The sequence below is a fragment of the Roseovarius nanhaiticus genome (genome assembly GCF_900156535.1).
GTDB lineage: Bacteria > Pseudomonadota > Alphaproteobacteria > Rhodobacterales > Rhodobacteraceae > Roseovarius > Roseovarius nanhaiticus.
Genome location: NZ_FTNV01000002.1, coordinates 115,343 through 170,846 on the forward strand (window position 1 = coordinate 115,343; position 55,504 = coordinate 170,846).

The 55,504-nt window shown below is 64.3% G+C and carries 56 protein-coding genes (2 of these 56 cut by a window edge); 18 read left to right on the forward strand and 38 right to left on the reverse strand.

What is annotated here, in order from left to right; genetic code table 11:
- Both BW975_RS10720 and BW975_RS10725 read left to right on the forward strand, forming a co-directional pair.
- On the forward strand, window positions 1-776 hold the 3' portion of the coding sequence (locus BW975_RS10720; RefSeq protein ID WP_076533834.1) for a GNAT family N-acetyltransferase. It extends 181 nt beyond the left edge of the window; only the last 776 of its 957 coding nucleotides appear in the window; the start codon falls outside the window, past its left edge; it ends in the stop codon at window positions 774-776.
- A gap of 498 nt (window positions 777-1,274) precedes the next feature.
- On the forward strand, window positions 1,275-6,566 hold the full coding sequence (locus BW975_RS10725; protein ID WP_076533836.1) for a hypothetical protein: 5,292 nt from the start codon (window positions 1,275-1,277) through the stop codon (window positions 6,564-6,566).
- A 10-nt stretch (window positions 6,567-6,576) separates the two neighbouring features.
- Here the strand turns inward: BW975_RS10725 and BW975_RS10730 are convergent, their stop codons facing one another.
- From BW975_RS10730 to BW975_RS10745, 4 genes are read right to left on the reverse strand one after another with little or no spacing between them, the layout of a single operon-like run.
- On the reverse strand, window positions 6,577-7,482 hold the full coding sequence (locus BW975_RS10730; RefSeq protein WP_076533838.1) for an alpha/beta fold hydrolase: 906 nt from the start codon (window positions 7,480-7,482) through the stop codon (window positions 6,577-6,579).
- Between the two features lie 11 nt (window positions 7,483-7,493).
- Window positions 7,494-8,516, reverse strand: a complete 1,023-nt coding sequence (locus BW975_RS10735; protein WP_076533840.1) for a TRAP transporter substrate-binding protein — start codon at window positions 8,514-8,516, stop codon at window positions 7,494-7,496.
- A gap of 26 nt (window positions 8,517-8,542) precedes the next feature.
- Window positions 8,543-9,862, reverse strand: a complete 1,320-nt coding sequence (locus BW975_RS10740; RefSeq protein ID WP_244512613.1) for a TRAP transporter large permease — start codon at window positions 9,860-9,862, stop codon at window positions 8,543-8,545.
- Window positions 9,859-10,404, reverse strand: coding sequence for a TRAP transporter small permease subunit (locus tag BW975_RS10745; RefSeq protein WP_076533842.1), 546 nt, complete (start codon window positions 10,402-10,404; stop codon window positions 9,859-9,861). The genes BW975_RS10740 and BW975_RS10745 overlap by 4 nt, the downstream gene beginning before the upstream one ends.
- A gap of 109 nt (window positions 10,405-10,513) precedes the next feature.
- Between BW975_RS10745 and BW975_RS10750 the strand changes: the two genes are divergently transcribed.
- The 6 genes from BW975_RS10750 (at window position 10,514) to BW975_RS10775 (ending at window position 15,919) form a co-directional block, all read left to right on the forward strand.
- Window positions 10,514-10,873, forward strand: a complete 360-nt coding sequence (locus tag BW975_RS10750) for a hypothetical protein (RefSeq protein ID WP_076533843.1) — start codon at window positions 10,514-10,516, stop codon at window positions 10,871-10,873.
- Between the two features lie 10 nt (window positions 10,874-10,883).
- Complete coding sequence (locus tag BW975_RS10755) at window positions 10,884-11,762, forward strand: isocitrate lyase/PEP mutase family protein (RefSeq protein WP_076533845.1); 879 nt, start codon at window positions 10,884-10,886, stop codon at window positions 11,760-11,762.
- Between the two features lie 107 nt (window positions 11,763-11,869).
- Complete coding sequence (locus BW975_RS10760; RefSeq protein WP_272482025.1) at window positions 11,870-12,799, forward strand: NAD(P)-dependent oxidoreductase; 930 nt, start codon at window positions 11,870-11,872, stop codon at window positions 12,797-12,799.
- Window positions 12,792-14,297, forward strand: a complete 1,506-nt coding sequence (locus tag BW975_RS10765) for an aldehyde dehydrogenase family protein (RefSeq protein WP_076533850.1) — start codon at window positions 12,792-12,794, stop codon at window positions 14,295-14,297. Before BW975_RS10760 ends, BW975_RS10765 begins: the two co-directional genes overlap by 8 nt.
- 12 nt (window positions 14,298-14,309) lie before the next feature.
- Window positions 14,310-15,041 carry a serine acetyltransferase gene (locus BW975_RS10770; RefSeq protein ID WP_076533852.1) on the forward strand — a complete coding sequence of 244 codons (732 nt, stop codon included), beginning with the start codon at window positions 14,310-14,312 and terminating at the stop codon, window positions 15,039-15,041.
- A complete protein-coding gene (locus BW975_RS10775; protein ID WP_076533854.1) occupies window positions 15,038-15,919 on the forward strand; it encodes a VOC family protein in 882 nt (293 codons plus the stop codon). Before BW975_RS10770 ends, BW975_RS10775 begins: the two co-directional genes overlap by 4 nt.
- A gap of 6 nt (window positions 15,920-15,925) precedes the next feature.
- On the opposite strand, the gene BW975_RS10780 is transcribed toward BW975_RS10775, so the two are convergent.
- Genes BW975_RS10780 through BW975_RS10790 form a run of 3 tightly spaced genes read right to left on the reverse strand, consistent with a single transcriptional unit; the run spans window position 15,926 to window position 18,461 of the window.
- Window positions 15,926-16,315: a DUF4149 domain-containing protein gene (locus tag BW975_RS10780; RefSeq protein ID WP_076533856.1), complete on the reverse strand. Its 390-nt coding sequence runs from the start codon at window positions 16,313-16,315 to the stop codon at window positions 15,926-15,928.
- A complete protein-coding gene (locus tag BW975_RS10785; RefSeq protein ID WP_076533858.1) occupies window positions 16,312-17,247 on the reverse strand; it encodes an NAD(P)/FAD-dependent oxidoreductase in 936 nt (311 codons plus the stop codon). The genes BW975_RS10780 and BW975_RS10785 overlap by 4 nt, the downstream gene beginning before the upstream one ends.
- Window positions 17,244-18,461, reverse strand: a complete 1,218-nt coding sequence (locus tag BW975_RS10790; RefSeq protein WP_076533860.1) for an FAD-binding domain-containing protein — start codon at window positions 18,459-18,461, stop codon at window positions 17,244-17,246. The genes BW975_RS10785 and BW975_RS10790 overlap by 4 nt, the downstream gene beginning before the upstream one ends.
- A 119-nt stretch (window positions 18,462-18,580) precedes the next feature.
- On the opposite strand from BW975_RS10790, the gene BW975_RS10795 reads away from it, so the two are divergent.
- The 3 genes from BW975_RS10795 to BW975_RS10805 all read left to right on the forward strand — a co-directional run bounded on the left by BW975_RS10795 (window position 18,581) and on the right by BW975_RS10805 (window position 21,913).
- On the forward strand, window positions 18,581-21,085 hold the full coding sequence (locus BW975_RS10795; RefSeq protein WP_076533863.1) for a cation:proton antiporter: 2,505 nt from the start codon (window positions 18,581-18,583) through the stop codon (window positions 21,083-21,085).
- A 356-nt stretch (window positions 21,086-21,441) separates the two neighbouring features.
- Entirely contained in the window at window positions 21,442-21,666 is a 225-nt protein-coding gene (locus BW975_RS10800; RefSeq protein ID WP_083687082.1) for a DUF1127 domain-containing protein, read from the forward strand.
- On the forward strand, window positions 21,656-21,913 hold the full coding sequence (locus tag BW975_RS10805; protein ID WP_076533865.1) for a hypothetical protein: 258 nt from the start codon (window positions 21,656-21,658) through the stop codon (window positions 21,911-21,913). Before BW975_RS10800 ends, BW975_RS10805 begins: the two co-directional genes overlap by 11 nt.
- Window positions 21,914-21,949: 36 nt before the next feature.
- Here the strand turns inward: BW975_RS10805 and argE are convergent, their stop codons facing one another.
- From argE to BW975_RS10855, 10 genes are all read right to left on the reverse strand, one after another.
- Window positions 21,950-23,116 (reverse strand): acetylornithine deacetylase, encoded by a 1,167-nt coding sequence (argE, locus tag BW975_RS10810; protein ID WP_076533868.1) that lies wholly within the window; start codon window positions 23,114-23,116, stop codon window positions 21,950-21,952.
- Window positions 23,117-23,791 carry a DUF1028 domain-containing protein gene (locus BW975_RS10815; RefSeq protein ID WP_076533871.1) on the reverse strand — a complete coding sequence of 225 codons (675 nt, stop codon included), beginning with the start codon at window positions 23,789-23,791 and terminating at the stop codon, window positions 23,117-23,119.
- A gap of 4 nt (window positions 23,792-23,795) precedes the next feature.
- Window positions 23,796-24,212, reverse strand: coding sequence for a RidA family protein (locus BW975_RS10820; RefSeq protein WP_076533873.1), 417 nt, complete (start codon window positions 24,210-24,212; stop codon window positions 23,796-23,798).
- A 47-nt stretch (window positions 24,213-24,259) separates the two neighbouring features.
- On the reverse strand, window positions 24,260-25,534 hold the full coding sequence (locus BW975_RS10825; RefSeq protein ID WP_076533876.1) for a flavin-containing monooxygenase: 1,275 nt from the start codon (window positions 25,532-25,534) through the stop codon (window positions 24,260-24,262).
- A gap of 99 nt (window positions 25,535-25,633) precedes the next feature.
- Window positions 25,634-26,431 (reverse strand): phosphodiesterase, encoded by a 798-nt coding sequence (locus tag BW975_RS10830; protein WP_076533878.1) that lies wholly within the window; start codon window positions 26,429-26,431, stop codon window positions 25,634-25,636.
- Complete coding sequence (locus BW975_RS10835; RefSeq protein ID WP_076533881.1) at window positions 26,428-27,237, reverse strand: carbohydrate ABC transporter permease; 810 nt, start codon at window positions 27,235-27,237, stop codon at window positions 26,428-26,430. Before BW975_RS10835 ends, BW975_RS10830 begins: the two co-directional genes overlap by 4 nt.
- Window positions 27,234-28,127: a carbohydrate ABC transporter permease gene (locus tag BW975_RS10840; RefSeq protein ID WP_076533884.1), complete on the reverse strand. Its 894-nt coding sequence runs from the start codon at window positions 28,125-28,127 to the stop codon at window positions 27,234-27,236. Before BW975_RS10840 ends, BW975_RS10835 begins: the two co-directional genes overlap by 4 nt.
- A gap of 58 nt (window positions 28,128-28,185) precedes the next feature.
- The gene (locus BW975_RS10845; protein ID WP_076533886.1) at window positions 28,186-29,457 is read right to left on the reverse strand and encodes an ABC transporter substrate-binding protein; all 1,272 of its coding nucleotides are present in this window, start codon (window positions 29,455-29,457) and stop codon (window positions 28,186-28,188) included.
- 54 nt (window positions 29,458-29,511) lie between these two features.
- The gene (locus BW975_RS10850) at window positions 29,512-30,525 is read right to left on the reverse strand and encodes an ABC transporter ATP-binding protein (protein WP_076533889.1); all 1,014 of its coding nucleotides are present in this window, start codon (window positions 30,523-30,525) and stop codon (window positions 29,512-29,514) included.
- Entirely contained in the window at window positions 30,522-31,301 is a 780-nt protein-coding gene (locus BW975_RS10855; RefSeq protein ID WP_076534734.1) for a DeoR/GlpR family DNA-binding transcription regulator, read from the reverse strand. Before BW975_RS10855 ends, BW975_RS10850 begins: the two co-directional genes overlap by 4 nt.
- Window positions 31,302-31,534: 233 nt before the next feature.
- Here BW975_RS10855 and BW975_RS10860 point away from each other — a divergent pair, with 233 nt between their 5' ends.
- Window positions 31,535-32,431, forward strand: a complete 897-nt coding sequence (locus tag BW975_RS10860) for an HAD-IIA family hydrolase (protein ID WP_076533892.1) — start codon at window positions 31,535-31,537, stop codon at window positions 32,429-32,431.
- A gap of 115 nt (window positions 32,432-32,546) precedes the next feature.
- On the opposite strand, the gene BW975_RS10865 is transcribed toward BW975_RS10860, so the two are convergent.
- The 5 genes from BW975_RS10865 to BW975_RS10885 all read right to left on the reverse strand — a co-directional run bounded on the left by BW975_RS10865 (window position 32,547) and on the right by BW975_RS10885 (window position 37,934).
- Window positions 32,547-33,221, reverse strand: coding sequence for a type 1 glutamine amidotransferase domain-containing protein (locus tag BW975_RS10865; RefSeq protein ID WP_076533895.1), 675 nt, complete (start codon window positions 33,219-33,221; stop codon window positions 32,547-32,549).
- A gap of 442 nt (window positions 33,222-33,663) precedes the next feature.
- Complete coding sequence (locus BW975_RS10870) at window positions 33,664-34,275, reverse strand: ABC-type transport auxiliary lipoprotein family protein (RefSeq protein WP_076533898.1); 612 nt, start codon at window positions 34,273-34,275, stop codon at window positions 33,664-33,666.
- Between the two features lie 4 nt (window positions 34,276-34,279).
- Window positions 34,280-35,995: an MlaD family protein gene (locus BW975_RS10875; protein ID WP_076533901.1), complete on the reverse strand. Its 1,716-nt coding sequence runs from the start codon at window positions 35,993-35,995 to the stop codon at window positions 34,280-34,282.
- Window positions 35,995-36,786 (reverse strand): ABC transporter ATP-binding protein, encoded by a 792-nt coding sequence (locus BW975_RS10880; RefSeq protein WP_076533904.1) that lies wholly within the window; start codon window positions 36,784-36,786, stop codon window positions 35,995-35,997. Before BW975_RS10880 ends, BW975_RS10875 begins: the two co-directional genes overlap by 1 nt.
- A complete protein-coding gene (locus BW975_RS10885) occupies window positions 36,783-37,934 on the reverse strand; it encodes an MlaE family ABC transporter permease (protein ID WP_083687083.1) in 1,152 nt (383 codons plus the stop codon). The genes BW975_RS10880 and BW975_RS10885 overlap by 4 nt, the downstream gene beginning before the upstream one ends.
- A 274-nt stretch (window positions 37,935-38,208) precedes the next feature.
- Here BW975_RS10885 and BW975_RS10890 point away from each other — a divergent pair, with 274 nt between their 5' ends.
- Window positions 38,209-38,523, forward strand: a complete 315-nt coding sequence (locus BW975_RS10890; protein WP_076533906.1) for a TraR/DksA family transcriptional regulator — start codon at window positions 38,209-38,211, stop codon at window positions 38,521-38,523.
- A 53-nt stretch (window positions 38,524-38,576) separates the two neighbouring features.
- Here BW975_RS10890 and BW975_RS10895 read toward each other — a convergent pair whose 3' ends face one another.
- From BW975_RS10895 to BW975_RS10935, 9 genes are read right to left on the reverse strand one after another with little or no spacing between them, the layout of a single operon-like run.
- Window positions 38,577-39,245, reverse strand: coding sequence for an NnrU family protein (locus tag BW975_RS10895; protein ID WP_076533909.1), 669 nt, complete (start codon window positions 39,243-39,245; stop codon window positions 38,577-38,579).
- Complete coding sequence (locus BW975_RS10900) at window positions 39,242-40,435, reverse strand: NnrS family protein (protein ID WP_244512611.1); 1,194 nt, start codon at window positions 40,433-40,435, stop codon at window positions 39,242-39,244. Before BW975_RS10900 ends, BW975_RS10895 begins: the two co-directional genes overlap by 4 nt.
- Window positions 40,435-40,689: a DUF6522 family protein gene (locus BW975_RS10905; RefSeq protein WP_076533911.1), complete on the reverse strand. Its 255-nt coding sequence runs from the start codon at window positions 40,687-40,689 to the stop codon at window positions 40,435-40,437. Before BW975_RS10905 ends, BW975_RS10900 begins: the two co-directional genes overlap by 1 nt.
- Window positions 40,686-40,955 (reverse strand): NnrT protein, encoded by a 270-nt coding sequence (locus BW975_RS10910; protein ID WP_076533913.1) that lies wholly within the window; start codon window positions 40,953-40,955, stop codon window positions 40,686-40,688. Before BW975_RS10910 ends, BW975_RS10905 begins: the two co-directional genes overlap by 4 nt.
- Window positions 40,952-41,128, reverse strand: coding sequence for a protein NnrT (locus BW975_RS10915; protein WP_076533916.1), 177 nt, complete (start codon window positions 41,126-41,128; stop codon window positions 40,952-40,954). The genes BW975_RS10910 and BW975_RS10915 overlap by 4 nt, the downstream gene beginning before the upstream one ends.
- Window position 41,129: 1 nt before the next feature.
- Entirely contained in the window at window positions 41,130-43,013 is a 1,884-nt protein-coding gene (locus BW975_RS10920; protein ID WP_076533918.1) for a nitric oxide reductase activation protein NorD, read from the reverse strand.
- A 5-nt stretch (window positions 43,014-43,018) separates the two neighbouring features.
- Window positions 43,019-43,813 carry a CbbQ/NirQ/NorQ/GpvN family protein gene (locus BW975_RS10925; RefSeq protein WP_076533920.1) on the reverse strand — a complete coding sequence of 265 codons (795 nt, stop codon included), beginning with the start codon at window positions 43,811-43,813 and terminating at the stop codon, window positions 43,019-43,021.
- A gap of 3 nt (window positions 43,814-43,816) precedes the next feature.
- Window positions 43,817-45,166, reverse strand: coding sequence for a cbb3-type cytochrome c oxidase subunit I (locus BW975_RS10930; protein ID WP_076533923.1), 1,350 nt, complete (start codon window positions 45,164-45,166; stop codon window positions 43,817-43,819).
- A 21-nt stretch (window positions 45,167-45,187) separates the two neighbouring features.
- Window positions 45,188-45,640, reverse strand: a complete 453-nt coding sequence (locus BW975_RS10935; RefSeq protein ID WP_076533926.1) for a c-type cytochrome — start codon at window positions 45,638-45,640, stop codon at window positions 45,188-45,190.
- Between the two features lie 121 nt (window positions 45,641-45,761).
- Here BW975_RS10935 and BW975_RS10940 point away from each other — a divergent pair, with 121 nt between their 5' ends.
- Window positions 45,762-45,971: a DUF1858 domain-containing protein gene (locus BW975_RS10940; RefSeq protein WP_076533928.1), complete on the forward strand. Its 210-nt coding sequence runs from the start codon at window positions 45,762-45,764 to the stop codon at window positions 45,969-45,971.
- A gap of 10 nt (window positions 45,972-45,981) precedes the next feature.
- Here BW975_RS10940 and BW975_RS10945 read toward each other — a convergent pair whose 3' ends face one another.
- Window positions 45,982-46,698, reverse strand: coding sequence for a Crp/Fnr family transcriptional regulator (locus tag BW975_RS10945; RefSeq protein ID WP_076533931.1), 717 nt, complete (start codon window positions 46,696-46,698; stop codon window positions 45,982-45,984).
- A gap of 166 nt (window positions 46,699-46,864) precedes the next feature.
- On the opposite strand from BW975_RS10945, the gene BW975_RS10950 reads away from it, so the two are divergent.
- The 3 genes from BW975_RS10950 (at window position 46,865) to BW975_RS10960 (ending at window position 49,344) form a co-directional block, all read left to right on the forward strand.
- Window positions 46,865-47,296: a pseudoazurin gene (locus tag BW975_RS10950; RefSeq protein ID WP_076533933.1), complete on the forward strand. Its 432-nt coding sequence runs from the start codon at window positions 46,865-46,867 to the stop codon at window positions 47,294-47,296.
- 61 nt (window positions 47,297-47,357) lie between these two features.
- Entirely contained in the window at window positions 47,358-48,575 is a 1,218-nt protein-coding gene (nirK, locus tag BW975_RS10955; RefSeq protein ID WP_076533936.1) for a copper-containing nitrite reductase, read from the forward strand.
- A 25-nt stretch (window positions 48,576-48,600) separates the two neighbouring features.
- Window positions 48,601-49,344: a formylglycine-generating enzyme family protein gene (locus tag BW975_RS10960; RefSeq protein WP_076533939.1), complete on the forward strand. Its 744-nt coding sequence runs from the start codon at window positions 48,601-48,603 to the stop codon at window positions 49,342-49,344.
- On the opposite strand, the gene BW975_RS18165 is transcribed toward BW975_RS10960, so the two are convergent.
- Window positions 49,325-49,639: a hypothetical protein gene (locus tag BW975_RS18165; RefSeq protein ID WP_076533942.1), complete on the reverse strand. Its 315-nt coding sequence runs from the start codon at window positions 49,637-49,639 to the stop codon at window positions 49,325-49,327. The genes BW975_RS10960 and BW975_RS18165 overlap by 20 nt on opposite strands.
- Between BW975_RS18165 and BW975_RS10970 the strand changes: the two genes are divergently transcribed.
- Window positions 49,638-50,396 carry a Stf0 family sulfotransferase gene (locus BW975_RS10970; protein ID WP_076533945.1) on the forward strand — a complete coding sequence of 253 codons (759 nt, stop codon included), beginning with the start codon at window positions 49,638-49,640 and terminating at the stop codon, window positions 50,394-50,396. The genes BW975_RS18165 and BW975_RS10970 overlap by 2 nt on opposite strands.
- Window positions 50,397-50,584: 188 nt before the next feature.
- On the opposite strand, the gene BW975_RS10975 is transcribed toward BW975_RS10970, so the two are convergent.
- The 5 genes from BW975_RS10975 to BW975_RS10995 form a co-directional block, all read right to left on the reverse strand.
- On the reverse strand, window positions 50,585-51,040 hold the full coding sequence (locus tag BW975_RS10975) for a universal stress protein (RefSeq protein WP_076533948.1): 456 nt from the start codon (window positions 51,038-51,040) through the stop codon (window positions 50,585-50,587).
- A gap of 56 nt (window positions 51,041-51,096) precedes the next feature.
- Complete coding sequence (locus BW975_RS10980; protein WP_076533951.1) at window positions 51,097-53,109, reverse strand: M3 family metallopeptidase; 2,013 nt, start codon at window positions 53,107-53,109, stop codon at window positions 51,097-51,099.
- Complete coding sequence (locus BW975_RS10985; protein WP_076533954.1) at window positions 53,106-54,158, reverse strand: HesA/MoeB/ThiF family protein; 1,053 nt, start codon at window positions 54,156-54,158, stop codon at window positions 53,106-53,108. The genes BW975_RS10980 and BW975_RS10985 overlap by 4 nt, the downstream gene beginning before the upstream one ends.
- Window positions 54,158-54,616, reverse strand: a complete 459-nt coding sequence (gene dut, locus BW975_RS10990; protein ID WP_076533956.1) for a dUTP diphosphatase — start codon at window positions 54,614-54,616, stop codon at window positions 54,158-54,160. The genes BW975_RS10985 and dut overlap by 1 nt, the downstream gene beginning before the upstream one ends.
- A 92-nt stretch (window positions 54,617-54,708) precedes the next feature.
- Window positions 54,709-55,504: the 3' portion of a MaoC family dehydratase gene (locus BW975_RS10995; protein WP_076533958.1), read on the reverse strand. 233 nt of this gene lie beyond the right edge of the window; the window shows 796 of its 1,029 coding nt (coding positions 234-1,029); the start codon falls outside the window, past its right edge; it ends in the stop codon at window positions 54,709-54,711.

A 55,504-nucleotide genomic window follows, 5' to 3' on the forward strand; every position in this document is an offset into this window, starting at 1 on the left:
TGCCCGCAAACCGCGACGGATGCGTCCTTAAATCCCATGGCGGACTGACCTACGGAGGCCTGATTACCGGCCCGTCCATGTCGGCGGCCCTGATGGTGGACATCATCGCAGCGCTGCGCGAGGCGCTGATTGCCGAAGGTTTTGAGCGTCTGATTTACAAGGCGATCCCGCATATCTTCCATCGCTACCCCGCTGAACAGGACGTCTATGCGCTGATCCAGCAGGGCGCCCAGCTGTCGCAAGTTGACCTGTCATCGGCGGTGTCCCTCGGCCACGCGCCCAAAATGTCCAAGTCCAAACGCCAGGGCGCGACCCGTGCGCGCAAGGCCGGGCTGGAGCCGCGCGAGAGCGATGATTTCGCCGGGTTCTGGGAAATGCTGACCGCCCGGCTGAGCGACGCGCATGATGCCGCGCCCACGCACACTCTCGATGAAATCACGCTGCTCCGCGCGCGCTTTCCGGACCGTATCCGGCTTTACGTAGCCGACGGCGCGGCGGGGGCCGAGGGCGGTGTGGTGGTCTTCGACTGCGGCGGCGCGGTGCATGTACAATACATGGCGACGACGGATGCGGGGCGGCAGAACGGCGCGCTCGACCTGATTGTCGCGCATCTGCTGGCCGAGGTTTACGCAGACCGCGTCTGGCTCAATTTCGGCATTTCGACAACAGATGCCGGGCGCATCCTCAATACCGGCCTTGCCCGGCAAAAGGAAATGTTCGGCGCCCGCAGCGTTCTTTTCACCCAGTACAACTGGGATCTGCGCCAGACCAGCTAGGTCTTGCGGTGATCGCGCCCTTGCCGCAGATGATCCGCTCCTTGCAGCTATGCGCTGCCGCATCCTTCCGCGCGCCGGAGGGCGAATCTATTTCCCCGGTTCCAAACCAGTTAAGCGCGCGCGAGCGCACCAATGTGGCAAAGCTTTCGTTGGCGATATACGCACCGCGATCTCGCAAATGCGCCTGCGCCGCTCAGCAACGGCTTTTTGAATGCGCCGTGCGGGCTCTGGCTCGGGTGCGCCTCGAATCGGCGCGCCCCATGGCCGGCCTCTCGCACGATGATCTTGCGGAGACGTTGCGCGTGGCCGCGCGGGCAATCCGCATAGGTTCTTTGCAATCCTAGGGTTTATGTAAAATTGCGACACACGCAGTTTTGTGGTAGCGTTATCACGAGATTGTTCTTCCGCATCCTCGGACTTTAGCGCGTCCCCAGATGCGACCCGCCAAGGTCAGGCCTTGCAACTGCCGGGCATCTGTCGCTGCACTGGGAGTTGCCGATGCATTCGTTGAACTTCGCCACGAAAGAAGAGCTGGCGCGCGCCGGCCTCGCGCCGCCCGATATCGACATTTTCAACGAACTGCGCACCCGGCACGGCGAGTTGACCTCGGCCATGTTCGAAACTCCGCCAGACGGGATGAGCGAGCGCGGCGCGCTGATCCTGCTCGAGATGTTCAGCGGTGGCGACGCTGTGGACGCCCGGATGACCCGCCTCGCCCTGACGCTATCACCGGCGCCTCCCATTCCCAGCCGCGAGACGGCCACGCTCACCCTGTCCTACAATAGCGATATCGACCGCGAATTTCGCACACTTGCCTTCGACATCACGCTGCGGGGCCCCAGCGATCTGAACGTCTACGACATCAGCCACGACCATATAATCGAGGCCGAGGTCCAGACAGAAGACGGCAACACCCTCATGTCGCGAACCGCGATGCGTGATCCGGCCAATCTGGACAGCGACGGGCTGATGGCAAGCTGGACGCTCAGCCCCGGACTGCGCCCCGGCGAGCGTTGGGATCAGGATGGCGCCGAGATCTATGCACGCCTCCAGATCGAGACGCGCGAGAGGCGCGTGGCAGAGCCCGTCGATGCCGGCCCGCCTACCCGGATCCACCGCTCCGGGCGCTATCAGGTTCTGGGGCAGCCACAGTTCCGCTTTGACGGCTATACGCTTGCCATCGGGTTTCCCGGCGATGCACTTTTTGACGACCTCGGGTCGATCTTCACCGCGCCGAACCAGTCCAGCTTTGCACTGCTGAACCCTGTCGATCCCAAGCTTGATGCCATCCGCCAGCGCCTCTCGTTCGAGCCAGCCAGCCTCGATTTCGAAGGCATGTTCGAGCTGGGCCCGCTCATGCGCGAAGGTGTGACGGCGCCCGGCTGGGTCTGGATGCTGTCGGGCCCCGACATCATGATCGGTTACGAGCCTGACGCCGATTTTTACGCGCCGCGCCCGGACTTGGTCATCACCCTGCCCGCCCGCGGCGCCGTCTCGGATGGCGGCGGCACGCCCTTCAACGTGACCGAGAAAAGCCTGCTGGACCGGCCCGAGCTATTTGCCGGTGATCCCGGCGTCAATTGCCGCCCGTTCGATCAGCCGGGCCGCATCCTGGGCGAGCGGCGGTTCTCGACCGCGCTGCGCGTGACGCAGCCCTATGTCGCAGAGTCCAAACAGACGACCATATTCCCCACCGATGTGACCGAGCGGCCGGTGGATTATCCCCGCTCCGCCGCCGATGACGCACGCGAGATCGACTATGACAGCGACCCGCGCGCACTCTATCAGGCCAAGACCGTCACCTACGGTCACATCATCGAAACGGCAGTGCGCTATCGGTCCAATGGCTACAGCCTTGGCGACATCGCCTATTCGCTGACACTGGCGCCGCGGCAAAAGCGGCAGATCGTCAAGATGGACTACATGCGCCGCGAGTCCGCCATGCGGATCGAAGACACGGTCTCCGATGACCAGGTCGCGGACGAAACCGAGCGCACGCGCAGCTACGACAACGCGGTCGAGGCATCGCTGGACGAATGGGCGCGCGGCCGCTCGCGGGCGTCCACCACATCGGCGGCGGCTGGCATGGGCTTTGCCATGCCAGGCTTCGTCGCGGGTGGCGGCGTGGCCTCTTCGACATCCAGCAGCTCTTCGTCGCAGGAGGGCGGGCGCCGCACGGCGGCCAGCGAGACACAGGACCTGCGCGATTCCATTCGCCGCTGGGGCGAATCCGTCCGCTCGATGCAAAGTACCGTCATCACCGAGAACGAGCAGAGCGAGAGCATTCAAGGCGTCTCGGAGGTCATCCAGAACATCAATTACACGCGCTCGCTGTCGGTCATCTACTACGAAATCCTGCGCCACCTGCGCATCGACACCGAGATCGCGGGAGTCAGCGAATGCCTCTACGTCCCGCTTCCGGTGCGTGACTTCACCGACACACGCATCCGGCGTTACCGCGATGTACTGCGCCGCTACGCGCGCGGCTATTGGGAGAAGCTGGCCTTTCGCCATCTCGACCATTTGCCCGATGATCTGGACAACAGCGACCTGCCCGAGGGGCGGCGCGCTGATCAGCCCCTGTCATCTCTGTCGGGATCGCTCTGGGTACGGATCGGCCTTGGCATGCCTGGCGAGGGCGAGGTCGCCGACGCCATCGCCGCCGCCACTGACAAGACCCTTACCGAAGAGACCATCGGGTCGATCTATCAAAAGGCGTTCAGCGTTTTTGCACCCTATCTGGGCAGACCCGTCTCGACCCTCATCACCAAGAAATTCGCCGCATCGCCGGCCGAGCGCAATCGTTACTTCCAATCCGAAATCGCGCCCAACATGGCGCGCCGCTATATTGACGAACTGGTGCTGCTGGATGCCGATGACAAACCGCTGAGCGCCGATTTCACCATGGCCTCATCCTACCGCTTCGGCAGTGTGTTGCGTGTCGATTTTACCGTCGACCTGGGCGAGGAAGACCTGAGCCGCGCGGATCTCGAGAAGCTGACCGTGCGCCTGAATGACAAATTCATTCCCGAAAGCGAGGGCGCCACGCCCGAACGCACGCTGCCCAAAAATTCATTTTTCACCGTCACGCGCGCGTCACTGCGCTATGCCAATGACCTCTACGAGGCGTCCGCCAGCTCCGACAAGGGCGAGCGCGACCTGGTCTCGGGCGATGGCGGCGAGGCGGATCCCTCGGGCGCGCTCCTGACCTTCCGGCTCAGCTGGGCGGATCGGCGCAATATCCGCGACTTGGTTGCGGAAGCATACAAGAGCTTTACGGCGCGCCTCGCCGCGCGTCCGTTTTTCTATCACAAGGCGATCTGGTGGAACATGGACCGGGACGAGCTCTTTACCCTGCTCGACGGCTACGCCATTTCGCGCGACGATCCGCGCAGCCTGGCCTCGGTGATCCAGCATCGGCCGCTGGGCATCGTGGGCAATTCGCTGGTGTTTCGCACGACCAGCGACACACCTCTGGATCCGATGTTCGATAGTTTCGACACGCTCAAGAACCATTATGTTGCGGGGCTGCGCCCGACCGATCCGATGCGCATCAGCCTGCCGACCGATGGGCTTTATGCGCGCGCGCATCTGGATGGCTGCGTCGCCGCCGAGGAACATAACGGCAGTTTTGAATGGGTCTTCGACAATGTCGAACCCGAGCTGGCGGGCCTGCCCGACAGCATCTTTGACCAGCGCCGCGCCGAGCCTGCGAACCTCACCCCCAGCGCCTTCCCCACGCCCATCATAAACCTTCAGAACGCGCCGCAGGCGCCGGGCGTGTCGGGCCTCGACGGCGTGTTGGGCGCGGTCCAGAATGCGGGCGCCTTCCGCGACATGGCGGGCCTTGCCGGCACGCAGGAAAACGTGCGTGCGGGTCTTGCCGCTTCGACGGGTCTGGCCACCGCCTTTGGCGGCATGGCCCTGCAAGGCGCGTTGGCGCAGATGGAATCGGACGCCAAGGCAGGCACCAACCTGAAGGCGATGATGGACGCGCTGAAGCAGGGTGTCGAAAAAGGTGTACTGACGGCCGATGGAGCAGCGGGCGCAGGCCAAGCCATGGCCGACCGCCTGGCCGCCGGGCAGGACGAAGCGCAAAAACAGCACGAGCGCGACACCGAAAAAGCGGCGCTTGGCGGCAAAGGCGGCGGCGAGGTCACGACCACCGGCAAGGACGGCACGCGCTCCGTCAAGAAGAACCCCGAGCCCGCAGAGGAACCCGGCAAGGCGCCCGCCAAACCGTCCAAGCCTGTCGGCCATGTCAAATGGTTGCCGCGCGGCGACGGGCGGCAGGATCTGCTGCTTTACAATTTCAAGGTCGGCGATCTGACGCCTGCGTTGCACCCCGACCATATCGCCGCCCTGCGCGCCATCTCGGTTCAGATCAAGGGCGTCGAAGACATCGAGGCGATCGAGGGCCGCGCCAGCGCCACCAAATCGAAAACGGATGACCCCGAGGAAAAGAACGAGGATCTGTCCATCGCCCGCATGGAATTGGTCTGGATCGAATTGATGCGCTACGCGCTGGCGCCTCAGAGCAATATCGACAAGCAGAAATATCTGTCGGACGACGATCCCATCCGCGCGCGCTACACCGCCGAGCTTTCAGGTATCGACGATGGTGTCGGCGATGAGGACCCCGTGGAGCGCAGCGTGTTTGTCAAACTCGCCCGCAAGGTGGACCCGAAACCCAAACCAAAGCCCGTGCCCGAAATTCCCGACGGCTTCGACATCCCCGAGATCACCTGTGTCGGGCACACGCTGAATATCGGCGACGACATCACCATCGTTGTGCAGAACAACACGTTCATTCAGAACAACACCAAGATTGTCGGTGGCGATGACCTCTCGGGCCTTACCGTGCAAAGTGCCGATGGCAATACCGGCAACATCGTCATCGGCAGCCCCGGCGCCGAGGTCGAGATGACAGCGACACTGCCCACCGACACGCCCGGCAAAACGCCCGAGGTATCGGTCGACGCCGCCCCGACCCGCTTGTGGCATATCGACATCTCGCAGCCCCGCGTCAGCGGCGCCTCGCCCGACGAGCTTTTGGACCAGCTGGAGGCGCTTCTGCGCGCGGCGGCCAATGTGGCGGACACGACGCCCAGCGCCGAGATGTCCATCGGCATTCCCGGTGTCGGCGAGGTGAAACTGAGTGAAATCAACGGCCCAAAGACCATCCTGACGTTCTTCTCCGAAGTGGCGACGGCGGTGATCGGCCAAGGCAGCATGGTGCGCAAGACCCTACGCGGCCTCATGACCGGCACCGTGGAAGTGGATGTGCGCATCCATGCGCGCCCCGCCTCGGCGCCGGACCGAACGGACAAATGGATTGGCCGCACCTTCACCCTGTCTGGCCCAGGCACCTATTACGCGCGCGAGGTCGAGAACCCGACCGCGACCATCGAGGGCGTGCGCAAGTTCAAGTATGAGACCGCGTCGGCACATCGCCTCAGCGATTGGGAGTTCCTGCCCGCGCTCAGTACCGCGCAACTGAAATTCAAGAACGGCTCGCTGCCACAGGATATCCTCGATCTGGCGTCATTCCTGAGCGAGCTTTTGAGCCTCGTACGCCGTAGCGACATGCCAAGCGGGCTTGATGTGGTGGAGAGCGAGATCGAGGCGTTCATATCAAAGATCGACTTCGTCTCGCGCTTCATCGGGCACACGGAAGATTTCGTGTTCAAGCCAAGCGGCGAGATCGAGGAGCGCGCGAACGACATCACCGTCGGCCGCTCGGTCACCATGTTCGACCTGCCGAGCGGCAGTTTCCGGGCCAAGACATAACGTACGCCATCTACACGCGTAACGCCGCCAGCGCCGCGTCCAGAACGCCGTCCGAATGGCGGTCCATCATCAGCATGTGCGAGCCGCCGGGCGCGACCGCATGCGCCGTGTCGATCAACTGCGCACCCGGAACGGCGCTCGCCATTTCGGACCAGCGCACTGCACGGGCGCGCCACTCATCCGAGCAGTCCAGATGATCGCCTTGCACGATCACCGGCCTGCATGTGGCGAGGGTTGCAGGGTCTGCCGGAAAGGCCGACGGCTCGACCGCGACCAGTCCCTCGACCAGATCCGGGCGCAAGGCGGCGGCGTCGAAGACCGTCTCGGACCCTTGGGAATGGCAGATCACCAGCGCGGGCCCGGTCCGCTCCAGCACCGCCAGCAGTGCCGCCAGATGCACCGGCGCGGTACCCAACCAGCGCGGCACAAAGCGGCGCCCGAACGCCTCCAGCGCCTCCACCGGAAATTGCTGTGGGGCATAGGCGGCGCGCGCGCCAAACCCGTCTTCGGGTCCAAAGCGAAAGAGATTCCACGCCTCTTGCAGGCTGCGCAGGATCGGCGCACCCGGCATATGGGCGGGCGCAAACCCGGCGCGGCCGCGCTCGGGCAGATCGACCACATGCACCGCCCGCCCCGCGTCCAGAAGGCGATGCAGCCAGCCAGGCCGGCCGTCGGGCGTCGTCTCCCAGCAACTGCCCGCCATGCCGCCGCCATGCACCAGAACCACGGGCGCGCCGCGTGCCGCCATGGGCACGAAATACTGCACATAGGCGGCATTGATCGCGAAATCGCCGCGCGGGTCGTAGCGGTAGCTGGCATCGCGCGTGAAAGCGATGTCGCGCGGTGCGCCCTCGCTCACCCGCGCGACGCTGCCACCCGCCCAGTAGCTGCCGAAATCGCCGAGAGAATAGACCATGCCCGGCTCTTTCACTCCAGCCGGTTCAGATCCTGATACTCGTCATAGGCCGCGCTAAAGCTGCGATAGCTGTCCATCACGCGTGCGAACATCGAATCGGCCTCGGATTGCTCGGCATAGACCTCTTCGGTGGCGCTGCGCAGCGCGCTCAGCACCTCTTCGGGGAAGCGTCGCACCTCGACGCCATTCTCGCGGAACGCATCGAGGTATACCCGCTGTCCCACCACGGCGGTGCCGATGGTCCAGAGGTTCAGATCCATGCAGGCTGTCTCGATTGCCTTGCGGTGCTGGTCCGGCAGCCCGTCCCACATATCCTTGTTCATGTAGAACTCGATTAAGCCCGAAGGCTGGTGCCATCCGGGGAAATAGTAATTCTTGGCCACCTTGTCGAAGCCCAGCAGCCGGTCGACCATGGGGAAGCTCAGCTCGGTCGCGTCGAGCCGCCCGGTTTCCAGCGCGGTGGAAATCTCGCCCGCTGGCAGGCTCATGGCATTTGCGCCCAACTTGGACAGGATGGCACCCCCCAGTCCGCCGATGCGAATGTTGAGGCCTTGCAGATCCTCGGGCGCGTTGATCTCTTTCGTGTACCAGCCGCCCGCCTCCGAGATGATGACGCCGCAGGGCATGGGCACCACGTTGAAGGGCGCGTAGATCTCGCGCCACAGCTCCAGCCCGCCGCCGTGATGCACCCATGAGACGTATTTGATTGCATCGGGGCCAAAGGGCATGGAGCCGAATAGCGCGGCGGCGGGCGCACGGCCCGCGGCATATGCGGCAAAGCTCATTCCTGCCGGGATCGCGCCCGCGCCCACATTGTCGAAGATCTCGAAGGCGGGCGACAGCTCGCCATCGCCCAGATGGATGAAATTCACCTCGCCATTCGTGAGAGTCGAGACCGTCTGGGCAAAGCGGTCAATGCCGGGGCCGAGGACCGGCAACCCTTTGGCGAAGGCCGATTGCAGGTTGTAATCGGCAGCGTTGGCGCCGGTGATGCCGAGCGCCGCGAGGGCCGCCCCAAGGATCAGGGTCTTCATGGTCTTTCTCCCCATTATTGGCCCCGTCAGATGAGGCCCGTGATCAGCCAGGGGAATGCCATGAGCAGCCCCAACGCGAATAGTTGCAACGCGATGAACGGAATGACACCACGATAAATCTCGCGCGTCTGCAGTTGATCGCCAGCGGCGCCGCGCAGATAGAACAGCGCGAAGCCGAAGGGCGGCGTCAGGAACGAGGTCTGCAGATTCACCGCCACCAGAATGCCGAACCATATAAGCAGCGGCTGGCCGGTCAGGCCGTTGCCGAACTCCAGCCCCGCGATGACGGGCGCGAAAATCGGGATCAGGATCAAAGTGATCTCCAGCCAATCGAGCACGAAGCCCAGAACGAAGATCGCGCCCATGACCACCAGCAATACGGTCCACGGGTTGTCCCCGAAGAGGCTCAGCGCGCTCCGGATCATCGCGTCGCCGCCGACGCCTTTGAACACGGCGGAAAAGCAGGTAGCGCCCACGATGACCATCAGCACCACGCAGGTCGCCATCACGGTATCGCGTGCGGCGGCCATGATGACGCCCGTATCGAAGCGGCGATAGAGTGCGGTGACCAGGATGGCGCCCAGCGCGCCCAGCCCGCTCGCCTCGGTCGGCGTCGCCAGCCCGCCGATGATCGAGCCAAGAACGCAGATCACGAGGATCAGCAGCGGCGCCACATCCATCAATGTGCGCCCGACGCCCGCGATCAGCCCCAAGGCCGGCCCCTTGGGCGCACGCGGCAGGCCGCGCGCGCGCCAGATGATGTAGATGCCGTATAGCGCAACCAGCAAAAGGCCCGGCCCGATAGCCCCGGCGAACATATCGGGCACCGGCGTCTGAAGCTGGTCCCCGAGGATGATCAGCATCACCGAGGGCGGGATGAGGATGGCCAGCGTCCCGCTGGCCGCGATCAGCCCCGCGCCGGTCGCCTTGTCATACCCCACCTCGGCCATGCGCGGCAGGGCAAGCAGCGCGAGCAGGACCACGCTGGCCCCAACCACGCCCGAGGACGCGGCCAAGAGAACGCCGATCACCAGAACAGCCACGCCCATGCCCGCCGCTGTCCCGCCCAGCGCCCGCTGCGCGCCTTTCAGAGCCCGCTCGGCGACGCCGGATTTCTCCAGGATCAGCCCCATGAAGATGAACATCGGGATCGCGACGAGGAGCCAGTTGGTCAGCACATTGGCATAGATCCGGCTGACGATCAGGTTGAAGAACGCTGTCGGCAAGGGCGAGATCAAAATGAAGATCGCCGAGGCGCCCGCCAGCACGAAGGCCACGCGATAGCCCGCAAGGATACCGCCCAGCGTCAACAGCGCCATCGCCAGAGGCAGGGCGATTTCGCTCACCCGCGCACCAGCGCAACGGCAAGGCGCAGGCTCTCGATCAGCGCCGCGGCGGCGAGCAGGCCGAGGCCCAGAGGCAGCATCGCCTTGATCAGCCACAGATCATTCAGCCCCCCGCTGGCCGAGCCTTCGCCCGCGCGCCACGCGCGCTGCCAGAACGAGACCGAACCGGGGATCGCCATGATAAGGAACGGTGCCGCAAAGACCAGATTGCCGATCAGATCGACGGTGTATCGCAGCTTTGGCCGATAGCCGTCATACAGAAAATCGACCCGCACATGGCGGTCGCGCAGCCACACGAGACCCGCGGGCAAGAGTGCAATGATCGCCAGCAGATGCCATTGCAGATCGAGAAGCGAATTCAGGGTAATCCCCCTGCCTAGCCATGCCACGGGCGCGTCGAACATCACCAGAGGATTGAGGTCGAAAAAGCTGGCCACGACCTGCACCGCGATGGCCAGCATGAGCACGATCAGCAGCACGGCAAAGCCGTTCAGCACCGCACGCTCCAGCCGCGCGATCCCTGCCAGCGATAAGGCTGTCATGGCCGTCCTCCCTCAATCTGCTCCTTCGCCTTTTTCCAAAGGCGCTATGGAAAAGCCTAGCAATACTTCGCTCCGTATAGAACGTTTATTCTATGGTAGGGATGGCCACATGAAACTGATCGACATTCCGGATGATACGCCCCTGCCCGTTGCTCATCGGCTGGCCCGTCTCACGATCTTCTGGTCTGAGCCGCGCCTGCGCCGGGCCGAATGGGCCATGCTGGTCTGCCTCGCCAGCCATGATGGCCTGCACGCATGTCACATCTGTGTGATGGACCAGCCATCGAACGCGGCCGGCCGGGACAGGTTCTTGCTCATTGGCGGGGGACTGTTTGCCTGCCACCCAGATCCTGACGATGCGCGCGACAGCCTATCGGCGCTGTCCGAGCCTGCCAGGCTGATCAGGCTCCTAGACACGATGGCGCGCGACCTGCCCCGCCCGGGCCGCCAGCCCTCCCTACTCATATGAGGTCCCCCGAATGAGCGATCCCTACCCCAATCCCGCCGCGACGCGGCTGCGCGCCCTGCTCGCGCAGCCCGGCCTCGTGATGATGCCCTGTTGCTATGACGCGCTCTCGGCGCGGCTTATCCAGCAGGCGGGGTTCGATCTGACATTCCTGTCGGGCTTTTCGGCCTCAGCCAGCCGCATCGGAGCGCCGGATCTGGGCCTCATGAGCTATGGCGAGGTGCGCGATCAGGCGCGCAATGTACTAGAAGCCATCGACATTCCGATGATGGTCGACGGCGATACTGGCTATGGCAACGCGATGAACGTGATGCGCACGGTCCAAGGGTTCGCCCGCGCGGGCTGTGCCGGTGTCATGATCGAGGATCAGGTCGCGCCCAAGCGGTGCGGCCACACCCAAGGCAAGGCCGTGGTGGACCGCGAGGAGGCGTATGACCGCATCCGCGCCGCCGTCGAGGCGCGCGGGCGCAGCGATATCGTGATCAAGGCGCGCACCGACGCGCGCCGCACCCATGGCCTGAGCGAGGCAATCGCCCGCGCCCAGATGTTCGCCGAGCTGGGGGCCGAGATGATCTTTGTCGAAGAGCCGCTGAGCGAAGACGAGATGCGCACCATCTGTGCCGAGGTACCCGGCGCGCAGGTCGCCAACATGCTGGAGGGCGGCCAGACCCCGATCCTGCCACCCGCGCGGCTGGAGGCATTGGGATTTCGGGTGGCTGCCTACCCGCTGGCCGCGATGGCGGCGGCCATGCAGGCGATGACGACAACGCTGGCGGCGCTCAAGGCGGGACAGGATCACACCGGCGGCCTGATGGAGTTTGGCGAGTTGCGCCAGCGACTGGGCTTTGACATCTATTACGAGACCGAGGCGCGCTATGCCCGCAAGGAGTGACGGCCAAAGCCACTCGCCCTGCCGCCGGGCGGGCGCTAGGCTGGCGCAAACGCAATGGCAGGATCGACAGCTCTGATGTTCAAGATTGCGACAGCCCCTTTCGCCTCGTGCCACGTCGCCAGCACAGAAGGCGCGACACGCAGCAAAAGAGTGCAGACGACATGAGCACAAAGGAACGACAGATGATCGGCATAATTGGATGCGGCGCGATGGGCGGCGCGATGATCGCCCGGCTGGTCGAGCGCGGGCACACCCCCAGATGCCATGACACCATGCCGGAGGCGCGCGCGCGCGGTGCGGCGAGCGGCGCCGAGCCTTGCGATACACTTGCCCAGCTGGGCAGTGCCTGCGACCGGATCATCCTGTCGCTGCCCCGTGCCGATATCGTGCGGGCAGTGATGGCCGAGCTGACGCCACATCTGCGCCCCGGCGCAATCGTTCTCGACACGTCGACCTCCGAGCCCGAAACGACCAAGGCGCTGGCCGCCGCCGCAAAGGATTACACCTTTCTCGACGGCCCCGTCAGTGGCGGGCCGTCTGGCGCCCGTGCGGGCACCATGACAATGGTTCTGGGCGGGCCCGAAGATGCCATCGCCGAGTTGCGCCCCATCCTGGACGATCTGACGGCCAAGACGGTTCATGTCGGCCCCGCAGGCGCAGGCCATGCGGCCAAGATCGCCAACAACCTGCTATGCGCCGCCAATCTGGTGCTGGTCAGCGAAATGGCGCGCCTGGCCGAGGCGGGGGGCATCCCGCTCGACAGCCTTCTGGAAGGCGTCAATGCCGGCTCGGGCCGCAGCGGCGTGAGCGAGGTGAACTTTCCCAAGTGGGTGATGAGCGGCGCATTCGACTCGGGCTTTACCATGGGCCTCATGCGCAAGGATGTGGGCCTCGCCGTCAAGCTGGCGGGTGAGGCCGGGCTGAACCTGCCCGCCACTTGCGCCATCGCCGAAATCTGGGAAGCCAGCCGCGAGACCCTGGAGGACAGTGCCGACTTTAACGAGATCTACAAATACCGGAGCCAAGACCATGTCTGACCGCCGCGAAATCCTGAACAGCCTGATGCAAGAGCTGGACCTTGGCGGTGGTGTTTGCAGCCTTGTAAACGGCGCGTTGCGGCAGGGCGCTGGCGCCGCCATCACGCTCGAAGATCCCTATGCGCGAAGCGAACTCACCAGCTACCCTGATTGCGGCGTAGACCTGGCCGGTGAGGCCTGCGAGGCCGCCGACGCCGCGCAAAAAACATGGGCACAGCTCTCCGCCGCAGCGCGCGGCGACGTCATGCAAGAGATCGCCCGCGCGGTCACGTCCCAAGCCGCGCCCCTCGCCCAGCTCGAGGCTCTGGTGGCAGGCAAGCCGATCCGCGACGCCCGGGTCGAGGTGGCCAAGGTCGCCGAGATGTTCCGTTACTACGCAGGCTGGGCCGACAAGATCCACGGCGAGGTGATCCCCGTGCCCAGCGGCCACCTGAACTACACCCTGCGCGAGCCATTGGGCGTGGTGTTCCAGATCACGCCGTGGAATGCGCCCATCTTTACCGCCGGGTGGCAGATCGCGCCCGCCATCTGCGCCGGGAACGGCGTGGTCATAAAACCCAGTGAGCTGACGCCTCTGACCACCGTGGCGCTGGTGCGCATCGCCGAAGGGGCGGGCCTGCCCCGCGGCCTCGTCAATGTGCTCTGCGGGCTTGGCCCCACCACCGGACAGGCCGCGATCCAGCATCCCGCCGTGCGCAAGGTGATCTTTGTCGGCTCGCCCGAAACCGGGCGGCGCGTCGCCATGACCGCCGCCGAGGCGCTGAAACCCGCGGTGCTGGAACTGGGCGGCAAGTCGGCCAATATCGTCTTTGCCGACGCCAATCTGGAGCATGCCTGCCTTGGCGCACAGGCGGCTATCTTCTCCGGGGCGGGCCAAAGCTGTGTCGCAGGGTCGCGGCTGCTTGTTCAGCGGTCGGTGCATGCGGAGCTCACCCAGATGATCTCGGAGGGGATGAACAGCATTACCCTCGGCGATCCATTGGACGACGCCACTGAGATTGGCCCGATCAGCAATGGCCGCCAATATGCGCATATCCAGAGCATGATCGCCAATGCCGCAACGGGCGGCGCCGCCGTTCAGACACGCACCGATCTGCCGAAGGAGGGGTATTTCGTGCCGCCTACCCTGCTGACAGGTCTGGGAAACAGCGCCGAGGCGGCGCAGACCGAGATCTTTGGCCCGGTCGTGACCGCCATACCCTTCGACGATGAGGAAGACGCCATCGCAATCGCCAACGATACCGAATTCGGCCTTGCCGGCGCTGTCTGGACGCGCGATCTGGGCCGCGCGCACCGCGTCTCGGCTGCGGTGCGCGCAGGCACGTTCTGGATCAACAGCTACAAGGCGATCCATGTATCATCGCCCTTTGGCGGCTCGCTGAGTTCGGGCTGGGGCCGGTCCAGCGGCACGGATGCGCTGATGGAATACACCAGCCCCAAGGCGATCTGGCTCGACAGTGGCGAAGTGCCCAAGATCGCCTTTGGCTATGTCTCCTGAGGAGCCGCGCTTATGAGCCTCATGGAGGAAACCGAGGCGCTCTTGGCCGCCTCGCCCGAAGCGGCGGCGCTGATTGGCATCTCTCCGCGCCGCTTTGACGGGTTTGCCGATCTGGCGGGCGCCGTGCTGCAGGCGGCGGCGGATCTCCCTGCGGATCTTGTCCGGCGCCTCTATGCCGCGCACCCCGAACTCGCCGCGCTGAGCCAGCACGACATTGACGAGACCGCCCGCCGCGATTTCGCACAGGGCGGGCGCGCCACCGCGCTACTCTTCGGGCGCGGCGTGCAGGCCATCATGGCGCACCGCATCGCGCATCAGCTATGGCAGAGCGACGACCGGACGCTGGCGATGGCGATCAAAGCCGGCGCGGGCCGGGCCTTTTCGACCGACATCCATCCGGCGGCGCGCGTGGGACCGGGACTGTGGCTCGATCACGGGCTGGGCTTTGTGGTGGGCGAGACGGCGGTGACCGGCGCCGATGTGTCGATCTGGCACAGCGTCACGCTGGGCAGCACGCTGGCCGATAGCGGCGCGCGGCGCCATCCCACGCTCGGCGACGGCGCCGTGATCGGCGCAGGCGCGATCCTGCTGGGCGGGATTACGATCGGAGCGCGGGCCAACGTGGCGGCGGGCGCCATTGTTACGCAGGATGTCGCGCCCTGCACGCTGGTCGCAGGCGCCAAGGCGCGCGAAATCGGCCCGGCGCGGATCAGCTTTGCGGCCCCCGAAAGGAATGACGTATGAACGTGCCCTTCGGTCTCGATCATCCGCTGATCGCGGTGCATGACATGGACGCTCTGCGCCAGCGGCTGATCTCGCTCGGCTTTGCCATGACGCCGGTGGGCCGTCATCCGTGGGGCACCAGCACCAGCCTAGCGATGTTCGATGGCTGCCTGCTGGAGATCATGGGGATCTATGACGACACCCTGCTCGATGCGCATCCGGCGGGTGCGTTTCGCTTTGGCCGTCATGTCCACACCCATCTGCAAGACCGCGAGGGGATCGCCCTGACCGCCCTGCACAGCACGGATGCCGCGCGCGACGCCGCCCGTGCGGAGGCCGCGGGATGGCAGGTGGCGGGCCATCTGGAGTTCGGCCGCGACGTGACCCTGCCGGATGGGCGCGCAGGCCGCACGCGGACCAGCCTTGCGCTCATGCCCGATGACGCCTGCGCGCGCCTGTCGTTTTTCCTGTGTCAGCAGCACCGACCGGATCTGATTTACGTGCCGGATTGGATGGCCCATCCCAACTCCGTTTCCGGCTATGAGGGCGCATCGGTTCTGGCCCGGCCCGAGGATATCGCACCAGTGGCCGCACGCCTTGCGGGTGTATATGGCGCGAGACGTGACTGCGCTGGTGGACTGGAAATGGAGACCGGAAATGGCGTGTTGCGGGTCTTGGCGCGCGAGGCCATTGAGGCGCGCTACGGCGCCCTGCCAGCGGCCATGAACGATACCGCTCCCGCTATCGTCGGGCTGGATCTGGTCTATGGCGACGAAGCGCGGCTGCGGGGCTGCCTTGACGCCAGCGGGCTGGACTACGTTCGGGAGGGTCGCAGGTATCGACTGCGGGATGCCGCGCTGACGGGCAATACTGCGCTGGCCTTTGTGCCGCGCAGCTGACGCAAGCTAGACGAAGCGCGCCAGAACGATCCCGGCCAGAATGATATGGCCCAGCGAGATCGCCACCGACAGCCCGTGCAGCAGCTTGAAGCGCGTCTTGGCGCCGCTATCTGTGGCCGCGTTGATGGCGGGCATCAGGATCTGCCGCGTCGGCCATGTGCTGAGCGCGATGACACCCAAGATCGCTGCCGAGAGCGCGTCGGATGGCCAGACCAAAGCGGCGGAAACTGCCGCACTGCCCATGACGAACAGATAGAAATGCGGAAAGGCACGGCGTAGCGCAGTCCCCGCCACGTCCGGCGGCAAGGCGGTAAAGAGGAATACCGCAAAACCGAAGGAGTAAAGCATCATACCGCCGAACAGCAGCGATGTGGCCAGAAGCGCCGCGATGATCATGTAAGCCGCTCCAACAGGTCTTCGGCAATGGCACTGCCGCTCTGCCACGCGGCCTCGACCCGTGCACCGATACACCAGTCACCGCCCAGATAAAGTGTCCCGTCCGGCGTTTTTGCAAAAGGCGCCTCCAGCGCTTGTGTGACCCGCGCATAACGCCAGCGATGCGCGGCGGCGTGGCTGACGCGGTCCGGCGCCGCGCCCAACGCATCGAGCAGCAGCGGCACCATCAGCTCCACCATCCGCTCGGGGGTTTCCTCAAGACATTGCGTGCTGAACTCGGGGCTCGCCTGCGCGGTCCACGCGGTCGCCTCGGCCTCGGGGCGGCCCGGCTTGCTGCTGTCGGCGATGATTGAGGCAAGCGCGCCGTCCGGATCACGGCGGCTGGCAAATGGCGCCGGGCCGGTGATCGCGGCCATCAAGGTCAGGCAGGGCGCGAGCCGCACATGCCCGATCTGCCGCACCAAATCGTGATCCGCGCCGATCAGCCCGGCGACCTGCGGCGCGGGCACGGTCAGCACTACATGCGCGGCCTCCATGCCGCCGCCGTCCCATGTCAGCCGCCAGCCCCCATCGACTTGCGCCACTTGCGAGACCTGCACGCCTTGGCGCACGTCCAGATCCGCCGCCAGCGCCTTCGGGATGGCCGACATGCCGGGCGCGCCGACGATGTGGCGCCGCTCCGCGCCGTCCTGCCAATCGGCGGCGGCTCCGCTGTCGATCAGCCCGTCCATCAGCGCCTCGAATTCCGCCGACTTGGCGCTGACATATTGCGCACCGTGATCGAAATGCAGCCCCGCAGCCCGGCGCGTGGCCACGCGCCCGCCGATGCCGCGCCCCTTGTCCACCAGCACGGGCGCATGCCCCGCCTCGGCCAGACGGCGTGCACAGGCAATGCCCGCCATCCCGGCGCCGATGATCGCGACCCGGCTCATGCCGCCACCAGATCGCCAAGAAGCGCGGGGATCTTCTTCTTGACCTTAAAGAAGCCGGCGGTCGCGTGCGGCCAGAACGCGCTGTCCCAGTCGCGGCGCAGCTCGCAAAGCACGATGCCCTGCCGGTCCAGATAGGTCTCGGCCTCGGTCAGCCAATCGCGCATCGGGCCGCGCGGCACAAAAGGCGTCACGATCTGCTCGGCCCCCGCCGCATGCGCCCATTTGGCCAGCGTATCGGGATGATCCGCGCGCAGAAGGTCCGGCACGCGCCCCAGCCGTGCCGCCGTATCCGCTAGCGCGCCTGCCTCGAAGTCGTGCACATGCGGCGCCACCTCCAGCGGCGAGCGCAGATGACTACCCGCCAAAGTGCCAAGCGCGCAGGCGCCAGAGATGTCCAGATCAAAGCGCTCGGGACTGCAATCCTCATCCGTGATCAGGATCGCGGTCGCGGCACCATCACGCGGCGCACGCGGCGCGCGCACGGGCCGCACCTGGGGCAGGCCCTCCGGCTCACTTGCCTCCAGCCCTTCGGTGACTTCCTCGAGGTCGGAAGCGCGCGGCGCAAAGCGCCCGCCGGTGAAGGTGGCGATGTTCTTGGGATCGGCCGCATAGGGCCGGCCGCGTGTGTGCAGCCCGGCCACCCAGCGCCAGCCCAGCGTGTTGGACGCCGCGTCACCGTCCAGCAGATGGCGGTAGAAGAAATCGGCGCCCATCCGCCACGGCAGCCCCAGTGTGAAAATCCAGATCGAGGCGAACCACATGCGCGCGTGATTGTGCAGATAGCCCGTGCTGACCAGCTCTTCGGCCCAGGCATCGAAGCAATCCAGCCCCGTCTGCCCATCCATGGCGCGGGCCACGTCGCGGGACAAGCGCCGGTCACGGTCCAGCGCGGCCAGATCGGCATCCAGCCCCGACGCGTAGCTGTCCCAGACCTCCGGGCGCCGCTCCAGCCATCCCTTGAAGTAGCTGCGCCAGACGACCTCCTGCACGAATTTCTCCGCATTTTCCGGCCCATGCGCATCCAACGCCGCCGTCACGACCTCTTCCTCGGTCACGAGGCGGCGGCGCAGATAGGGCGACAGGGTCGAGACGGCCTTGTGATTTCCGGGGCCGCGATCGTAGTTGCGCCCGTTTGCATAGCGCCGCCCCATTGCGGGTACAAAGGCGTCCATGCGTTCGAGACCGGCGGCGCGGGTTGGGGGAAACTGGCTCATCTCGTCGGCTCTCCTCAAAGGTCGCACGACAAGATGGCCCGCGAGGCGGCGAGATCAATGGAGCGGCGGCGCCCGATTTTACAGGTTTCAAGCGGCGTGCGGGCTGCTATGCGGAAGGCATGGATATCGTTCTGATCACGGCGGTCATCGCCTCGCTCTTTCTGGTCATCGGCGCAGCCGAGCCCTTGGCCGCGCGGCTGCGCCTGCCCTACACCGTGATCCTTGCGGTGCTGGGCATCCTGATCGGGTCGGGCGCGATCTTCTTCCTGCGCACCGATTTGACCGATGCGCTTAATCCCATCGCCGAGGCGATCCTGGGCTTGCCGATCCGCTCGAACGTCTTTCTGTACGTCTTTCTGCCGACGCTGCTGTTTCAGGCAACACTCGGCATGAATCTGCGCCGGATGCTGGACGACTGGGTGCCCATCCTGACGCTGGCCGTCGTCGCGGTGGTGGTCGCCACATTCAGCGTGGGCTTTGCGCTGTCTTGGGTCAGCGCGCTGCCGCTGGCCGCCTGCCTTCTCATCGGTGCGATCGTCTCGACAACCGACCCGTCGGCGGTGGTGTCGATCTTCCGCTCGATCTCGGCGCCCCGGCGCCTCGCGCGGATCATCGAGGGCGAGAGCCTGCTGAACGACGCGGCGGCCATCGCGCTCTTTGGTCTTTTCATGAGCTTCGTCATGCTGGGCGTGCCCGACCCCAAGCTCAGCGATGCGCTGGCCCGGTTTCCCATGCTCATCGCCGGGGGCGCTGCCACTGGCTGGCTGACCGCACGGGTGGCGATCTGGGTCATGGCCCTTTTCCGGGCGCATGAGTTGGCGATCATCTCGATCTCGGTCGCGCTGCCCTATCTGGCCTATATCGGCGCCGAGCAAACCATCGGCGCCTCGGGCGTCATCGCGGTTGTCGCGGCGGGCCTGACGCTGAACCTTGCGGGGCCGGGCCGCCTGCCGCCGCAAGCGTGGAAGAACCTGCGCGAGGTCTGGGACCTTCTGGCGCATTGGGCCGGCGCGCTGATCTTCATTCTCGCCGCCCTGCTCATTCCCCGCCTGCTCGAGGAGATTCGCTGGAGCGATTTCGCCCTGATCGGTGTCGTCATCCTGGCCGCTATCGCGGCGCGGGCCGTCATCCTTTTCGGGCTTTTGCCACTGCTGACCCTGCTGCGCATATCGCCCGCCGTCGAGCGGCCTTATCGCAGCGCGATCCTCTGGGGCGGACTGCGCGGCGCTGTCACCCTGGCACTGGCCCTCGCCGTCACCGAGAGTTTTCGGGTGCCGGTCGAGGTGCGGCGCGTTGTCGGCATCCTCGCCACAGGTTTTACGCTCTTTACGCTGATCGTTCAGGGCACCACGCTACGCAGCGTCATCAAATGGCTGGGCCTTGATCACCTGTCGCCCATCGACGAGGCGATGTCACGGCAGGTCGTCGCGGTTGCCCTGCAAACCGTGCGCGAGGATGTCGCCCGCACGACCGAAGCCTATGCGCTGACCCACGACATCGTCCGCTCGGAGGCGCGGCTCTTTGGTGACAGGCTGGACGAGGCGGTCAAGACCGCCGAGACCACCGCCGACATATCCGACCGCGACCGGATCACGTTGGGCCTGATCGCGCTGGCCGGTTTCGAGCGCGATACCATTCTGACCCGCGTGCGCGAGCGTATCATATCCGCGCGCATGGCAGATCGGATCATCTCGGAGGCGGATCGGCTGATCGAGGCGGCACGCGCCGGAGGGCGCGGCGGCTACCAAAAGGCCGCACGCCGCTCGGTCGCCTACGGGCGGGGCTTTCGCGTGGCTACGGTCCTGCACAGCCGGCTCGGCATTTCGGCGCCTTTGGTCCGTCTGACCGCCGACCGGTTCGAGAGGCTTCTGTCGCAACGACTGATCCTGCGTGACCTCGATGCCTTCATCGACGGGCGCATCCGCCGCATCCACGGGCGCCGGGTGGCCGAACTGCTGCACGAATTGATGGCCCGGCGCATCGAGGCGGTCGAGACGGCGCTAAGCGGTCTGCAACTGCAATATCCAGGCCATTCCGAAGAGCTGGAGCGAAGGTTCATCCGGCGCACCGCCCTCCGGATGGAGGAGCGCGAATACGCCTCCATGCGCGAAGACGGTCTGATCGGGGCCGAGGTCTATACGACTCTGATGCAAGATGTCGAAAAGCGCCGCATCAGCGCAGAGGCGCGCCCGCATCTGGACATTGCCGTTCAGCGCGGCGAGTTCATCCGGCAATTCTCCGTTTTCGCCGATCTCGACGATGATGCGTTGCGGCGTTTGGGCCGGTCGCTGCGTACCCGCTATGTGGATGCAGGCAAGGTCGTCATGCGCCGCGACAGCGCGGCCAAGAGCGTTTTCTTCATCGCTTCGGGCGCAGTCGAATTAAGCCAGGGCAGGCAGGTCTGGCGGCTGGGCCGGGGCGATATGTTCGGGCAGATGGCAATCCTGATGAGCAAGGCGCGCCGCGCCGAGGCACGCGCTATCGCGCCATCGACCCTTCTGGTGCTGGACGAAGCGCGCTTTCGCGCCTTGCTGAAGCGTAGCCCTGCCCTGCAAGAGGCCGTGCGCGCCAGCGCACTGCAACGCGGGATCGATCCGGAGATGGTTCTGAAAACGGGTGGTTAATCGGCCTTGGTAAGGGCTGCATCATAGCGCTCTTGGTGTATGGCGCTGCGTAAGATCCGGTTGCCTATCACTATCAGCATGGTCCCCCAAGGCGGAGCGTCGCAAAAACGACCTGCGCTAGGATGAAGGCGTTCCTCGGGTCACTTCACGGCACATGCCCTCGACAGCTGCTCAGGGACCCACCCGCAGAAATTGACGCCCGGACAATGCCCAAGGCGATAACCATAGCCAGACGTGCAGTGTCCCATTTGGTCATAGCGGCTATGCGTCCAGACCGAGTTGTCGGGCACCGAGGTCGCCCCTAACTTCTGTCTTGCAGCGGATATTCTGCGCTGCAGCAAGACGGAAGATCAGACATGGCACATACTCAGACATTCGGCGCCGCAGCAGGCGCATTCACGGGCAGACGCCCCATCCTTCAGCGGCTGGGGGCATTCCTGTCCGGCGCGCTGGCCCGCCGCCGCGTGTATCATCGCACGCTGCGCGAGCTGCAAAGCCTGTCGCACCGCGAGCTGGCCGACATCGGAATTACGCGCAGCCAGATCACCCAAATCGCCAAGGAGACCGCAAATGGCCAGTAGCCTCAGATCCGCCCACCCCACCCAGCATGCAACCGACTGGGCCAACTCCGCCAAAACCGCTTTGGTGGCGCTTGGCACCGGCACGTTCCACGCCGCCATTCGCGCCATGCGCGGTGTCGAAGAGCGGCGCGTGCGGCAGGTTCTACATTCAATGAACGACCGGCAGTTGGCCGCCATCGGCATCGACCGTGCGGGCATTCCGGCCTATGCAGCCAGCATCACGACGGCGGAGCAGATGCATCTGTGATATCCGCGCAGGTGCCTGATTTCTGGCCGCGGCGTGTTAGCCGCGGCCAAGATCGTGCAACACACGGTCCATCATCGCATCACAGGCGGCAAGCTCTTCGGCGCTGATATACTCGTCCGCCTGATGCCCCTGCCCGGCCATGTTGCCCGGCCCGCATACCAGGGCCGGCAGACCCAGCTGGGCGAAGTATCCCGCCTCCGTCCCGAACGCGACCTTGACCGCCCGGTCCGAGCCGCAAAGCGCCATGGCGCGCCGCACGGCGGGCGCGTCCACCGGGATCTCCAGCCCCGGATACTCGAAGATCGGCTCCAGCGTGATACTGGCGGTCCCTTCGGGATACTCCGCAATGATCCGCGCGATACGCGCGTCCAGACGCGCACCGAACGCCTCCCGCGTGTCGGCGGGCAGGTGGCGCAGTTCAAAATCCACCACGGCGTGATCCGCCACAATATTCAGCGCCGCGCCGCCCTGCATCACCCCCGCATGCATGGTGGAATAGGGCATATCATAGGCATCATCGGTGACATTCGAGGCCACATACTCCGCCTGCATATCGCGCAGCGCACCGACCAGATCCGCCGCCAGATGTAACGCATTGACGTAGTTCGGCGCCAGCGACGAATGGCCCGCGACGCCCCGGCAGGTGGCGCGCAGGGCGGTCTTGCCCTTGTGGCCCGTCGCCACCTTCATGTCCGTCGGCTCGCCCACGATGCAAAGGTCGGGGCGCCAATCCAGCGCCCCCAGCGCGGGCAGCATTTCCTTCATGCCGATGCAGCCGACCTCTTCGTCGTAAGAGATGCACAGCATGAGGGGCGCCTTGAGCGCGGACGCCTCAACGCGGCTGGCCAGTGACAGCATCGCGGCCAGAAATCCCTTCATGTCCGTCGTGCCCCGCCCGTAAAGGCGCCCGGCCTCGCGCGTCAACTCGAACGGGGGCCGTGTCCATACCTGCCCGGCCACCGGCACCACGTCGCTATGCGCCGAGAGTAGAATGCCGCCCGGCCCCTCCGGCCCGATGCGCGCGACGAGGCCCGACTTGGCCCCGTCCGCCGACGGCATGCGCTGCGCCTTGAACCCCGCCTTGCAAAGCAGCCTCTCGGCATAGTCGATCAACGCCAGGTTGCTGTCCGCGCTGATCGTCGGAAAGGCGATCAGCGCGGACAGGGCAGCGAGCGTCGCATCATGGGGTTCCGCAGCGCTCATTCAGTCGTCGCCCGGCACGCCGTAGGAGGGCGCCGCGCGCGGGTCGAGCGCACGTTGCACATAGGCCTCCATCTGCGGCTTGTAGACCTGCCAGGCAGTCGCGATATCCTCGATCGGGCAGGCCTCGGTCCAGTCGCAGCGCAGATCGGCGAGCGGCCAGCCCAGCTTGTCCACGATCTTGAGGCCCGCCGAATGAACCGGCCCCGCCTCACCGCCTGCAGCGAGGCCCGCGCGCATCGCGGCGATCAGGCGGTCGCCGATATGGCCTTCGGCGGCGCCAAAGGCGTGGGCGATGGCCTGCGGCACGCCCGCATCCGCCAGAAGGTTGCCGCCCGCTGCCACATCAGGCCCATGGGCATCCGCCCAGACGCCCAGTGAGTTCGGCCCCGAATGGATGGCCGTGGCGCCGCGCGCATCCACCGCCAGGATCTGGCGGTATTCCATGAACTCCGACCGCGCGCGCAGCGCCTCCAGCGCATCGGGGGCCGCCAGTCCGCCCTCCATCAGATCCAGCATGGCGGTGCCCAGCGCCGGGTCCGTTACGTTCTGAGAGGCGACCGCGCCCACCCCCGCCCGCGCATGGGCGCAGCGCGCCGCGACGGCGGGCGACGAGGACGACACGGCCACACCGAACATGCCGGTCCGGGCGCAGCGGGCGACGAGGGAAAAAGTCATGGCATCACTCCGGTATGACGGCGGTCGCGTCGATTTCGACCAGCCATTCGGGCCGCGCCAACGCCTGCACGACGATCCCGGTAGAGACGGGATGCACGCCTTTGATATATTCGCCCATGGTGCGGTAGACCGCCTCGCGGTGGCGCACGTCGGTGATGTAGACGACCAGTTTGACCAGGTGCGCCATCTCGCCCCCCGCCTCTTCGATCAGCTGGCGGATATTCTGCATCACCTTGTGGGTCTGCTCGGCGGGATCGTGGCTGTCGATATTGCGCGCATCCTCCAGGTTTTGCGGGCATTGGCCGCGCATCCAGACCGTCTTGCCACCCTGAGTGACGACCGCCTGACACAGATCGTTGTCAAGCCGCTGTTCGGGGTAGGTATCCGAGGTGTTGAACTTGCGGATGCGGGTATGGGCCATCTTGGTCTCCGTTCGGACTGAGGGCTGGCGGCGGTGCCGGGACGTTCTCAGGCGTCCTCGGCCTGCTGTGCTGCCTGCGTATGGTAATCGCGATATTTGTGCTGAATGCCGATCTGATCGGCAATGTATTTGGCATCATGCCAAACACCCCAGATAAAGCTGGAGCCGCGCCGTGACTGCCAGGGCAGCCCGAGATAATAGAGCCCCGGCTCGGGCGACACGCCGCGATGGTGCAAGGGGCGCCCGTCCGGGTGGAACGCGTCCAGCTTGATCCAGCTGTAATCGACGCCGTAGCCCACGGACCATATGACGGAGGTGATCCCCGCCTCTGCCAGATCGAGACTGCGTAGCGGATGGGTGATGCATTCAGCATCGCTAACGCGGTCTCGCGCCTCCGGCTCGGGCGGCAGATCAAGGCCGTTGCGCGAGACATAGGCATCGGCCTCGTCCAACAACGCGAGGTAATTGGCATCGCCCCGGTCCAAATTGGTCCGCAGATCATCCGCGATCTGCAGCGCTCCGCCCGCATACCCCTCTGTCCGGCCAAGAAGGGTCATGCCTTGCTGCGCGAAGCGGCGGAAATCCGCCGTATGGCCACCGCGCGCGCCGCTGACGGCAATCGTGACATGCTCGGCGCCCGGCGCGGGGGCGGCCATGTCCCACTTGCCCAGCACGCCCAGCCACCAGCAGAAATCGCGCCCGCGATAGGCCCGAGGTGGGCGGTCATGCGGGCCGACCGACAGATAGACATCGCGGCCCGCCAACATCAGCTCTTCGGCGATCTGCGCGCCGGATGAGCCTGCGCCGACCACCAGCACCGCGCCCTCGGGCAGCTGCGCAGGATTGCGGTAGTGGCAAGAGTGGATCTGGTGGAAGCCCGCCTCTTCGGGGATCATGCGGGGCATGAGCGGCTTTTGAAACGCGCCGGTCGCGGCGACGATATTCTGCGCCTCGATCGGGCCTTGAGACGTCTCGATGGCAAAGCCGGGCCGCCCGTCCAGACGCGCGGCGCGTCGCACCTCGACGCCCGTCCTGATCGGCGCGCCAATCCGCGCGGCGTAGCTTGCAAGATAGGCGGCGACTTCTTCCTTGCCCGGAAACCCGTCAGGGCCGGTCTTGGGAAATTCCATTCCGGGAAAGCGGTCATGCCAGGCGGGACCATTGGCAACGAGCGCATCCCACCGCTCCGAGCGCCAGCGCTCGGCGATGCGGGCGCGCTCCAGCACCAGATGCGGGATGCCTGCGCGGCCCAGATGCTCGCTTACCGCGATGCCGGCCTGACCGGCCCCGACCACCAGTGTGTCCGTTTTCTCGACCATCATGGCGCGCCTCCCTGCGCGTGTGCCCGGTGTTTAGGCGAATGCCCGAGGATCAGATTAGCCCAGCCGCCTGAGGGCGGAAATGACGAAATGCGGCGGCGGCTAAAAGCCGAATGGTCCGGCGCCCGGCGCCATGGGCACGTGGACCGAGCGAAACCCGCCGTCCCAGCTATGCACCATCAGCCCGTCCTCGCGCGCATGATACCCCACGGGCGCCTCCGCACGCCGGTCATAAGCGAACCCGCTACAGGGCGACGGGCCGGAAATGGCGATCTTGCCGCCGACCGCGCCGATCATCACGCTGTGAATGTGTCCGCAGACCAGCCGGATGTCGCCCTCATGCGCGGCCAGCACGTTTGCCAGCGCGGTCTTATCGCTCAGCCCGATACGGTCCATGAAGGAAATGCCGCTGTCGAAGGGCGGATGGTGCAGCGCGACCAGTGTTGGGCGCCCCTTGCCCTCCGACAGCGCGCGATCCAGAAATCCCAGCGAGGCGGGCATCAATGCGCCGCCCCCCTGCCCCTCGACCAGCGTATCGAGGCCGATGAACTGTATATCCCCCAGCCGGACCGACCAATCGAGCGGGCCCGAGCGCGGCAGATACCCATCCGCCGCAAAGGCCGCGCGCATCGGATCGCGCAAGTCGTGATTGCCGGGAATGACGTATGCCCTGAGGTCCAGCGGCGCCAGCATGGCGCGCAGCCGCGCATAGCTCTCGGCACTACCATCGTCGCTGAGATCGCCAGTGATCAGCAGCGCGTCGACCGGGCCGATCGCCGGCAGAATCTCCGCGATCCGCTGCACAAGTCGCGCGAGCGGCGGCGCGGTGTCGAGCCGCCCGGAGACCAGCTGCCCCTCGGACACGATATGCGTGTCGGTGATCTGAAGAATCGTCGTCACTTGATCCCCGCCCGCAGGAACGCCTGCACGAATTGCCGCTGGAAGAGCAGGAAGGCTAGCAAAAGCGGCGCCACCGTCATCATCGTCGCCGCCGAGATGACGCTGATATCGACGCCATTCTCGGGCGCGCCGAAGATCGACAGGCCCACGGTCAGGGGCCGCGTATCGGGTGAATTGGTGACGATCAGCGGCCAGAGAAAGTTGTTCCAATGGGTCGAGACCGAAATCAGCGCATAGGCCAGGTATGTCGGCTTGGCCAGCGGCACATAGACCCGCCAGATGATGCCCAAAAGGCCGCAGCCCTCGATCCGCGCGGCCTCGTGCAGCTCGATCGGCACGGATTTGAACGCCTGCCGCATCAGGAAGATGCCGAAGGCGCTGGCCATGTAGGGCATGCCCACGCCGAGGATCGTATCGAAAAGGCCAAGGCGCGAGATCATCGCGTAATTCTCGACAATCAGCACTTCGGGCAGGATGAAGAGCTGCATCAGCACGAGGATAAAGACGAGGTTCTTGCCCGGAAAGTCCAGCTTGGCAAAGGCAAAGCCCGCAAGCGTCGTCAGGAAGAACTGCCCGATGAGGACGATGGTCACCAGCAAGAAGGTGTTGATGAAATACTTGAGCCACGGCGCTCCGGCCCAGGCGGTGCGGAAATTGTCCAGCGTCCAAGGCGCGGCGAGGTTGAAATTCACCGCGTCCGAAGTGGTGTGGAACGCCGCCCAGAAGGCGAAGACAAGCGGCGAGATCCAGATGATCGCCAGAAGGAACGCACCCGCGCCCTCGATATGCCGCGCGAGTCCGCTCATTGGTAATGCGTCCGGCGGTCCAGGTAGAAGAACTGGATGGCCGCCACGATGCACAGAACGCCGAGGATCAGCATGGTCAGCGCCGCCGCGTGCGGCTGATCGAAGAAGGCGAAGGCCATTTCCCAAATGTAATAAAGGATCAGCTTGGAGGCGTCCGAGGGGCCGCCCTTGGTCAGGATGAAGAGGTGGTCGATCAGCTTGACCGAGTTGATCATCGCGTTGACCATGATGAAAAGCGTCGTCGGCATCAGCAGGGGCAGCACGATGCGGCGCGTATAGGTCCAGCGGCTGGCGCCCTCGATATCGGCGGCCTCCTTCAGATCCTCGGGGATGGTCTGCAAAGCGGCAAGATAGAAGATCATGAAGAACCCCGCCTCCTTCCAGATGGTCACGATGATGATCGCCCAAAGCGCGGTTTCCGGCTGGCCCAGCCAGTTGACCGAGGGCAGGCCGAAGAGGCTTCCGATCTGGTCCAGAACGCCGAGGCCGGGCGTGTAGAAGAAAAGCCACAGGTTCGCCGCCGCGATCATCGGCAGCACGGTGGGCGTGAAATAGGCGGTCCGCAGAAAGCCGCGTGCGGGCAGCTTGGAATTGGCCCAAAGCGCCATGGCCAGCGCGATCACGATGGAGACGGGAATGGTGACGCCCGCATAGAGCAGGTTGTTTTTCGTCACCAGCCAGAATGTGGGATCAGCGAAAAGGTCGGCGTAGTTTTCGGTGCCGATGAACTCGGACGGGTTGCGCCGCGTGCCGCGCGAGAACAGGCTGGACCAGAAGGTGGCGACAGACGGGTAGAACGCAAAGAGCGACAGAAGGAGCGCAGCAGGCGACAAGAGCAGCCATCCGTAGATGGCCTGGCGGCGGCGCTCGATATTGACATGTCTGCTCATGGGGTCTGGCCTTGGGTAACGCACCGCCGCCTTGGTGCGGCGGCGGCGCGGGTTTGATTTACTGGTAGGGCTTCAGCAGGCGCTCGGCCGCTTCCTGCGCCTCGCCCAGCGCCTCGGCGGGCTCCTTGGCGCCGGTGAGGGCCGACTGGATCGCGTTGTTCAGTCCCTCGCGCACGCGCGCCGTCTCGAAGGTGCTGAACTCGGCCACGGCATGCTCGAGCTGGTTGCGCGCGACCAGCGCGGGCGGGAAGTCGGCGACATAGGCTTGCAGCGCCTCGGTCTCGTAGGCGGCGGGCGACACGCCCATGTAGCCCGTGGCGATCGACCATTCCGCCGCCTGCTCGGGCGCCGTCATGAAGCGGATCAGCTTGAGCGCGGCGGCACGCTCCTCATCCGTAGTGTCCTTGAAGATGTAGAAGTTGCCGCCCCCGGTGGGCGAGCCCTTGCGCTCGTTCGCGGGCAATTCGGCGACGCCGAAATCAAAGCTGGCCGCGTCTTTTACCGCCGTGAGGTTGCCGGTGGAGTGCCACATCATCGCCGTCTGCCCCTCGAGGAAGGCTTGGCGCAGCGTGCCCCATTCGACGGTGCCCTCGGGCATGATGCCATGCTCGGTCGAGAGCGATTTCCAGAATTCCAGCGTCTCCACCACTTCGGGATCGTCGAAATAGGTGGTCAGGCCGTCGCCGGACATCAACTCCTTGCCGTTCTGGATCGCCAGCGCCTGGAACATCCAGTAGGGATAGCCCGTCGAGGGGATCATGATGCCGCTGGTGCCGTCCTTGGTCAGGGCCTTGCCCATCTCGACCATCTCGTCCCAGGTGCTGGGCGGTGCTTCGGGATCGAGGCCCGCGTCGCGGAACATGTCCTTGTTGTAATAGGCCACGATGGTCGAGCGCTGGAAGGGGATGCCCCATGTCTGGCCCTCGATCTGGCCGTTGGCCATCAGCGCGGGGTAAAAGCCGTTCAGCCATTCCTCGCCGTCTTCGCCCTCGACCAGATCGTCGAAGGGCACGATCAGGTCCTGCTCGATCAGGTCATAGGCGTCGATGGAGAACATGACGGCCAGTTGCGCAGGCTCGCCCGAGTTGAGCGCCGAGAGGGCGCGCACGCGGGTGTCGTCGTAATTGCCCGAATAGATCGCGTTGACCTTGATATCGGGGTTTTCCGCCTCGAAATCGGCTACGATACCATCGACCACTTCGGTCAACGCCCCGCCGACGGCAATGGGGTAATACATCGTCAATTCGGTCTCGGCGGCGGCCATGGTGCCGCCCGCCACCAGCGCGGTCGTCAGGCTCAGCGCCCCGGTCAATTTGGTAAAGTGTTTCATGTCATATCCTCCCTAGATGTGAAGTCGTCCGTCTTCTTATCCGCCCTCCGCGCATCACCCGATGCGCTGGCCGGAGGGGTCGAATCTGTGCAGATCCTTGTCATCGAATGTAACATCCACATGTTCGCCCTCGGACATCATGCGCAGTCCGGGCAATAAAACCGACAGGCCCGACGCCGCGTCGCAATCGAGGCTGATCAGCGTCTCGGAGCCGAGGAACTCGACCTCGCTGACCGTGCAGGCCAGCCGCCCCTCACCGCGCGGCACCATGCGCACATGCTCGGCCCGCAGGCCCAGCGTGTGATCGCTGCCAAAGCCCGGCACCTGTGCCGAGGGCATCAGCGCCATGGGCGGTGCACCCACGAATTCGGCGACGAACGTGTTGGCGGGGCGGTTATAAAGATCATCGGGCGAGCCGATCTGCTGGATGCGGCCCTCCTTCATCAGCACCACCTTGTCGGCCATGCTCATCGCTTCGGTCTGGTCATGGGTCACATAAACCACGGTAATCCCCAGATCGCGCTGGAGCTTCTTGATGTCCTTGCGCACCGCATTGCGCAGCTTGGCGTCGAGGTTCGACAGAGGCTCGTCCATCAGGCAGAGGCGCTGCCCGGCGATGATGGCCCGCGCGAGCGCCACGCGCTGGCGCTGGCCGCCCGACAGCTCGGCAGGTTTGCGCGCCTCGAGGCCGGTGAGGCCGGTGATCTCCAGCGCGCGGGCCATCTTTTTTTGCCGCTCGGCCTTGGGCACGCGGCGCACCTTGAGGCCGAAAACCACGTTTTCCGCCACCGACAGATGCGGGAAGAGCGCGTAGGACTGGAACACCATCGAGAGGTTCCGGTCCGACGCGGCGCTGGTTGTCACGTCGCGCCCGTCTATGTGGATCGTGCCCTCGTCCGGCAGTTCCAGCCCCGCCAGAAGGCGGAGCGTTGTGGACTTGCCGCAGCCAGAAGGACCGAGAAGCGCGACGAACGAGCCCTCCTCGATATCAAGCGAGATGCCCTCGACCCCAAGCTGGCCGTTCCAGCGTTTGGCGATGCCCGCGAGGCTGACATAGGGCGCGCTCATGCCGCCCTCCCTTCGGCCAAAATGAGGCGCGCGCCCATATCCTCGACGATCCCGGCGAATGCGGCGCCCGGCATCCGGTCCATCACGAGGTGATCGACCTCGCGGATATTCTCGCCCGCCGCAGGGGCAAGGCGGCCGAATTTCGTACTGTCGAGCACGAGGATCGAGGCGCGCGCGTTCTCGCGGATGCGCTCGCGGGCGCGCACCTCCACCGTGTGAAACTCCAGAAGGCTGCCATCCTCTGCCACACCCGCGGCGCCGAAAATCGCATATTCCGCGCGATAGCCGCCAAAGAACTCCACCACGTCGGCTCCCAATATGTCCCTGTCGGGCAGGCGCAATTCGCCGCCTGGCAGGATGATGCGATTGGACATCTCGTCGCTCAGTGCCATCGCCGCGCTGAGATTGTTGGTGATGACCGTCAGGTTACGCCGGCTGCGCAGCGCCCGCGCCGTGCTGAGCGTGGTCGAGCCGATCGAAAGGAACAGCGTCGCCCCGTCCGGAATGAGCCGCGCCGCTGCCTCGCCAATCCGGTGCTTGCCCGATGGGTTGGTCGCCGCGCGCAGATCGAAGGGCGTGTTGCGCGACTGATGCGCCAGTTCGATCCGGCCATGACGCCGGTGCAATGCGTCATCCTCGCAAAGCGTGTCGATATCCCGGCGGATGGTCTGCATCGAAACGCCCAGCATCTCGGCCAGCGCATCGACGGTGACCATCCCGCGCTCGCGCACGATTCCCAGAATGGTGTCACGCCGCTTGAGCTTGCGTTCAGACATCATCCCCCCGGCATATATTCCACTGGGAAGGCTAGAGACGCCAAAGCATCAAAACAACAAAAATCTATCGGATGACCAACATAAATTGTCGATACGGCGGTCAAATCCCAGGAAACGCCTCGATAAAATGTAGTTTTGGACGCTTTGCTCTTTGTCATTCAGGGCCAAATCCGTAAGGTTGGGCCATCGCGTCGCGCGCGAACGCGCCCGCGCAACAACCAAGGATAAACCCGATGCTAAGCGCACCGAAGATCTTCGAGCGATACGAGCAGATCAGGCCGCGCCTTCCCGCCGCACCGCCGCAATTTAGCGCGCGCAAAGTCACGCAGGATATCCGCGCGCTGACCGATATCGCAAGCGAGGCGTCCGCTTTCGTCTTTGACGCTTTCGGAGTGCTGAACGTCGGCGATACGCTGATCGAAGGCGCGGACCGCAGGCTGGACCAGCTGCGCGCGCGGGGATGTGCCATCCGCATCCTGACGAACGCCGCCAGCTACGACCGCGCGGGCGCGGTGGCGAAATTTGCCAACCTGGGTCTTACTGTCTTGCCCGAAGAGATCATAACCAGCCGCGACGCCGCATTGAGCGCGCTGACACCGGGCCTGTGGGGCGTGATCGCAGCACCGGAGGATGACTTGGGCGATATCGCACATGAGGCGCTGCGCCTCGGTGATGATCCCGCCACCTTTGATCGCGCAGATGGGTTTTTATTTCTGTCCTCCAGCGGTTGGACCGACGCCAGACAAGCCATGCTGCAAAAATCACTCGCCGCGCATGACCGCCCGGTACTCATCGCCAATGCCGATCTGGTCGCACCGCGGGATGATGGGTTTTCGCTGGAGCCGGGCCATTATGGCCACTGGCTTCTGGACGACGGGGCGGCACGGGTACGGTTTTTCGGAAAACCCTTTGGAGAGGTTTATGATCTGGTCGAGGCCACTCTGCCTAGTGTAGCGCCCGACCGGATCGTCATGTGCGGCGACACTCTCCATACGGATATCCTTGGCGCGGCAGCGCGGGGATGGAGGACCGTACTGGTCACCCAAGACGGCCTTTTTGCAGGACACGACACCAACGATTTCTGCGAGCGTGCCGCACTAAACCCCGACTGGCGGCTGAACCGCATCTAGACGCGATGCCGCGGAAAAGAAAACCCGCGCCGGTTGGGATCAGCGGCGCGGGGCAAAATGCTGTCATACTGCGTTGGAAACAGGTCTCTGGTTCAGGCCCGCCCCGACCGTACAGTTATAGCAGGGCCAACAGCTTTTTCGCCGCCGCCTCTGACGATGCCGGGTTCTGGCCGGTGACCAGCTTGCCGTCGGTCACGACGAAGGATGCCCAGTCGTCGCCCTTCTCATAGTGGCCGCCATTCGCCTTCAGCATGTCCTCAACGAGGAACGGCACCACATCCGTCAGGCCAACGCCCTCTTCCTCGGTATTGGTAAAGCCCGTCACGGTCTTGCCCGAGACCAGCGGCTTGCCGTCGGCGCCCTTGGGGTGCTTGAAGACGGCGGGCGCGTGGCAGACGGCCCCGACGGGTCGGTCACTGGCCGTGAAGGCTTCGATCAAGGCAACGCTGTCTTTGTCTTCGGACAGATCCCAAAGCGGGCCGTGACCGCCCGGATAGAATATGGCGTCAAACCCGTCTGCCGATACTTTGGAGAGAACCTCGGTCTCGGCCAGATGCTTTTGCGCGGCATCATCGCCTTTGAAACGCTTGGTGGCGTCCGTCTGCGCATCGTCGCTGTCGCTGGACGGATCCAGCGGCGGCTGACCACCCTTGGGCGAGGCCAGCACAACGTCGGCCCCGGCATCCTTGAAGACATAGTAAGGCGCGGCAAACTCCTCGAGCCAGAAGCCCGTCTTGTTGCCGGTATCGCCAAGTTGGTCATGAGAAGTGAGCACCATGAGAATTTTCATCGTTTTATTCCTTTGTATCAATTGTATCTAAGCGTGATCGGTCGCTCGGCCGCTCTGAGCACTTGGCCCAAGAGCGCAGCCGCTCGGCATAACAACGGCCGCCGGGCGGGCTTGTTCCAAACGAGAGGCAATGACTTCGCGGAACGCGCAGGTTGCGCCCGGCGCCGGGCGGTTTGTCAGACTCATCTCAGCTTTGCCGAACGGTGGCGGGATGGCCGATCAAACAGTCCGCCTTCCGCAAGCCCCCCGCCTGGCGCTCGCGTGAAATCATGTCTGACGCGGAGCGCAAAGACCGTCCCGAAAAGGTCAGCAGACAGCGCATCGCTCGGCAGAAGACCCGGCGAAAGTGACACCTCATTACCGACGGCATAGATCAACCGATTGCTCGATCCCTTATTCGGCGACAGGCATCGAGGCGCCGAACATCGGGGAGGTGACGTGGCTATCCCGCTGCGGCCCAACTCGCCATTTCAGGCAAAAGCCCATCCAGGATCGCCTGGAAGGCGGCAACAATGGCGGTGGGGGTGTCATCGACCGCTGCGGCCTCACTGCCGTAGATCGCCGTCTTGATCACGCTCTGGTCTCTGTCGCGCAGCAAGGTCAGGCTGATATCGACCTTCGCCACCACCCGCTCGCCGGTGATTTCGACATGGAAGGCGTCGATGCGGGACAAAAGCGCCAGATCTGGCACCGGGCCAGCCTCGTTCGGACCAACATATCCCATCCGGCCCGTCCCCGCGATTGACCGGACCAGAAGCGATTGCACCAGCAAGGGCAATTCATCGGACCAGCGCGCGTCTGGCAGGTAGGTGACGGCGGCGGCGCCGGGTTTTACCATGATGCGGTCACTCGTGACCGAAGCGGGTGCATTGGGCACAGCCACCAGCAGCGTGCGGCCGGATCGGCGCCCCGCGCCGGATCCGGCGGCGGGCGACAGATCGTAGGTGTCCAGCGGCGTGGCTGCCGCGTTGATGGACGACAATGCGCTGCAACCGCCAAGGCTGGCAGCGGCGCCCAGTATCGCGGCGCGGCGGGTGAGGGTCAGCGTATCCATAGTGTCATCTCCGGTATTCGGGCACGCGTTCATCCAGAAGGAAACGTGCAGGGTCTCGTTCGATGCGGCGCACCAGTTTTTCCAGCGATTGAACCAGCCCGCGCGCTTCGCTGCTGAGGCGGCCCAGCTCGTTCAGTCCATTGCCGGTAAAGTTGCGGATACCCGGCGCGGCGGCGCTGACCGTGGATTGGACCTGCGCGACAACATCATCCGCGCGCGCGATCAGCGCACGCAGATCGGTGGTGATCTGCGGCAGGTCTTGCGATACCTGATCGGCGGCGCCGCCGATCTGCTCGGTCGCCGCGCGGATATCGGCCAGAACCGGGCCAAGATCGGTTGAGATGACCTCATTCGCACTGTCGAACGCCTTTTCGGCAGAGCTGAGCGCGCGGTCCGCGTTAACCAGCGAGCCGTCGATACTGGCGAGCGTGATATTGGCACGCTCGAAAAGGTCGGTGGCCGCGTTGACCGCCCTGCGCGCATCCTCGGCCAAGGGTGTCAGACCGTTGGTGAATTCGGTCAGATCGCTCGCGGCCGTATCCACCGCGACCGACGCGGATGACACGGCGCTGCGGATATCCGCGACCACGGCGGGCACGTCCTGGTCGATGACCGTCTCGATCTTGGCGAGCGTACTTTGCGCGCTGGCCAGAACCTCGCGCGCGTCGGCCACCATCAAGGCTCCATCCCCCGCAACCAGCGTGTTCACGCTGTTCGATGCATCGGTGACGGCGCTGAAGGAGGTGCTGGCATCCGACAGCGTCTGCTCAAGCTCCTGAAGCCGGGCGTTCAGAAGGGCTGCCGTCTGATCGAACCCGTCCAGCGTGCTGACCGAACGCTCCGATATGTCGGCCACGGCCTTGTTCAGCGCATCGACCGTCTGCGAGATCTGCGCGGCGATCTGCGGGACCTGTTCGCGCATCAGCGTCTCGGCCTCGGCAAAGGCGGCACCCGCGCTGTCAATGGCCGTACCGGTCGTGTCGATGGCGGTCTTGGCCGAGTCGAACGCGCCGGTGGCCGAGGCCAGCGTCCGGTCGACGTTGTCCAGCGTCGTCTCGGCCGCAGCTCCCAGCGTGTCGAGGCGCCCGCTGAACCCGGCAATCTGTTCGGTGGCATCCGAAACAGTCTTGGTGATGTCGGAAAAATCGGTCAGCGCCTGGTCCAGCCCGCCCGAGGCATCGCTGAGATTGCTGAGGATATTCTGCACATAAGCCTGGTTTTCCGGCCCCGCGATCTGCTGAAATTTTTTCAGAAGCTCGGTTGCCTCGGAGATCAGGTCAGGCGCGTCCTCGACCAGCTGCTGCACGGTCGAGCGGCGCGAAGGGATGATGGGCGGCCCGTCGCCTTCTGCGGTCAGGGGCGCGGCGTCCGCCCGGCTGTTCGTCAAAGAAATATAGGCAACACCAGTGACACCTGAAGAGCTGAGCTGCGCCACGGTATCCTCACGCACAGGGGTCGTCGCGTCGATTTCAATCCCGACATAGACCTTGGACGGGTCGGGATCGTGAATCTTCACCTCGATCACCCGACCCACATTGATCCCGTTAAAAACGACGTCACCAGAGGAATCCAGCCCTGAGACATCCTCGAAGAGGATGCCGTAATAAGCATATTGCCGGTCCAGTTGAACGCTGGAGATCCAAACGGCAAAGACGAGGCTGCCAATGATGCCCAAAAGCGTGAAGGCGCCAATGAGGATGTAATTCGCACGGGTTTCCATCACTGCACCTTTTCGTCTTGGTCGGTTGCCAGGGCCGCCCGCGCGCGGGGACCGTGGAAATATTCGTGGACCCACGGATGATCCACTTTCATCAGTTCGGCCATGGTACCGACCGCCAGCACCTTTTTCTCGGCCAGCACGGCAATACGGTCGCAGATCGCGTGGAGCGAATCCAGATCATGCGTCACCAGAAACACCGTCAGCCCCAGCGTCGCCTGCAATTTGCGGATCAACGTGTCGAAGGCCGCGGCGCCGATCGGGTCAAGCCCTGCCGTCGGCTCGTCCAGAAAGACGATTTCGGGGTCGAGCGCGATGGCGCGGGCAAAGCCCGCGCGCTTGCGCATCCCGCCCGACAATTCGGAGGGGTACTTTGTCTGTGCAACCTCTTCCAGTCCGACCATGCGCACCTTGATCCCGGCCAATGTCTCGCGCAGGTCATCGGGCAGGTCCAGCTGCTCGCGCATTGGGGCCTCGACATTCTGGCGCACGGTCAGCGATGAAAAAAGCGCGCCGTCCTGAAACATCACGCCCCAGCGGCGGCGCAGCTGCTTGTAATGCTCGGGCGACGTGCCCGCAACGCTTTGACCGAACACCTCGATACTGCCTGCATCGGGTTTCAGCAGGCCGACGATCTGTTGCAGCAGCACCGACTTGCCGGTGCCCGAGCCGCCGACAATGCCGATGATCTCACCCCGGCGCACGTCGAGGTCCAGCCCTTCGTGGACGAGGTGACTGCCGAAAGCCTTCTTCAGCCCGCGCACCTTTATGATCGGCTCCGCGTCGCTCATCATATTCCTATCAGTGCAAAAACGACCGAGAAAATGGCGTCCGCCACGATCACCATGAAGATCGACAGCACCACCGAGGTCGATGTCAGCCGCCCTAGAGATTCCGCGTTGCCGCCCACCTTCAGCCCTTCATAGCACCCTATGATACCGATGATCATGGCAAAGAAAGGCGCCTTGATCATGCCGACCAGAAAGTGCCAGACATCCGTGTTGCTGACCAGCCGGGCCTGAAAGACCGCGGGCGAAACGCCCAGCTCGATCCAGGACATAATGGCGCCGCCCACCAGCCCCGACAGATCCGCAATCAGCCCCAGCACCGGCAGCATCAGCACCAGCGCCAGCACCCGCGGGACCACCAGAATATCGATCGGATCAAGGCCGAGCGTGCGCATCGCATCGACCTCCTCGCGCATCTTCATCGAACCGATGGCAGCGGTATAGGCCGACCCCGACCGCCCCGCGACGATTATTGCTGTCAGCAAAATCCCCAACTCGCGCAGCACCGAAATGGCGATGAGGTCGACGACAAACACCTCGGCCCCGAACTGGCGCAGCTGGACCGAGCCCTGAAAGGCCAGCACGACGCCGATGAGGAACGACATCAGCGCGACGATGGGAATGGCGTTCCAGCCCACCTCCTGCATGTGATGTACCAGCGACGTCAGCCTGAGGCGGCGTGGATGGATCACCATATTGCCCAGCGCCGCGATGACTTGTCCCAGAAAGCTGGTCAGCTCGATCCCGACCCGTGCGCTGGACGCCGTCTTGCGCCCCAATGCCTCGACCCGGTCGGTCAGCGAAAGGGGTTTGACGGCCCCGGTATCCTCCGGCGGCATGCTGGTCCGAACGACCTCGATCAGCTGGCTTTGCATGTCGTCGGCCCCGTGGATGGGCATCTGGGACGTGTCGCCGGTCATCCGCCTCTGCAGATCCACAACATACCACGCGCCCGCCGTATCCATGTGGCTCACCTGCGCGATATCGATGGCCTCGGCCTTCTGCTCCCGCGGCTCAAGCGTTGCAATCGTATCGATCAGCAGGCGTCCGGACAGGATCAACTGGCCATTTTCCAGCCGCACACTGGGGGGCGCGGCATCTGCGTCCTCAGCGCCGGGCTGCCGCTGAGGCGTATCCTTGTTCTGATCGGCCATCGCTCGTCTGCACTCCGTCCGCACTTGCCCGCGATTTTAGGCGGACGACCTTGATTGGCGTGGGCCAGCCCCAGGGCACCGGCCATACCGCGCGAGGATCCTACCCTCCACGGCGCAAAGCTGCCACCGGTCTTTCGGGCCCGCAAGTGCCCGCCAACGCCCGGCAATCTCGGGGATCAAGTATATGAAGCCGCCGCTGTTCCGATTGATGCAAATCAATGGCGCGCCCCGTTTTGCGATCCACACTTGCCCAAAGGTCATGAGAGGAAACGACATGGATATCGCAATGCGCAAGGCCGCCCTGCAGGCGCGGCGAACAGAGCTCACACAGCATCTGGAGGAAGTCGAACACACACTCGACGAAACTCCGACCAAGGATTGGGAGGATCGGTCCTCCGAGAGGCAGGGTGATGAAGTGCTGGAGGCGCTTGGCCAGGCGGAACTGGCCGAGGTCAGGCGGATCGACGCGGCCCTTGCACGGATTTCGGCCGGGACTTACGGAATTTGCCAAACCTGCGGCGACGACATCTCGCGTGCCCGGCTGGATTTGCTGCCCGCAACGCCCTTTTGCAAGACGTGTGCGACCTGACCTGCGCGGCTTTGCGATGGATCACCGGCGCACCGCTGGCGATTGGTCTTAGCCTAGAGGGCCGAAACGCCAATAACGTAAGGATGAAGGATCAAAAGCGCCGCGAACACGGCGACGCCGACCACAATTCGAAATGCAAGTTCTGCCCATGACGCGGCTCTTGTGAAAATTGGCGCTTGGGCAACCGCAGCGTTCAGCTCGGTCCAAGCGCCGTCGCCCATCTGGCGCCTCTTGCGGCGATTGATCAAGGCACGGCCCGCGATTGCAAAACCTGCCAGAACACCGAAAAGCAACACATGCGCCAGATCACCATTCGGCAGCAGATGCAGCCCGGCCCAGAGTGCGAGGGCAACAAGAACGGGATGGCGAAAGATCCGGACAATGCCCGGCCGCGCCGGATCAAACTCTGAGTTCCGCGCACCGCCAAAAGAAAACGGATTGGGCCGCCCAAGGCTGATCGCCACGATCAGACACGTGACGAGCATGCCAAGATGCACGGCGTGGCGGTGCCATGGCATCTGCGCCCAAAGCTGCAGATAAGGCGCGCGTCCCGCCGACCAGATCAGCAGCGCCAGCATCCCGAGCGAGAGGATCGAATAGGCCACGGTGAACCCTCGCGGCCCGATTCGGGCAGTGATCCGCGACTTGATGGCCGGGCGCACGGGGACCGAGTGTGTCAGGAAAAACACCCCAAAGACAAATGCGAACCCCGTCCATGTCATGGTTGCACCGGCGGCTTGGGCCGCAGCAAGGCAGGCCCGTAGGCCAAGGCAAAGCCGAGGAATGCCGCCAGCCACAGGATGCCCGCGACATAGCTCATCTCGGGCCAGACCGATGTGATGAGCCGCGCAACAACCGACCCGAAAACACAAAGGTAAATCGCAACCGTCGCTGCGTTTGCCGTCAATGCGCGCCCGGTATGGCCCAGCGTGGCCCGTGTCATGACCGCAAGGGTCATGGACCCGATCGCGCCTGCCATCCACAAATGTTGCGCACCGGCCGCGCCGGAGCCGCCCATGATCTGATCAAGTCCCAGCGCGATAGCCCCGAGGGGAATAAACGCATAGGCAGCATGCAACACCCAGACCAGCGGCTCGGCCAGGGTTCTGTGGCCCTGCCAGCGCAATTGCCGCGCCAGGTGCAAGACCCCCATGATGATCAAAGCCACCGCTGTCAGCTGCGCGAATGGCTGCGCGACCCAAAGCGCCAGGACCGCGATGCTGAAAAGAAGCACGGCCTTGTCGAAACGCTGCATCGGCGGCGCAGGGCGCGCCAGGCTTTCGGTCCGCGCCAGCCAGTTGCGGGTGAAGGACGGAATGATGCGCCCGCCGATCACGGCGATCATCATGATCCCGGTCGCCAGGCCCAAGCGCAACCCGGTGCCTTGCGCCGCGTAATCGCCACTGAGGGCCTCAATGTGAAACAGCCCGTTCGCCACCGTGAACACGGCCAGCAGCCCGAGCACCATGAGGTTGCGCCAATTCTTGCCCGCGACGATCTCGCGCAGGATCAACGCGCCCAGAACAAGCGGGAAGGCCAGATCGACCGCTGGCGCCACGGCCGGAGGCAAAGCCGCCGAGACTAGCACGACGGCCCGGCCCGCCAGCCACAAGCAAAAGAGCGCAGCCAGCCGCCAGCCGACCATAGGCAGGCGCCCGGTCCAATTCGGAACCGCAGTCAAGAGAAAGCCTGCGAGAACGGCGCCCAGATATCCGAACAGAAACTCGTGCGCGTGCCATGATACCGGATCGAAGCGTGAGGGCAGATCGACCATACCTGCCAGCGTGGCCAGCCAAAGGACCATGGCAAGCAGCGCCCAGACGGCGCCAAAGAGAAAGAAGGGGCGAAAGCCGAAACTGAAGAGCGCGGGCCCCTTCCATGCGCGCATCTGCTCTGCCGATGTCTTTGCCACTAGCGGCCTCCGATCTCCGTGCGCGCAGTCTTGAGGACTGTTCCATCCTCAGAGCAAGTCAGGCGCACTTTCTTGTTTTCGTGATAGAATGTCAGCCGAATGCGGCCTGCATCCTCGTCCACGCCGGTCTCGAACCTGCTGGTGATGTCGCCGCTGCGCATCTTGGCCCGAACGTCCTCGGGGCTTAGGCCCAGAAGGCCGGCCAGATCAGCGGCGTCGATCACCGGCTGGCCATCTTTCATCTCGACCTTCATGACGCCCGGCTCTCTTCTGCGGCTGTTCCGTCGGCCTTGTCCATCAGGCGCCGGATATGCCGGGCAAAATACCACGCCGCAGGCACGCCGATCACGCCGCCCAGCGCAAGGGACCACGCCGTCGATGCGATGGGCCCGCCAATCCAGCTAAAGATCAGCGAGGCGAAAAAGACGTTGACCGCCGCGGCGCCCGCCGCGAACGGATAAAGAACCAACGCAAGCTTGCGCGTGGACCATCCCTCCCGCTGCGCCGCGCCTTCGGTCATCGCCGCGCCACCAGCCGTTGTACCAGAACCATCGCGGCAATCAGGCCCACACACGCCACCGCATACCAAAACTCGGCCGTTGCCGATTGGGCCTGCGGGATGGGGCGATCGAAACCTTCCGCAGAGGCGGATGTGGCGAGGGCGATGGCAATGAAAGCGCCTAGAATACGCATCTTAATTCTCCTGTGTGAGTGTGCGGTAAATGTCGGGTAGCGCGCGGGTCAGGCGCGCGGGGTTCGGCAGCAGGGTAAATCCGCCGCGGCCAAAGATACGGGCGAACCAGTCCTGCCCGTCCTCGTCGATAACGATGCCATGCAGACTTTCGCCTGCGGCTCTCGCCTCGCGAACGGCCATATGACTGTCCTCGATCCCGTGCTGGCCTTCGTAGTGATCCAGATCATTTGGCTTGCCGTCCGTCAAGACGATCAGCAACTTGCGCGCGCTCGGCTCTTCGGCCAGCTGTGCGCTGACATGGCGGATCGCGGCGCCAAGGCGGGTATAATGGCCGGGTTTGAGCGCTCCGATATTCGCGGTGATCTCGCCGGACATGGGCGTATCGAAGTCCTTGCAGCGGGTCAGGAACACGCGGTCGCGCCGCAGCGAGGAAAAGCCCCAGATGCCCAGCCGGTCTCCGGCGGCGTCGATACCGCCAGCCAGCGCGGCCATCGCTTCGCGCGCCACCTCGATCACCGATGTGTCGCCAATGGCGGCCTCGGTCGAGCGCGAGGTGTCGATCAGGAACGCGACCGACAGATCACGCTCGGTCTGACGCGCGGATTGCCAGATCCGGTCCGACCCGCGCCCCGTCGCCTTCAGATCGGCGCGCGCAGTCAGCAGCGCGTCGAGGTCCAGCTCGGAGCCGTCCACCTGGCGCGGTTGCAGGATGCGGCGCGGGCGCAGCGCATCGAACTGGCGCCGCACTTCGCGCATCCGGCGCTCGTCAGGTTGAAAACGCGTATCGCCGGGCTGCGCGGGCGCGTCCAGAACGCGGCAATGCGCGTCCATGTAGCTGCGGCTGCGGTGGTTCCACTCGGGGTAGGTGTGAATGCCCGCCAGCGCCTCGTGATCGGCATCGGCGGGCGACAGGTCCAGATGCAGACGCAGGCGCGTTGCGGCCTTGCGGTCCTGCTTGGACAGGACGATCTCGTCCTGATCATCCGCCGCCTTCTGAGCATTCTCATCATCGTCGTCATCGACGCTGCGGTTGATGTTCATCGATTCGACCCAGGACAGGATCGACTCGAACCGGTGCATGATAAAGCTGTCTTTGCGGTTTTGCTGCTCCTGATCCTTGCGCAAACCCAGCTTGCGGTTGGTCAGGGCGGCGTTCGGCGGCGGTGCGGCCGGATCGGCCTGCTCGTCCCCTGCAGCCGCGCCCTGCCCCGGCGCGGCAAAGCGCAGCCAGATGGGAACAGGTGCCGTGGGCATATAGCCGCGCGGCGCTGGCGCGCTGGCCAGAACGGGCGCGCCACCACACAGCTGATCGCGGATGGCAGCTTCCATTGCCGCCTCCTGCGCGGGGCGCAGGAGATCGGGGCGCGCCGCGACGCAATGCCGTGCCATCTGCGCGTAGGGCTGCCGCAATCCGGGGCAGGCGGCATAGGCCGCATCTGACGCGGCGGCGTTGGCGCGGATCTGGGCGCAATCCTGCGCCGGGCCTTCGCCCGACAGATCAAGCCGGGACACATCCATCAGCGCTGCCAGCGCCGTCAGCCAGAAATAGGCGGCACGGTTCAGCGCCGCATCTGGAAAAGCGGCAATGAAGGGCGGCAGCGACAGCCGCTCGCCATCATATGCGGCGACCCATTCACGATCTTGATCCGCGCCCAGCTTGCGGCGCAGGGGCTGGCGATGCTTTACCACCGTCGCCGCTGCCTCATTCAGCTCGGTGCCCGGCGCGCCGCCGAGCGAGCGAAAGAGCACCGCCAGGCTTGGCCGGACCGAGGCCAGCGTGACGCTCGCCTCGGGAAAGGTGACACCGGCGCCGATTCCGTTGGCCATGTCGTGCCACAGATTGCCAACGGTCTCTTCCGGCTCCATCAGATCAAGAAGGTGCATGGGATCTATCCGTATATGGTCGAGACAAGGTCGCGCAGCGCCTGCTGCGTGTCAGACTCATCACTCAGCGGTTCGATCACGGCAGCCTCCAGCGCCTGATCGACGCCCATGCCGGATGCCATCAAGGTCGCGGCATAGATCAGAAGACGGGTCGATACGCCCTCTTCCAGATCCATGCCCGAGAGGCGCCGGATATGGCCCGCCAAGCGCACCAGAGGCGCAACGCGGCCCGGCTCCAGCCCGCTTTCAGCGGCGACGACGGCGATCTCGGTCTCGGCCTGGGGGAAGTCGAAGCTGATCGACAGGAACCGCTGGCGCGTCGACGGTTTCAGCCGTTTCAGCACGTTCTGGTAGCCGGGATTATAGCTGGCCACCAGCATGAAGCCCTTGGGCGCGACCAGCTCTTCGCCGGTGCGGTCGATCATCAGGGTGCGGCGCGTGTCGGTCAGCGGGTGCAGCACCACGGTGACGTCCTTGCGCGCCTCGACCACTTCGTCGAGATAGCAGATGCCGCCCTCGCGTACCGCGCAGGTCAGCGGGCCGTCGACCCAGACCGTCTCGCCGCCCTTGAGCAGGTAGCGCCCGATCAGGTCGGCCGCCGACAGATCGTCATGGCAGGCGACGGTGTAGAGAGACTTGCCCATCTTGGCGGCCATATGCTCGACAAAGCGGGTTTTGCCGCAGCCGGTAGGCCCCTTCAAAAGAAGGGGCAAACCGTTTTCATAAGCTGTCTCGAAGAGGTCGCATTCGCGGCCCGTCGCCTTGTAGAAAGGCAGCTTTGGTGTGGTTGCGATATTCATGGGTTACTCTCCAGGAACTGGGTTGGCGGGACCGGGCTCGATGATCTCGCGTTTGCGCACCACCAACATCGAGTAGATGTAGAGGAGTGCACCGATCACGACCGCGGCCCCCGCGCCGAAGCGCATCATGTAGAAGATGGCCAGATCGTCCTGCACCGTCATGTAGTAGTCACCGATGACGCGCTGCATATGCGTCTGGATGGTGCCTGCGAAGGTCAGCACGAAGGTCATGAACGCCATGCCGCCTGTCATCAGCCAGAAGGAGGCCATGTTGAGCACCTGGTTGTAAGGCGCGCGGTTCTTCAGCATCGGGAAGGCATAGGTGAACATCGCAAGGTTGAGGGCCACGTAAGCGCCGTAGAACGACAGGTGCCCGTGGGCTGCGGTGATCTGCGTGCCGTGGCTGTAGAAGTTCACCCCGTGCAGCGTGTGCAGGAAGCCCCAGACACCCGCGCCGAAGAAGGCGACGGTGGAGGATCCGAGCGACCACAGGAGCGCCGCCTTGTTCGGGTGGTTCTTGCGGCCCTTCCAGACCATGACAAAGGCGAATGTCATCATCAGGAAGAAGGGGATCACCTCGAAGGTAGAGAAGATGCTGCCAACCCACTGCCAGTAACCCGGCAGACCGATCCAGTAGAAGTGGTGGCCAGTACCGAGGATGCCGCTGAAAAGCGCGGTGGCGACGATGACATAAAGCCACTTCTCCACCACTTCGCGGTCAACGCCCGTCAGCTTGAGCAAGAGGAACGCGAGGATCGACGCCATGACCAGCTCCCAGGTCGCTTCGACCCAGAGATGGACGACGAACCACCAGTACATCTTGTCTAGGCTGAGGTTGTCGGGGTTGATGAAGGCAAAGATCCAAAGCAGCGACAAAAGCCACAGACCCATGAGCAGCACGTTGGTGATCGCCGTCTTCTTGCCCGCCAGCACCGTCATCGAGATGTTGAAGAGGAAGATCAGGGCCGCGACGAGGATGCCGAACTTGACCCAGAGCGGTTGCTCGAGAAATTCGCGTCCGCCATGGATGCCGACAAGATAGCTGCCCACCGCGCCCAGCGTGCCGACCAGAAGGATGATCAGCTGAACATAGGCCAGCATGGGCGAGTAGATCTCGCGCTCGCTCTCCTCGGGGATGAGGAAATAGGCCGCGCCGAAAAAGCCCAGCAGCAGCCAGACGATAAGGGCGTTCGTGTGGATCATGCGGATCACGTTGAACGGCAGGATCTCGGACAGGAAGTTGGGCGAGACATAAATCCACCCGGCGACAAGCCCGCCGGTGACCTGGATGCCAAAGAGGGCGATGGCTGCCAGGAAGTACCAGTAGGCGACTTTTTGAGATTGATATTTCATTGGGGTATCCTTTCCTGCGCCTTAGCCGGCGTCGTTGGGCGGCCAGCCCTGCGTGTCAGTCTGATCGGCCCAGCGCAGAAACTCGGCCAGCCCGCGGATCTCTTCGTCAGTGAAGATGTATTCGGGCATCTGGCGGCGCCCTTCGATGCCGCTGGGCTGCGCCTCGATCCAGCCCTTGAGCGTCTCGAAAGCGCCCTCGGGATCATCCATCACGCCCCAACGTGTCATTACGTTGCCGACTTCGGGCGCGAAATACGCGCCTTCGCCGTGCAGGCTGTGACAGTTGATGCAGGATTCGCGCTCCCAGACATGCTTGCCGCGAATGACGTCTTCGGACAGCTCCATGCCTGCGGTCGAGACCTCGACCACGTATTTATGTGAATGGACGGTCATCGCTATGAAAACCACGACAAAAAATATCGAGCCTCCATAAAAGATGTTTCGCGCCCGCGATTTGGTCAGAATTTCGGCCATGCTGCGGCTCCTTGGATTCGGGATACTCCCAGTCCTAGACGCAGTTCCCGTCCAAGAGTTTGCGCTGGAACAAAGTTTGGCGCAGTCGGGCGTCTAATCTGTCTCGATGGAGGGCTGCACCATGCCGAAACCGAGACTGGATGATCCGGATTTGCCGCTTGCGGATATGATGCGGCTCTGGCCGCAAACCGTGCCCGTGTTCATCCGGCACGGCATGCTGTGCGTCGGGTGCCTGATCGGGCCGTTTCATACAATTGTCGATGCCTGCGCCGAATACGATCTGGACGAAGCGAGCTTTCTGTCGGAGCTGCAGGACGCGATATCGGACTGATGCGGGCGGGCTAGCCCTGGCTCAGCACGACCAGCGCATGGGGGTCGGTCACGGTGATCCGCTTGCGTTTGCTTGCGACCAGGCCACGTTTTTCCCAGGCGCTTAGCAAGCGACTGACAGTGTGCAGCGTGGTGGCCGTCAATTCGGACAGATCCTGCCGCGTGATGGGAAAATCAATCTCGATCCCGCCAGGCACCTTGCGGCCAGTCTGACTGATCAGACGCAAAATGGCATTGGCCACGCGCTGCTCGACCTGCTGCGTTGCCAATTCGACAATACGGGTATTCATCTCGCCCACCCGGTGGCCCAGCGTCTTGTAGGTTTCGGTGGCAAAGCCGTCATAATCCTGAATGAAGCTATCCCACAGGCGCATCGGCCAGCTGAGCACGATCGATTCGGTCGCCGTGATCGCAGTCGCGGGATAGGTCACGCGGCCAAGAACCTTGGCCATTCCCAAAAGCTGCCCCGCAGGAATATGCAAGGCTGTGACCTGCTCGCCCGTCGGTGTGATCCGCACCACGCGCACATAGCCATCCAGCAGCATGAAAAATCGGTCGGCCGGCGCCCCTTCATCAAAGATCGAAACGCCCGCGTTATACCGGCGCGACGTTGCCTGATCGAGAATCGCGCGAATCTGTTGCCGATCCAGCCGCGAGAAGGGCGGCAGGTGCGTCAACAGGCTCTCATCCAACCGGGAAAGCACTTTATTCTGGGGCGTCGCGTCCATGCGCCCCTCATGCCACAGATTCCGCAGGTGACGCCACATCGAAACGCGGATTGGTGCCGGCGCGGTTTTGCACAACGTCGCGAAACTTTGCGCCAGCGCAAAAACTGATTGGCGAAACTTGCGTAGACACCGGGTCAGAAGACAACGCGATCAGAAAGGAAATCACATGATCCGCACGCTCCTCACATCCGCCGCCCTCGTCGCCATGATTGGCGGCCCCGCGCTGGCCGAGACTTTCGAAGTCAAGATGCTCAACAAGGGTTCTGACGGCGATCGCATGGTGTTCGAGCCCGCCTTCGTCCAGGCCCAGCCGGGCGATACGATCCGGTTCCTGGCCACGGACAAAGGCCATAACGCCGAGGTCAACGAAGACATGATCCCCGACGGCGCCGAGCCCTTCGCAGGCAAGATCAACGAGGAAATCGAAGTCACACTGGACGTTGAAGGCGTCTATGGCGTGATCTGCAAACCGCATTACGCGATGGGCATGGTGATGACGATCGCAGTGGGCGATGTCGATGCGCCCGAAGACTTCTTTGAGGGGCGCATCCCGCGCAAAGCCCAGGAACGCTTCGAAGCTCAACTCGAAAATCTTTGATTACCTACCGGCGCGCGGGCCACGCGGCCCCGCGCCACCAGCCACTCCAAAGGAGAAAGCTATGACCAAATTCATTAATCCGGGCCTCATGAAGACCAGCCGCCGCAACGTATTGCGCGGCAGCGTTCTGGCAGGTGCCGCCGCCATGACCGGCGCCGGTGCATTGGCGGCTCCGCGCCGCCAGAAACTGCACAAGGCAGACGCTGCATCGGCCAAGATCTACAAGGCAGCAGCCGAGCAGAAGGCAGAAAGCACTGCCAAGCCGGCCGACCTTTCGGGCTATACCCGCGTCAAGCAGGAGCTTGTCGCACCTCCCTTTGCGCCCGAGCATGAGCAAGTGGCGACAGGCGGCCCCAAGATCGTCGAAGTCGAGCTGGTCACAACCGAACGCATGATGATCGTCGACGAGGATACCGGCGCCTCCATCTGGGCGCTGACCTATAACGGCTCGGTCCCCGGTCCGCTGATCATCGTCCACGAAGGCGACATCGTCGAAATGACGATCCGCAACCCCGTGGACAGCGCGATGGAGCACAACGTCGACTTTCACGCATCGACCGGCGCATTGGGTGGCGGTGGCCTGACCCACGTCTATCCCGGCGAAGAGGCCGTGCTGCGCTGGAAGGCGACCAAGCCGGGCTGCTTCACCTATCACTGCGCCCCTGGCGGTGCGATGATCCCCTATCACGTCTGCCACGGCATGAACGGCGCCGTCATGGTGCTGCCGCGGGACGGGCTGAAGGACAAGGATGGCAATCAGCTAAAATACGACAAGATCGCTTATATGGGCGAGCAGGACTACTATCTGCCCAAAGACGAAAACGGCGATTTCAAATTCTATGACACCGCCGGCGACGATTACGCGGACAGCCTTGAGGCGATGGCGACGCTGACCCCAACGCACCAGGTGTTCAACGGAGCCGTTGGCGCCCTGACCGGCCAAGGCGCGCTGAAGTTCAACGTGGGCGAGACCGTGCTGATGGTGCACAACTCTTGCAACGTGGACAGCCGTCCGCACCTTATCGGCGGTCATGGCGACTATGTCTGGGAAACCTCCTTCGACGTCGCGCCGCTGACCTCGATGGAGACATGGTTCGTGCGTGGCGGAAGCGCGGCGGCGGCGATGTATACCTTCGAGCAGCCGGGCGTCTATGCCTACGTCAACCACAACCTGATCATCGCCGCACTCAAGGGTGCAACCGCGCATTTCGTGGTCGAGGGTGAGTGGGACAACAACCTGATGGAACAGGTCGTCGCACCGCGCCCCTTCGAAGCCTGATCAACCTCTGGAAAGGTAACACATCATGTCCGCCGTCAAGAGCCTGGGAAATGCCAAGACGCCTCTTCGTCTGGTGCTCATCGGCCTCTTGGCGGCGGCTACCCTCGGGGGCGTGCTAAGCCAGCGCGCCCCCGATCCCTCAATCATGCCCAGCATGGCAGAGCGTCCCGTCACCCTGCCAAACGGCAACGCAATCTACGTGCAACGCCATGAGGTTTCGGTCGCCGAGTGGAACACCTGCAATGCCGATGGGGCCTGCACGTTGAAATTGCGGGTCCGGCCCGATCAGGATGCCGCGCTGACCCCTGCGACTGGCCTCAGCTATGTTGACGTTCAGGAATACCTCACCTGGATCAACGCGAAATCGGGCCACAGTTTTCGTCTGCCCACCGCCTCGGAGTGGGAGCACATGGCCGCGTCGGTCCTCAATCACGGGGCCGAGCCGCTCTTTACCGATCCGTCCCTGACTTGGGCGTCCACCTACCTCGTCGAGGGCATCACGCCGCGCGCCCTGAAACCGCAGGGCAGCTTTTCCACCTCGCCCGAAGGCATCGCCGATCTCGACGGCAGTGTCTGGGAATGGACCCAGGACTGCTACGCTGGCGTGTCGGAAGGCGTCGACCCGGCCCGCTGCCCGGCCTTCTTTGTCGGAGGAGAGCATGTCGCGGCCATGTCCTACCTGATCCGCGACCCTGCCCGCGGTGGCTGCGCCGTCGGGTCGCCCCCGGCACATCTTGGAATGCGCCTCGTCAGCGACGAAGCCGTTTGAGCGTCGCAGGCAGCGTTTCAATGCGCGCCTTGGCAAACCAAAGCATCTGACGCATCGGGATAACCCGATCGAACTGGCGCGCCAGATGCCATGAAGCAGCCTCGATGCCTTCATTCGTCCGCCTTGCGATCGAACCCGCGATCTGCGCGGCCGCCAAGCGGTTCGACATCGACAAGCCACCGCTTGCATTGCACCATGACAGAAAATGTCGCACGGCATCCCGGCCTGCTCGCAGGTCGGTCCACAGCTGCTGCATCGTTCCTGAATCCGCACAACTGAAAAAGCCATGCGTCATGCCAAGCACACCCCTTCAGTCTTACATGATTTGCACCGCCCCGCGCAGTGGAAGCACTCTGCTATGCCGTTTGCTTGCGGCAACAAAAATCGCGGGCAATCCCGACTCGCACTTTCACTCGCCATCGCTTGACGATTGGCTGGATGACTACGGCCTGAAGCGGGCCGATTACGCTGATACGGAAGACTGCCTTCGCGCTCTAATCAACAGCGCCATCGCGCGAGGCAAAGGCGGCACGGATATCTTCGGCTTGCGGTTGCAGCGCCCCAGCTTTGACTACGTCATGCAGCAACTGGGACGACTCTTGCCCGGCCAGATGCGTGACGCGCGCCGCATCGAACAAGCCTTTGGCGCGACTTTGTACATTCACCTGACACGCTCCGACCGCTTGGGCCAGGCAATCTCGTATGTGCGGGCCGAACAGACGGGCCTTTGGCATCGCAATGCCGATGGCACAGAGCTGGAACGCCTCGCCCCTGCGCAGGACGCGCGGTACGACGCGGCCGCCATCAGGGGACAAATGGCTGCGCTCACTGCTCTGGACGCAGCTTGGGAGCGATGGTTCGAGCGCGAAGGAATAAGGCCTTTGCGTCTTACATATGACGCCCTTTCCGAACAACCTCAACGGATCCTCGCCGAGGTGCTTGCTGCGCTGTACCTTGATCCAGGCCACGCCCGGTCCGTCGAACCGCCGACGGCAAAGCTTGCTGATGATGTGAGCCGCGCATGGCGTGATCGGTTCGAAAGCGAGAGTTGATCAAAGCCTATGCTGGCTGCCGGCGCGTTTTAGGCAGCCAGAAAGGCTCCCGCCTTTAAAGCGCTCGAGATGCTGAGAGATGATCGGCGGATCAGGCATTGCTGAAAAAATCCGCAACCGCCCGCTTACAGATATCCTCTCGCGGCGGCCCCGCGCAACGCACTCGGCAAAGCGCGAAATGCGCCGCTTCAGGTGATCATCTCCAGCCGCTCTTTGCTCAGATCACCCGGAACAATCGTAATCGGGATCGGCAGGCTCCCCGCGCTGCGGCTGAGCTGACTGACCAGCGGGCCCGGCCCTTTGCCATCCGCCGACGCGCCCAGCACCAGAACACCCACCTCGGGATCCTCGGATATCTGCGCGATAATTTCGGCCACAGGCTCGCCTTCGCGGATAATCAACTCGGGGTTCACCCCTTGCTTGTCGCGCATCCATTTGGCGAACACCTCGAAATGCGCCTCGATGCGCTCGCGCTGCTCTTCGCGCATGATGTCGCCAACGCCGATCCAATGGTTGAATTCTTCGGGCGGGATGACTGACAGAACCTTGACGCCGCCTTGGGTATGCGCCGCCCGCATCGCGGCAAAACGCATGGCATTCAGGCATTCGCGGCTGTCGTCGAGGACGACCATGAACTTGCGCATTCTACTCTCCAGATGGGGCCGGGCGATCATGCCACCGGCCCCGCCCTGGTGCAAGATCAGGCGATCAGGCCGCGCCCGCGGAGCAGCGCCTCCGGCCCGGGCATCTTGCCCCGGAATGCCAGATAAAGCGTTTCCCCATCGGCAGATCCGCCGCGCGAGAGGATGTTGTTTTCCAGCGATTGCGCCCGTTCAACATCGAAGGCGCCTCCGGCCTCGGTGAACGACTGAAAGGCGTCAGCGTCCATCACCTCGGACCACATGTAGCTGTAATATCCCGAACTGTAGCCGTCCCCGGCAAAGACATGCGCGAATTGCGGTGTCGCGTGGCGCATGGTGATCGCGTCCGGCATGCCCAGCTCGGCCAGCACTTCGGTCTGCCGCGCCATCGCGTACTTGGGCGCCGCGCCCTCGTGAAACGCCAGATCGACAAGGGCTGAGGCGACGTATTCGACTGTCTGAAACCCCATGTCATAGGTCGCGGCATCCAGCACCTTTTGCAGTAGATCCCGCGGCATCGGCGCGCCCGTCTCGGCATGGGTGGCAAACTCGCCCAGCACTTCGGGCACTTCCAGCCAGTGCTCATAGAGCTGGCTGGGCAACTCCACAAAATCGCGCGCGACGGAGGTGCCGCTGACGCTCTCGTAGGTCACGTCTGACAGCATCTGGTGCAGCGCATGACCGAACTCGTGAAAAAGCGTGCGTGCGTCATCGTAGCTGAGCAGCGCGGGATCGCCCTTGGCGAAGTTGCAGACGTTGATCACGACCGGGCCCTGCCGCTCAGGGAATTTTGCCTGTCCGCGCATGGCGCTGCACCACGCGCCCGAGCGTTTGGAGCCGCGCGCGAAATAGTCGCCGATGAAGACCGCCACATGCGCGCCGTTCCGCGTCACCTCCCACGCCCGGCAATCGGGGTGATAGAGCGGCACATCGACCGGCTTGAACTCCAGCCCGAAAAGGCGATGCGCGCAGGCAAAGGCCGCTTCGATCATGCGGTCGAGTTGCAGATATGGCTTCAGCTCGGCCTCATCCAGATCATGCTCGGCCTGCCGCCGCTTTTCCGAATAGTAACGCCAATCCCACGGCGCCAGATCGGCGTTGATGCCGTCCTCATGCATCATCGCGGTCAGCACCTCGGCATCGCGCAGCGCCTGCGCCTTGGCGGGCTCCCAGACCTGCATCAGCAAATCACGCGCGGCGGCAGGCGTGCCTGCCATCTCGGTCTCCAGCTTGAAGGCGGCGAAACTGTCATAGCCGAGGAGCCTCGCACGCTCCTCGCGCAGGGCCAGCGTCTCGTTCGCGATCTCGCGATTATCCGTCTCGCCGCCGCTCGCACCGCGTGCGCTCCAAGCGGCAAAGGCCCGCTCGCGCAGATCGCGGCGGGGCGAGAATTGCAGGAAGGGCACGATCAGCGAGCGCGACAGGGTGATGATAGGCGCTTCCAGCCCCTTTTCCTTGCCCGCATCGCGCGCGCTGCGCTTCAGGAACTCCGGCAGGCCGGTCAGCGCGTCCTCGTCCAACTCCATGTGCCAGCCCGCCTCATCGGCCAGCAGGTTCTGGGTGAACTGCGTCCCCAGCTCCGCAAGCCGCGCCATGATGGCCTGCATCCGCGCCTCCTCGGCCCCGGTCAGCGCCGCGCCGCGCCGGCGAAAGCCGCGATGCGTCAGCATCAGGACGCGCGCCTGCTCATCCGTCAGGTCCAGCCCATCCCGCGCCTCCCACAGCGCCTCGATCCGCGCGAAAAGCGGCTTTTGCGCATAGATCCACGACGAATAGGCCGCCAGCTTGGGCGCGAAATCGCGCTGGAGCGCCTGACGCGCGGGATTACTGTCGGCGCCTGCGACGGTGTAGAAAACGCTCAGCACCTGGTTCAGCGCCTTGCCCGATGCTTCAAGCGCCTCGACCGTGTTGGCAAAACTCGGCGTTTCGGGGTTCTCGGAAATCGCCATTATTTCCGCCCGCGCCAGCGTCAGCGCCGTTTCCAGCGCGGGGGCGAAATCGGCATCCTCGATCCGGTCGAACGGGGCGATCGTGTAGGGCGTGTCCCAGTGGCCCAGAAGCGGGTTCGTCATGTGTCCTCCTTGGCGCCGCAAACCGCGCAATCGCGGCGGCGCTCCGTCTTGATCCGGCGCGCGTCCGAATAGAGCGCGTCGTAGATGAAAAGAGTTCCGCGCAGCGGCGCGCCCGCTCCGGTGATCAGCTTGACCGCCTCGCCCGCCATCATCGAACCGATGACGCCGGGCAGCGGCCCAATCACGCCCGCCTCGGCGCAGGACGGCGCAAGGCCCGCGGCGGGCACTTCGGGAAAGACGCAGGCATAGCAGGGCGCGCCCTCGGCCGGATCAAAGACGCTCAGCTGCCCTTCCCACTGCGTCAGCGCACCCGAAATCAGCGGCTTGCCCGCGGCAACGGCCATGCGGTTGACCAGATGGCGCGTCTCGGAATTGTCACAACCATCCAGCACCATGTCATAATCCGCGATCAGATCGGCGGAGATCTCTTCTGTCAGGCGGCGCTCGTAGGGGCGCACCGTGACATGCGGATTGAGTGCGCGCAGCGCTTCGGCGGCGGAATGCACCTTGGGCATGCCGATGTCGCGGTCACGGTGGATAACCTGACGTTGCAGGTTGGACAGATCGACGACATCGTCGTCGATCACCCCGATCGTGCCGACACCGGCGGCGGCCAGATAGGTCAGCGCCGGCGCACCCAATCCGCCCGCGCCGATGACCAGAACGCGCGCGTCCTTCAGCGCGCGCTGCCCCGGCCCGCCGACCTCGCGCAGGACGATGTGGCGCGCGTAGCGTTCCAGCTCGACATCCGAAAACGCGCCGCTTTGCTCTGGCGCGTCCCGCGCCTCGGCGGCCTCGGCGCGCCCGCGCACCCGGCGCAGACCCGCACGATAGGCAAGGATCAGCGCCGCCAGCCCGCCCAGCAGCAGCCACGGCGCCGCGCTCTCACCCGTCGCCACGCGCAGAGGGCTGCCCGCGGGCAATACCAGATGCAGCAGCACCACACCGACCCAGAGCATGCCGATCATGGTCCAGCGCATTTGCCGCGGCGTTCCCAGAACGGCCCCGAGGCCCCAGAGAGCGCCCCCCAATATCAAAACGAAAAGCATCAGCTGCGTCCCGTCGAGCCGAACCCGCCAACGCCGCGCGCCGTTTCGTCCAACGCGTCGGCTATTGAAAAGGACGCAAAGACGACTGGCGCAACCACCATCTGCGCGATCCGCGCGCCGTGCGTAACCTCGAAAGGCGCGTCCCCGAGATTGATCAAAACAACGCCCAAAGGTCCGCGATAGTCGCTGTCGATCGTGCCGGGCGCATTCGCCACGGTCACCCCATGCCTCAGCGCCAAGCCCGAGCGCGGCCTGATCTGCACCTCATAGCCTTCGGGAATCGCCATCCTCAGACCAGTCGGGACCAGCGATCGTTCGCCTGGCGCCAACGACAACGCACCCCCGCCCTCGCCGAAATTGGCGCGCAGATCCGCGCCCGCCGCGCCCGCGCTCGCATAGGCGGGCAAACCGACCTCACGGTCAGCGGCCTCGTCCCAGCTCAGCGTTATCATCACCATCCCGCTGACCTTTCATTGTTCCAAAAATACTCAAGTCGCGCGGCCCGCCCGTGCGCGCCGCGGTCCAGAGCATAGCGCCGCACCCACGGATGTCACATCGGGATCAGCGCCCAATAGTCGAGATCGAGCAGAACCTCCGGCAAATAGCGCCCATCCCCGTCCCGGAGCGCGCCCGCCGCGCCACCTTTGGTCGCAACAAGGCGCAAGCGCAGCGCACCGATGCCCGGCACGGGCGTCTCGGCGCGGTCCAGCACTTCGCTCCAGGCGCGAACGGTGTCGCCCGCCGCGCAGGGGTTGGCATGCGCGCCGCCGTTCAGACCGACGATGATCTGCGCATTTGCCAGCCCGTTGAAGCTGAGCGCGCGCGCCATCGAGATGACATGGCCGCCGTAGATCAGGCGCCCTCCCTCGCGCGCCGTGCTGTCGAAATGCACCTTGGCCGTGTTCTGCCACAGGCGCGTGGCCAGCATATGCTCGGCCTCCTCGATGGTGACGCCGTCGACATGATCGATGACCTCGCCCACCGCATAATCGCCCCAGCGATGCGGCTCGCCCGCAAGCGCAAAGTCATAGGAGCTGAAATCCAGTCCTTCGGGGATGACCAACTGGTCCGGCGTCAAGGCGGACGCAAGCTTGGGGATGACCGTTTCGGGCGCGGGGGCCTCTACGTCGCGTTTGCGCACCATGACCCAGCGCACATATTCCAGCACCGCCTCACCGTGCTGGTTGGTCCCGCGCGTGCGCACCCAGACGACGCCGGATTTACCGTTCGAATTCTGTTTGAGGCCGATCACTTCCGATGTCGATCGCAGCGTGTCCCCCGGCCAGACGGGCGCCAGCCAGCGGCCCTCGGCATAGCCCAGATTGGCCAGCGCGTTTAGCGAAATA

Excerpts from the sequence above, each read along its gene's own strand:
- BW975_RS10795 (WP_076533863.1), top strand. The coding sequence starts at position 18,581 with ATGGATATCGTTCTGATCACGGCGGTCATCGCCTCGCTCTTTCTGGTC.
- BW975_RS10940 (WP_076533928.1), top strand. The coding sequence starts at position 45,762 with ATGCCGAAACCGAGACTGGATGATCCGGATTTGCCGCTTGCGGATATG.
- BW975_RS10785 (WP_076533858.1), bottom strand. The coding sequence starts at position 17,247 with ATGAGCCGGGTCGCGATCATCGGCGCCGGGATGGCGGGCATTGCCTGT.
- BW975_RS10775 (WP_076533854.1), top strand. The coding sequence starts at position 15,038 with ATGAACGTGCCCTTCGGTCTCGATCATCCGCTGATCGCGGTGCATGAC.
- dut (WP_076533956.1), bottom strand. The coding sequence starts at position 54,616 with ATGGTGATGATAACGCTGAGCTGGGACGAGGCCGCTGACCGTGAGGTC.
- BW975_RS10935 (WP_076533926.1), bottom strand. The coding sequence starts at position 45,640 with ATGGCCGAAATTCTGACCAAATCGCGGGCGCGAAACATCTTTTATGGA.
- BW975_RS10800 (WP_083687082.1), top strand. The coding sequence starts at position 21,442 with ATGGCACATACTCAGACATTCGGCGCCGCAGCAGGCGCATTCACGGGC.
- BW975_RS10845 (WP_076533886.1), bottom strand. The coding sequence starts at position 29,457 with ATGAAACACTTTACCAAATTGACCGGGGCGCTGAGCCTGACGACCGCG.
- BW975_RS10985 (WP_076533954.1), bottom strand. The coding sequence starts at position 54,158 with ATGCTTTTCGTTTTGATATTGGGGGGCGCTCTCTGGGGCCTCGGGGCC.
- BW975_RS10750 (WP_076533843.1), top strand. The coding sequence starts at position 10,514 with ATGAAACTGATCGACATTCCGGATGATACGCCCCTGCCCGTTGCTCAT.
- BW975_RS10770 (WP_076533852.1), top strand. The coding sequence starts at position 14,310 with ATGAGCCTCATGGAGGAAACCGAGGCGCTCTTGGCCGCCTCGCCCGAA.
- BW975_RS10930 (WP_076533923.1), bottom strand. The coding sequence starts at position 45,166 with ATGAAATATCAATCTCAAAAAGTCGCCTACTGGTACTTCCTGGCAGCC.
- BW975_RS10890 (WP_076533906.1), top strand. The coding sequence starts at position 38,209 with ATGGATATCGCAATGCGCAAGGCCGCCCTGCAGGCGCGGCGAACAGAG.
- BW975_RS10920 (WP_076533918.1), bottom strand. The coding sequence starts at position 43,013 with ATGCACCTTCTTGATCTGATGGAGCCGGAAGAGACCGTTGGCAATCTG.
- BW975_RS10905 (WP_076533911.1), bottom strand. The coding sequence starts at position 40,689 with ATGAAGGTCGAGATGAAAGATGGCCAGCCGGTGATCGACGCCGCTGAT.
- BW975_RS10895 (WP_076533909.1), bottom strand. The coding sequence starts at position 39,245 with ATGACATGGACGGGGTTCGCATTTGTCTTTGGGGTGTTTTTCCTGACA.
- BW975_RS10910 (WP_076533913.1), bottom strand. The coding sequence starts at position 40,955 with ATGACCGAAGGCGCGGCGCAGCGGGAGGGATGGTCCACGCGCAAGCTT.
- BW975_RS10790 (WP_076533860.1), bottom strand. The coding sequence starts at position 18,461 with ATGAGCCAGTTTCCCCCAACCCGCGCCGCCGGTCTCGAACGCATGGAC.
- BW975_RS10860 (WP_076533892.1), top strand. The coding sequence starts at position 31,535 with ATGCTAAGCGCACCGAAGATCTTCGAGCGATACGAGCAGATCAGGCCG.
- BW975_RS10745 (WP_076533842.1), bottom strand. The coding sequence starts at position 10,404 with ATGACAGCCTTATCGCTGGCAGGGATCGCGCGGCTGGAGCGTGCGGTG.
- BW975_RS10815 (WP_076533871.1), bottom strand. The coding sequence starts at position 23,791 with ATGACTTTTTCCCTCGTCGCCCGCTGCGCCCGGACCGGCATGTTCGGT.
- BW975_RS10730 (WP_076533838.1), bottom strand. The coding sequence starts at position 7,482 with ATGGTCTATTCTCTCGGCGATTTCGGCAGCTACTGGGCGGGTGGCAGC.
- BW975_RS10735 (WP_076533840.1), bottom strand. The coding sequence starts at position 8,516 with ATGAAGACCCTGATCCTTGGGGCGGCCCTCGCGGCGCTCGGCATCACC.
- BW975_RS10980 (WP_076533951.1), bottom strand. The coding sequence starts at position 53,109 with ATGACGAACCCGCTTCTGGGCCACTGGGACACGCCCTACACGATCGCC.
- BW975_RS10945 (WP_076533931.1), bottom strand. The coding sequence starts at position 46,698 with ATGGACGCGACGCCCCAGAATAAAGTGCTTTCCCGGTTGGATGAGAGC.
- BW975_RS10850 (WP_076533889.1), bottom strand. The coding sequence starts at position 30,525 with ATGAGCGCGCCCTATGTCAGCCTCGCGGGCATCGCCAAACGCTGGAAC.
- BW975_RS10835 (WP_076533881.1), bottom strand. The coding sequence starts at position 27,237 with ATGAGCGGACTCGCGCGGCATATCGAGGGCGCGGGTGCGTTCCTTCTG.
- BW975_RS10975 (WP_076533948.1), bottom strand. The coding sequence starts at position 51,040 with ATGCGCAAGTTCATGGTCGTCCTCGACGACAGCCGCGAATGCCTGAAT.
- BW975_RS10870 (WP_076533898.1), bottom strand. The coding sequence starts at position 34,275 with ATGGATACGCTGACCCTCACCCGCCGCGCCGCGATACTGGGCGCCGCT.
- BW975_RS10950 (WP_076533933.1), top strand. The coding sequence starts at position 46,865 with ATGATCCGCACGCTCCTCACATCCGCCGCCCTCGTCGCCATGATTGGC.
- BW975_RS10725 (WP_076533836.1), top strand. The coding sequence starts at position 1,275 with ATGCATTCGTTGAACTTCGCCACGAAAGAAGAGCTGGCGCGCGCCGGC.
- BW975_RS10875 (WP_076533901.1), bottom strand. The coding sequence starts at position 35,995 with ATGGAAACCCGTGCGAATTACATCCTCATTGGCGCCTTCACGCTTTTG.
- BW975_RS10840 (WP_076533884.1), bottom strand. The coding sequence starts at position 28,127 with ATGAGCAGACATGTCAATATCGAGCGCCGCCGCCAGGCCATCTACGGA.
- BW975_RS10880 (WP_076533904.1), bottom strand. The coding sequence starts at position 36,786 with ATGATGAGCGACGCGGAGCCGATCATAAAGGTGCGCGGGCTGAAGAAG.
- BW975_RS10755 (WP_076533845.1), top strand. The coding sequence starts at position 10,884 with ATGAGCGATCCCTACCCCAATCCCGCCGCGACGCGGCTGCGCGCCCTG.
- argE (WP_076533868.1), bottom strand. The coding sequence starts at position 23,116 with ATGAGCGCTGCGGAACCCCATGATGCGACGCTCGCTGCCCTGTCCGCG.
- BW975_RS18165 (WP_076533942.1), bottom strand. The coding sequence starts at position 49,639 with ATGACGCATGGCTTTTTCAGTTGTGCGGATTCAGGAACGATGCAGCAG.
- BW975_RS10780 (WP_076533856.1), bottom strand. The coding sequence starts at position 16,315 with ATGATCATCGCGGCGCTTCTGGCCACATCGCTGCTGTTCGGCGGTATG.
- nirK (WP_076533936.1), top strand. The coding sequence starts at position 47,358 with ATGACCAAATTCATTAATCCGGGCCTCATGAAGACCAGCCGCCGCAAC.
- BW975_RS10855 (WP_076534734.1), bottom strand. The coding sequence starts at position 31,301 with ATGTCTGAACGCAAGCTCAAGCGGCGTGACACCATTCTGGGAATCGTG.
- BW975_RS10765 (WP_076533850.1), top strand. The coding sequence starts at position 12,792 with ATGTCTGACCGCCGCGAAATCCTGAACAGCCTGATGCAAGAGCTGGAC.
- BW975_RS10915 (WP_076533916.1), bottom strand. The coding sequence starts at position 41,128 with ATGCGTATTCTAGGCGCTTTCATTGCCATCGCCCTCGCCACATCCGCC.
- BW975_RS10960 (WP_076533939.1), top strand. The coding sequence starts at position 48,601 with ATGTCCGCCGTCAAGAGCCTGGGAAATGCCAAGACGCCTCTTCGTCTG.
- BW975_RS10885 (WP_083687083.1), bottom strand. The coding sequence starts at position 37,934 with ATGGCCGATCAGAACAAGGATACGCCTCAGCGGCAGCCCGGCGCTGAG.
- BW975_RS10805 (WP_076533865.1), top strand. The coding sequence starts at position 21,656 with ATGGCCAGTAGCCTCAGATCCGCCCACCCCACCCAGCATGCAACCGAC.
- BW975_RS10970 (WP_076533945.1), top strand. The coding sequence starts at position 49,638 with ATGCCAAGCACACCCCTTCAGTCTTACATGATTTGCACCGCCCCGCGC.
- BW975_RS10820 (WP_076533873.1), bottom strand. The coding sequence starts at position 24,212 with ATGGCCCATACCCGCATCCGCAAGTTCAACACCTCGGATACCTACCCC.
- BW975_RS10865 (WP_076533895.1), bottom strand. The coding sequence starts at position 33,221 with ATGAAAATTCTCATGGTGCTCACTTCTCATGACCAACTTGGCGATACC.
- BW975_RS10825 (WP_076533876.1), bottom strand. The coding sequence starts at position 25,534 with ATGATGGTCGAGAAAACGGACACACTGGTGGTCGGGGCCGGTCAGGCC.
- BW975_RS10925 (WP_076533920.1), bottom strand. The coding sequence starts at position 43,813 with ATGAATATCGCAACCACACCAAAGCTGCCTTTCTACAAGGCGACGGGC.